At 63.5% G+C, this 45,072-nt stretch carries 37 protein-coding genes (1 of these 37 cut by a window edge); 22 read left to right on the top strand and 15 right to left on the bottom strand.

Annotated features, from left to right (window positions below; genetic code table 11):
- Positions 1 to 778 (bottom strand): CBS domain-containing protein (locus ACFWO8_RS26720; protein ID WP_378964651.1); only part of this gene is annotated, 778 nt, incomplete at its 3' end.
- A 699-nt stretch (positions 779 to 1,477) separates the two neighbouring features.
- Between ACFWO8_RS26720 and gntA the strand changes: the two genes are divergently transcribed.
- Together gntA and ACFWO8_RS26710 are read left to right on the top strand one after the other, a co-directional pair.
- The gene (gene gntA, locus ACFWO8_RS26715; RefSeq protein WP_378964644.1) at positions 1,478 to 2,164 is read left to right on the top strand and encodes a guanitoxin biosynthesis heme-dependent pre-guanitoxin N-hydroxylase GntA; all 687 of its coding nucleotides are present in this window, start codon (positions 1,478 to 1,480) and stop codon (positions 2,162 to 2,164) included.
- 69 nt (positions 2,165 to 2,233) lie between these two features.
- Positions 2,234 to 3,130, top strand: coding sequence for an ATP-grasp domain-containing protein (locus ACFWO8_RS26710; RefSeq protein WP_378964643.1), 897 nt, complete (start codon positions 2,234 to 2,236; stop codon positions 3,128 to 3,130).
- Positions 3,131 to 3,205: 75 nt separating this feature from the next.
- Here ACFWO8_RS26710 and ACFWO8_RS26705 read toward each other — a convergent pair whose 3' ends face one another.
- Positions 3,206 to 5,155, bottom strand: coding sequence for a UvrD-helicase domain-containing protein (locus ACFWO8_RS26705; protein ID WP_378964638.1), 1,950 nt, complete (start codon positions 5,153 to 5,155; stop codon positions 3,206 to 3,208).
- Positions 5,156 to 5,371: 216 nt separating this feature from the next.
- Between ACFWO8_RS26705 and ACFWO8_RS26700 the strand changes: the two genes are divergently transcribed.
- On the top strand, positions 5,372 to 6,748 hold the full coding sequence (locus ACFWO8_RS26700; protein WP_378964635.1) for a DoxX family protein: 1,377 nt from the start codon (positions 5,372 to 5,374) through the stop codon (positions 6,746 to 6,748).
- 89 nt (positions 6,749 to 6,837) lie between these two features.
- On the opposite strand, the gene ACFWO8_RS26695 is transcribed toward ACFWO8_RS26700, so the two are convergent.
- Both ACFWO8_RS26695 and ACFWO8_RS26690 read right to left on the bottom strand, forming a co-directional pair.
- Positions 6,838 to 7,110, bottom strand: a complete 273-nt coding sequence (locus ACFWO8_RS26695) for a MoaD/ThiS family protein (RefSeq protein ID WP_378964632.1) — start codon at positions 7,108 to 7,110, stop codon at positions 6,838 to 6,840.
- A 4-nt stretch (positions 7,111 to 7,114) separates the two neighbouring features.
- Positions 7,115 to 8,212, bottom strand: a complete 1,098-nt coding sequence (locus ACFWO8_RS26690) for an exo-alpha-sialidase (RefSeq protein ID WP_378964628.1) — start codon at positions 8,210 to 8,212, stop codon at positions 7,115 to 7,117.
- Between the two features lie 227 nt (positions 8,213 to 8,439).
- Between ACFWO8_RS26690 and ACFWO8_RS26685 the strand changes: the two genes are divergently transcribed.
- The 3 genes from ACFWO8_RS26685 to ACFWO8_RS26675 are packed head-to-tail and all read left to right on the top strand — an operon-like array spanning position 8,440 to position 10,741.
- Positions 8,440 to 8,760 carry a hypothetical protein gene (locus ACFWO8_RS26685; protein WP_378964623.1) on the top strand — a complete coding sequence of 107 codons (321 nt, stop codon included), beginning with the start codon at positions 8,440 to 8,442 and terminating at the stop codon, positions 8,758 to 8,760.
- A 2-nt stretch (positions 8,761 to 8,762) separates the two neighbouring features.
- The gene (locus tag ACFWO8_RS26680) at positions 8,763 to 10,169 is read left to right on the top strand and encodes a hypothetical protein (RefSeq protein ID WP_378964620.1); all 1,407 of its coding nucleotides are present in this window, start codon (positions 8,763 to 8,765) and stop codon (positions 10,167 to 10,169) included.
- 2 nt (positions 10,170 to 10,171) lie between these two features.
- Positions 10,172 to 10,741 carry a hypothetical protein gene (locus ACFWO8_RS26675; RefSeq protein ID WP_378964617.1) on the top strand — a complete coding sequence of 190 codons (570 nt, stop codon included), beginning with the start codon at positions 10,172 to 10,174 and terminating at the stop codon, positions 10,739 to 10,741.
- Between the two features lie 162 nt (positions 10,742 to 10,903).
- On the opposite strand, the gene ACFWO8_RS26670 is transcribed toward ACFWO8_RS26675, so the two are convergent.
- Complete coding sequence (locus ACFWO8_RS26670) at positions 10,904 to 11,509, bottom strand: hypothetical protein (protein WP_378964613.1); 606 nt, start codon at positions 11,507 to 11,509, stop codon at positions 10,904 to 10,906.
- On the opposite strand from ACFWO8_RS26670, the gene ACFWO8_RS26665 reads away from it, so the two are divergent.
- A complete protein-coding gene (locus ACFWO8_RS26665) occupies positions 11,508 to 12,743 on the top strand; it encodes a helix-turn-helix domain-containing protein (RefSeq protein WP_378964609.1) in 1,236 nt (411 codons plus the stop codon). The two genes, ACFWO8_RS26670 and ACFWO8_RS26665, sit on opposite strands and share 2 nt — an antisense overlap.
- The gene (locus ACFWO8_RS26660) at positions 12,740 to 13,264 is read left to right on the top strand and encodes a hypothetical protein (protein ID WP_378964603.1); all 525 of its coding nucleotides are present in this window, start codon (positions 12,740 to 12,742) and stop codon (positions 13,262 to 13,264) included. Before ACFWO8_RS26665 ends, ACFWO8_RS26660 begins: the two co-directional genes overlap by 4 nt.
- Before the next feature lie 49 nt (positions 13,265 to 13,313).
- Here the strand turns inward: ACFWO8_RS26660 and ACFWO8_RS26655 are convergent, their stop codons facing one another.
- The gene (locus ACFWO8_RS26655) at positions 13,314 to 14,564 is read right to left on the bottom strand and encodes an McrC family protein (protein ID WP_378964596.1); all 1,251 of its coding nucleotides are present in this window, start codon (positions 14,562 to 14,564) and stop codon (positions 13,314 to 13,316) included.
- Positions 14,557 to 16,593 carry an McrB family protein gene (locus ACFWO8_RS26650; protein WP_378964568.1) on the bottom strand — a complete coding sequence of 679 codons (2,037 nt, stop codon included), beginning with the start codon at positions 16,591 to 16,593 and terminating at the stop codon, positions 14,557 to 14,559. Before ACFWO8_RS26650 ends, ACFWO8_RS26655 begins: the two co-directional genes overlap by 8 nt.
- Positions 16,594 to 16,866: 273 nt before the next feature.
- Here ACFWO8_RS26650 and argS point away from each other — a divergent pair, with 273 nt between their 5' ends.
- Complete coding sequence (gene argS / locus ACFWO8_RS26645) at positions 16,867 to 18,633, top strand: arginine--tRNA ligase (protein WP_378964563.1); 1,767 nt, start codon at positions 16,867 to 16,869, stop codon at positions 18,631 to 18,633.
- A gap of 40 nt (positions 18,634 to 18,673) precedes the next feature.
- On the opposite strand, the gene ACFWO8_RS26640 is transcribed toward argS, so the two are convergent.
- Both ACFWO8_RS26640 and ACFWO8_RS26635 read right to left on the bottom strand, forming a co-directional pair.
- The gene (locus tag ACFWO8_RS26640) at positions 18,674 to 19,054 is read right to left on the bottom strand and encodes a hypothetical protein (protein ID WP_378964557.1); all 381 of its coding nucleotides are present in this window, start codon (positions 19,052 to 19,054) and stop codon (positions 18,674 to 18,676) included.
- 24 nt (positions 19,055 to 19,078) lie between these two features.
- Positions 19,079 to 19,606, bottom strand: a complete 528-nt coding sequence (locus ACFWO8_RS26635; RefSeq protein WP_378964554.1) for a DUF3558 domain-containing protein — start codon at positions 19,604 to 19,606, stop codon at positions 19,079 to 19,081.
- A 460-nt stretch (positions 19,607 to 20,066) separates the two neighbouring features.
- Here ACFWO8_RS26635 and ACFWO8_RS26630 point away from each other — a divergent pair, with 460 nt between their 5' ends.
- From ACFWO8_RS26630 to ACFWO8_RS26615, 4 genes are all read left to right on the top strand, one after another.
- Complete coding sequence (locus ACFWO8_RS26630) at positions 20,067 to 20,393, top strand: type VII secretion target (protein WP_378964551.1); 327 nt, start codon at positions 20,067 to 20,069, stop codon at positions 20,391 to 20,393.
- Positions 20,393 to 24,883, top strand: coding sequence for a DUF6531 domain-containing protein (locus tag ACFWO8_RS26625; protein WP_378964544.1), 4,491 nt, complete (start codon positions 20,393 to 20,395; stop codon positions 24,881 to 24,883). The genes ACFWO8_RS26630 and ACFWO8_RS26625 overlap by 1 nt, the downstream gene beginning before the upstream one ends.
- Positions 24,884 to 24,950: 67 nt before the next feature.
- Complete coding sequence (locus ACFWO8_RS26620; RefSeq protein WP_378964541.1) at positions 24,951 to 25,457, top strand: hypothetical protein; 507 nt, start codon at positions 24,951 to 24,953, stop codon at positions 25,455 to 25,457.
- A 498-nt stretch (positions 25,458 to 25,955) separates the two neighbouring features.
- Positions 25,956 to 26,870, top strand: a complete 915-nt coding sequence (locus tag ACFWO8_RS26615) for an ADP-ribosylglycohydrolase family protein (protein ID WP_378964535.1) — start codon at positions 25,956 to 25,958, stop codon at positions 26,868 to 26,870.
- Positions 26,871 to 27,243: 373 nt separating this feature from the next.
- Here ACFWO8_RS26615 and ACFWO8_RS26610 read toward each other — a convergent pair whose 3' ends face one another.
- Positions 27,244 to 27,927 carry a hypothetical protein gene (locus tag ACFWO8_RS26610; protein WP_378964531.1) on the bottom strand — a complete coding sequence of 228 codons (684 nt, stop codon included), beginning with the start codon at positions 27,925 to 27,927 and terminating at the stop codon, positions 27,244 to 27,246.
- 280 nt (positions 27,928 to 28,207) lie between these two features.
- Here ACFWO8_RS26610 and ACFWO8_RS26605 point away from each other — a divergent pair, with 280 nt between their 5' ends.
- The 5 genes from ACFWO8_RS26605 (at position 28,208) to ACFWO8_RS26585 (ending at position 37,580) form a co-directional block, all read left to right on the top strand.
- A complete protein-coding gene (locus ACFWO8_RS26605; protein WP_378964526.1) occupies positions 28,208 to 29,416 on the top strand; it encodes a TIGR02679 family protein in 1,209 nt (402 codons plus the stop codon).
- 52 nt (positions 29,417 to 29,468) lie between these two features.
- Complete coding sequence (locus tag ACFWO8_RS26600; protein WP_378964522.1) at positions 29,469 to 30,986, top strand: TIGR02677 family protein; 1,518 nt, start codon at positions 29,469 to 29,471, stop codon at positions 30,984 to 30,986.
- Positions 30,983 to 32,236 carry a TIGR02678 family protein gene (locus tag ACFWO8_RS26595; RefSeq protein ID WP_378964515.1) on the top strand — a complete coding sequence of 418 codons (1,254 nt, stop codon included), beginning with the start codon at positions 30,983 to 30,985 and terminating at the stop codon, positions 32,234 to 32,236. Before ACFWO8_RS26600 ends, ACFWO8_RS26595 begins: the two co-directional genes overlap by 4 nt.
- Positions 32,236 to 36,231 (top strand): TIGR02680 family protein, encoded by a 3,996-nt coding sequence (locus tag ACFWO8_RS26590; RefSeq protein WP_378964512.1) that lies wholly within the window; start codon positions 32,236 to 32,238, stop codon positions 36,229 to 36,231. Before ACFWO8_RS26595 ends, ACFWO8_RS26590 begins: the two co-directional genes overlap by 1 nt.
- Positions 36,232 to 36,602: 371 nt before the next feature.
- Complete coding sequence (locus ACFWO8_RS26585) at positions 36,603 to 37,580, top strand: Rpn family recombination-promoting nuclease/putative transposase (protein ID WP_378964508.1); 978 nt, start codon at positions 36,603 to 36,605, stop codon at positions 37,578 to 37,580.
- Here the strand turns inward: ACFWO8_RS26585 and ACFWO8_RS26580 are convergent.
- The 5 genes from ACFWO8_RS26580 to ACFWO8_RS26560 all read right to left on the bottom strand — a co-directional run bounded on the left by ACFWO8_RS26580 (position 37,560) and on the right by ACFWO8_RS26560 (position 40,162).
- The gene (locus ACFWO8_RS26580; protein WP_378964504.1) at positions 37,560 to 37,682 is read right to left on the bottom strand and encodes a hypothetical protein; all 123 of its coding nucleotides are present in this window, start codon (positions 37,680 to 37,682) and stop codon (positions 37,560 to 37,562) included. The two genes, ACFWO8_RS26585 and ACFWO8_RS26580, sit on opposite strands and share 21 nt — an antisense overlap.
- Positions 37,683 to 37,684: 2 nt before the next feature.
- The gene (locus tag ACFWO8_RS26575; protein WP_378964501.1) at positions 37,685 to 38,956 is read right to left on the bottom strand and encodes a hypothetical protein; all 1,272 of its coding nucleotides are present in this window, start codon (positions 38,954 to 38,956) and stop codon (positions 37,685 to 37,687) included.
- A 164-nt stretch (positions 38,957 to 39,120) separates the two neighbouring features.
- Positions 39,121 to 39,579 (bottom strand): macro domain-containing protein, encoded by a 459-nt coding sequence (locus ACFWO8_RS26570; RefSeq protein WP_378964498.1) that lies wholly within the window; start codon positions 39,577 to 39,579, stop codon positions 39,121 to 39,123.
- A complete protein-coding gene (locus tag ACFWO8_RS26565) occupies positions 39,576 to 39,908 on the bottom strand; it encodes a hypothetical protein (protein WP_378964495.1) in 333 nt (110 codons plus the stop codon). Before ACFWO8_RS26565 ends, ACFWO8_RS26570 begins: the two co-directional genes overlap by 4 nt.
- The gene (locus ACFWO8_RS26560; protein WP_378964492.1) at positions 39,905 to 40,162 is read right to left on the bottom strand and encodes a hypothetical protein; all 258 of its coding nucleotides are present in this window, start codon (positions 40,160 to 40,162) and stop codon (positions 39,905 to 39,907) included. Before ACFWO8_RS26560 ends, ACFWO8_RS26565 begins: the two co-directional genes overlap by 4 nt.
- Before the next feature lie 184 nt (positions 40,163 to 40,346).
- Between ACFWO8_RS26560 and ACFWO8_RS26555 the strand changes: the two genes are divergently transcribed.
- The 4 genes from ACFWO8_RS26555 to ACFWO8_RS26540 form a co-directional block, all read left to right on the top strand.
- Positions 40,347 to 41,600, top strand: coding sequence for a helix-turn-helix domain-containing protein (locus ACFWO8_RS26555; protein WP_378964488.1), 1,254 nt, complete (start codon positions 40,347 to 40,349; stop codon positions 41,598 to 41,600).
- Complete coding sequence (locus ACFWO8_RS26550; protein WP_378964485.1) at positions 41,597 to 42,178, top strand: GNAT family N-acetyltransferase; 582 nt, start codon at positions 41,597 to 41,599, stop codon at positions 42,176 to 42,178. The genes ACFWO8_RS26555 and ACFWO8_RS26550 overlap by 4 nt, the downstream gene beginning before the upstream one ends.
- A gap of 64 nt (positions 42,179 to 42,242) precedes the next feature.
- A complete protein-coding gene (locus tag ACFWO8_RS26545) occupies positions 42,243 to 44,684 on the top strand; it encodes an ATP-binding protein (protein ID WP_378964481.1) in 2,442 nt (813 codons plus the stop codon).
- Positions 44,681 to 45,072 carry the 5' portion of an aminotransferase class V-fold PLP-dependent enzyme gene (locus tag ACFWO8_RS26540; RefSeq protein WP_378964476.1) on the top strand. 739 nt of this gene lie beyond the right edge of the window, so the window shows 392 of its 1,131 coding nt (coding positions 1–392); the start codon lies at positions 44,681 to 44,683; its stop codon lies beyond the right edge, outside the window. Before ACFWO8_RS26545 ends, ACFWO8_RS26540 begins: the two co-directional genes overlap by 4 nt.

The following is a 45,072-nucleotide window of genomic DNA, read 5'->3' as shown; positions in this document are numbered from 1 at the left end:
CAGTAACCCGTGCACAGCTGCTTCTTGCCCGGCCGACAGCGGGTCTGTCGAGGTGATCCCGCGCCGCCCTGCGCAGCCGGTTCTCGGCCTCCTCGATGAGGACGAACGGCCGTGCCAGTGTGCCGAATTGGCGTGTCAGGTCGGCAGCGGTGAGAATCCCGGTCACGCGTACCCGATCCGGATCCCGCACGAAGATGAACCCGTTGTCGTAGATCGCCTCGATCTGATCCAGCAGCGGCGCATCATGATCCACTACGACCGCGGGCACCGTGGCATCGGCCAGCGTCGGATGATCCGTCGCGATATGCGCCCGCCCGATCGATTCCCAGGTCACCGCCCCGTGATACGTCCCGTCATGCTCATCGATCACGGCCAGCTGTGAATACTGATGCCGCACCATCGTCGTCTTGGCGGTCGTGAGATCCACACTCGACGACACCCATACCAGCACCGCAGGCAGGCTTCCCAACCGCCGTGTCATCGGCTCGGGCTCGACGACATTCTCGACCGATGCCCGTTCCGCACTTCGCGCGCCGACCGCCGGCTCACTCTCGAGCGGCACGATCGCGATCACCTCACTGAGCGGCCCCTCGGTGAACGGCGGCCGCGTGGTGAGCCCGTTCTCCGCGAGATCAGCCTTGATCATCGCGACCGCGGCAGCAGTCCGCCGCTCGAACCCCCAGTGCTCGAGCAGACTCCGCACAGTCAACTCCCGCGGATTCCCCGCATCCCGCGCCCCGGCCTCGGCGAGCAGCTCATCGGACCCGGTCGCCGCCACATCGCCCACATATCCGGGATCGCTCCCGTGCTCAGCGACTCGGTACCGAACTTCCACAGCTGCCCCGCCCAATTCCCCACCACGGTCGCCGACGCATCCGGATAAGACCCCCGGATCCTCGCCTTCAGCTCCTCCCAGGTCCGATACAACCTGAGATCCCCCACCTCGTCCCACCCGACAATCGCCAAACCCTCCGCTAGAGCCCGCGCCTCCCGCTGCCCATGACTCCCCGCCCGAACAAGCCAAGCATGTTGCGTCCGCTCACCATCAACCACGTTCTGATCCTCCCCATCAGCCGATATTGTGGAACACACTGCCTACCAACGTAGTTCAGCAGCCGTGCTGACCGTGAAAACCTGGCGCTTGCCTGCCGCATTGCCAATGTCGCGCTGGTCACGCGACCGGTTGCTGGATGTCGGACCATAACCTGCGCTCTGTGGCCACCAGCAGCGGTTTCGTTGCCGAGGGTCGTGTGGCCCCGCAGTGCGCTGCAGCGGACGTGATTCGCAGCACGTGAGGATGTCCTACCAGGCCCTCGAGCGGGGAAAAGGAAATCGGCGCCATGTCGATCGATTCGCATACTGGCCGGTCGGCTGACAGGATCAGCGCGCAGTGCGGGCGAGGTGGCTGAATTCGCCGATTAGATCGGTGCGCACTCGTTCGGTGTTGAGATGTGGTTGGAAAGGATCGCCGGGGTTGATGACGGATGCGCGGGCTGAGGTGGAGCGGTTCCTTCTCGGAGATCGGTTCGCCTGTCTGGCGGGTCGCTCCGCATGGCGCCAGGGCGGGATCAGCCATCGTCACTATGACGTGATGGGTAGCGAAGAGTCGGCTCGGTTGATGGCGGCGGATCTGGCGGAGTTCGTGGGTGGGGCCGACTGGGGCTCTCGGAGGTTCACCAGTTTCATCGCGACGTTCGAGCAGCCGCGTGGGGTGGATGAGCTGCGGTTCGAGGAGTTGTTGTGGGAGCACCTGCAGTTGCTGCACGAGGCGGACGCCGATCGGTTCGCGTGGGCGGACGGGTGTTCGTCGGATCCGCGGTCCAGTGAGTTCAAGTACAGCGTGGCGGGGCATCCGTTCTTCGTGATCGGACTGCACGAGACGCATCGGCGGTTCGGGCGGCGGCCACCGTTTCCGATGCTGGCGTTCAACTCGCATGAGCAGTTCGCGCGGATCAAGGCCGACGGGATGTGGGATCGGTTGGCGGACAAGATCCGTAAGCAGGACATCTCGCTGCAGGGGGATATCAACCCGAATCTGATGGAGTACGAGACGTTGTCGGAAGCGCGGCGGTACTCCGGGCGACCCAAGCCGGTGGAATGGCAGTGTCCGTTCAGTGCTCGCCCGGCGGCGGAACGGGAATTGGCGGGGACGCAGCACGCTTGATCGGGGAGTGAGCGCTGGGTGAACCGCTGTGAGGCCGTTGTCGCCTGCTCAAAGCAATAGAATTCGGCGGTGCCCGCTACCTTGCTGTTCTGTTCTGACCCCCTGAATCCGCGGCGGGTCGACGACCACTTCGCCGCGCAGGCCGAAGCCGTGCGGACCGCTGATGGGACGGTCGCCTTGCTGGACCACGATGTGCTCATCGCCGGGGATGCGGCAGCGGCGGTGCGGCGGGTGCCGCGGTCCGCAAGGACGATGTGGTATCGCGGGTGGATGATTCCGGTGGATCGCTATCGTGAACTGGCCCAGGCACTTTCGGAGCGCGACTGTGCGCTGGCGGTCTCGCCCGAGTGCTACGCCAAGGCCCACGAACTGCCGGGGTGGTATGAGTTCTTCGCCGAGTTGACACCGCGGTCCCGGTGGGCGGAGACGAAACCGGGGGAAGTGCCCGGTGCGTCGGTGCTGGCGGGACTGGCCGGATCGCTCGGTCCGGGCGCGGGAATCGTCAAGGACTACGTGAAATCTCGTAAGTATGAGTGGGACACAGCCTGTTTCGTGCCCGATCTGTGTGATGTCGCCGCGCTGCGGCGCGTCGTCGAGCGGTTCCTCGAGTTGCAGGGGGAGTACCTGGCGGGTGGGGTCGTGCTGCGCGAGTTCGAGGACTTCACCGTCGAAGGGGGCGGTCGGGCGGCGGAGGCCAGGGTGTGGTGGCTCGACGGTGAACCCGTCCTGGTCGGACCACATCCCGATGATCCGGCGGTGTGCCCGGAACCCGACCTGTCGGCGGTGGCGCCTGCGGTGTCGGCCCTCGGCTGCCGGTTCGTGACCACCGACATCGCGCGCCGTGCGGATGGCAGCTGGCGGGTGATCGAAGTCGGCGATGGGCAGGTCAGCGACCTGCCGTCGGGTGTGGATGCCATGGCTCTGATCGGGCCGCTGGTCGCGGTGAGTAGTCCCGGCGGTCAGTGAGACGGCTCGATCGCAGGGTTCCCGGACGCTGAGGCCGAATGGTTCTCGGTGGGCCGCTGTCCGTGTTCGGGTGCATCAATCGGTGAGCAGGCCAACCCAGAGATAGTCGCGGGCTCGGCTCGCGGCTACCAGGTGCTGGCGGGCTTGGAGTTCGGCCTGGTCGCGGGCGCCGGGGGTAAGGTCGGTGAGGTCGGCCGGGGGTTGTTTGGTGAGGAGGAAGACAGCGGTGAAGTCCATGCCTTTGGCGCGGTGGATGGTGCCGACTTTGATGTCAGCGGTTTGGGTGCCGTCGTAGTGTTCCAGGGGAATGGCGGGGAAGCCTGCTCGGCGGAGGATGGTCAGGTAGCGGCTGATGTAGCTGCGGTAAGGGACGATCACTGCGATGTCGGGGCCGGTCAGGTTCGCTGCCTGGATCGCCGCGGGCAGTGCTGACTCCGCTTGGCGGCGGGTGATGAACTCCTCGACGACTTTGCCGTCGGGGAGCGTGGCGTCGCTGTCGCGCAGCACGACGCCGGTGCCGCCGTCCAGGTCGTCGACGGTGTCGGAGGCTTCGATGCGCCGGGCGTAGTCGAGGATCGCGGCTCTGTTGCGATAGTTGGTGCGCAGGACGCGGCCGCGGCCACCGACCAGTGGAATGCCCGCCTCGGAGAGTGTGCAGCCGCCCGCGTAGACCTGCTGCTGGCCATCGCCGACCAGCAGGAGTAGGGAATCCGGTGTGGCGCCCGCGATTTCGTAGACAAGTTGAAGTTGGCAGAGGGTGAAGTCCTGGACCTCGTCGACGACCACCAGGTCGAAGCGCTCGCCCTCGGTGAGTGGTCGCGCACGGAGTTCTTCGATGGCGAGCGAGATGAGGTCGTTGAAGTCGTGGGCGCCGCGGGCTTCAAGGCCTTGCTGGTAAGGCTTATACCAGTGTTTCCAGACGAATTCGCGGCGTTTGCCGTGCAGACTGATTCCCTCCCTGCCTCGGCGCCGCACCTGCTTGTACGCTTCGACGCTCGGCAGGCCGCGGCCCTTGATGACACGATCGATCTCGTCGTGCCAATAACCGAAATCGGTGTCCTTGACTTTGTCCAAGGTTCCGCGAACGTCGCGCCAGACATCGGCGAGCGCGGCGTCGACAGCTTTGTCGTCGAGGTTGAACGACACGCTCCGCTCGCCGAGAAATTTGACGGTCCAGGCATGCAAACCCGTGAAGACCGCGCGATCCACCGCCCTCGGTGCCAAATGGGCGAAGCCGCGTTCATGGAACGTGGGAAGAGTCTTGACGAAGGTGGTGAACAGCAGGCGGCCCTGGTGGCGTTTGGCCCAGTGGGCCATGCGGTGCAAGGCAACTACGGACTTGCCGGTACCGGCCGGCCCGCTGATGCGAGCGGGACCGGTGAAGTTGGTCTGAACCAGGGTGAGCTGGGCAGGGTCGAGGAAGGTCATCCAGTCGCTGAACGGGCGGGCGAGGGCGGCGGCGCGTTCGGCCTCATTGAGGTCGGTTTCGGTGAAAAGGCCCGCGAGATCGGTGGGCTCGTCGGTGGTGGGCAGGTCGAGGTGCAGGCGGGTGAATCTTTCGACGCTGGAAGCCGCGAGCTGAGCGGCGCGGGCCGACTTGAACCGTCGTTCGCGGCGGATCAGAGTGTCGAGCAGGCCTGGTTCGTCGACGACGTGGACGCGGCCATCGGATTCGGCACGAATTCGGCCGGGAAGTACGACGACGATCTCGACCATGTGCGGGACGAATCGGAAGTCGGCGGCGGCCAGACGCACGAGGGGTTCTTCGGCGTGCTTGCGCAGATCGCCGAGTTCGGAGCCGTCGGGCGTGGTGGCGGCGAACACGATCGCGAACACACCGGTGGGGCCGATCGCAAAGGCGGTGGGGTGGCCGGGCCGTCGAGGTCCCCGACGGGTCAGCAGATGCCAGCCCTCGGTGGCGAGAATGCCGGTGAGAACGCGACGTTCCGGCGAGCTCAGGTTGTCCTGTTCGGCGAGTGCCTGTTCGGCCGCTCGTAGGCGGCGTTCACGTCGGATGTTGGCCATGGTTTCCCCCTCGAACCCTGGTTGGCGCATTCGTTGCCGAAGCTAACCCGTTGTCTCCCAACATAGTTGACGTCGCCTCCGGTCGCAGGCAGATCGGGCGGCCGACCCCGGAGAAAGTGTGGCCCGAATGCTCGGGGCAACGGTTTTGCCGGATTTCCCGGTTGTCCGCGCTCCCATAGCGTTTCACCCGCACGGCTTTCGACCGAGGAGTGATGGATGGTTACTGGGGTGTTGGCTCAGCGGGAGCCCGAGGTCGTCGAGACCGAGCGGGAGGCCGTGGAGCGCTGGCATCCGGCGGTTCGCGTGCTGTTCCGATTCGGGTTCGTCGTTGTCGGTGTCGGGATGGCGGGGGTGTGGCTGCTGCACGCGTTGCTGCGTACCTTCGGTCTGTCGCAGGCGACGGTGACCGAGGTCGCCAAGTGGACGGCGCTGCATCCGCTCACCGACTGGGTCGGAGCCCTGATCTTTGACGTGCCCATCGATTACGCGGTCACCGGCAGTGGAGATACGGCGGCGAAATGGGCGGCTGTTCTCACCCTGCTTCTCGTTGCCGTACCAGTCACTGCCGCGTGGTCGGTACTCGATCGCCGCCGCCCTAACTACGCGCGCCTGTATGAGTGGTTCCGGTTGCTGCTGCGCATTTCCCTGGCCAGCGCGCTGCTGTTGTACGGGATGATCAAGGTGCTGCCGACGCAGATGTCGTTCAACCTCGAGCGGTTGGTCGAACCGTTCGGGCACATGAGCCCGATGGCGGTGCTGTGGGCGCAGTCGTCGCTGTCGGAGCCGTACGAGATGGCCTTGGGTGCGGCGGAAGTCGTTGCGGCGCTGCTGCTTATCCTGCCGGTGACCGCGGGGCTCGGGTCTGTGCTCGCCGTTATCGTGTCGCTGCAGGTACTCCTGATGAATCTCACCTTCGATGTGCCGGTGAAGCTATTCGCCCTCCAATTGTTCTTGTACGCAGTGGTATTGGCTGCACCCGACATCATCCGCATAATTCGGGCGATGCTCGGCCGCGCCGTCGTAGCTCGAACGTCGACGCCACTGCTTCCCACTCCGCGCGGCAACCGAATCTTGTTGGCAGCCCAGGTATTGGTGGGGGTGTGGCTGCTCTGCGCCACGACCGTCGAGGCATACGAGGGCTGGCAGACCTACGGCAACGCACGCCCCAAATCCCCGCTCTACGGGATCTGGAACGTCACCGAGTTCTCGGTCGCCGGCGAGCAGGTGCCCGCCTTGGTCGACTTCAGCGAATCGCCGCTGGCCAGCGGAATGCCTAGCGCCACCGAACGATTCCGTCGCATCATCTTCGATATTCCCCAGGGCATGACCATGCAGCGGCTGGACGATTCGCTTGTCTCCTTCCCTGCTCGGATCGACACCGACCAGCACACCATCACCCTGTCGAAAGACACGACACATCAGTGGAAGCTCGCGACATTCAGTTACGTTCAGCCACAATCGGATCGGCTGATTCTGGAGGGCACGCTCGGCGGCAAGCCGGTGCGAATGCAACTGGAGCAGGTCGACCTCTCGCAGTACCCGGCTGTCTCTCGTGGGTTCCATTGGGTGCAGGCCACGCCGTACTACCGGTAATCGGGAAGCATTGCGCACCAATGGAATATGGGCGGTGTTCGATCAAGGTCTTGCCACGCTCGAGCTGCCGGCTACGTGCGTCTTGTTGATCATCCACCGGCGACCGATGGAATGATCATCACCTCAGTGCCTGCACCGACAGCGGTGTCCTGGCCGTCTAGCAGACGACATTCGTCACCGTCGATATAGAAGTTCACATACCGGCGTAATGCCCCGCGTTCGTCGCGGAGTCGACGTTCCAGCCCGGGCGATCGTTCGCGCAGCGCATCGAGAACTTGCTGCAAGGTCGCACCGTCGACATCGAGCTCCTTGTCGCCGTCGACATAGGTGCGGAGCATTGAGGGCAGGCAGACGCGAGCCATCGCGCTATCCGATGACCGCGGCGCGTACGCACAGCACGTCCGGCAGCTTGTCGGCCACGAGCTGCCAATGATCGCCTTCGTCTGCGCTGCAATACACTTCGCCGTTGCGGGTGCCGAAGTAGATCCCCGTCGGGTCAGCGTCGTCGGCGCACATGGCATCGCGCATGACCGCAGCCCAGAACGGGACAGTGGGGAGTCCATCGTTCAGCTTCGACCACGTATCGCCACCATCCTCACTGCGATACACCGCGCAAGTGGCATCGGGCGGAAAGCGGAAGCGCTCCATATCCGCCACCAGCGGGAAGGTGTAGATCACTCCCGGCTTACGCGGATGCGCGACGATCGGGAAGCCGAAGTTGGACGGTGGCAACCCACCATCGATCGACTGCCAGCTCACCCCGGCATCGGTACTTCGGAACACGCCACCGTGGTTCTGCAGATACATAGTGCTGGGCGATTCGGCATCGAGGGCAACTTTGTGCACGCACTGCCCCCATTCCGGCAGCTCGCCGGGCATGAAGTCCGCGGTAACCCCCTTGTTCGTCGGCGTCCACGATTCCCCACCGTCGGCAGTCTGATAAACCCCGCCAGTGGACATGGCCACCGCCACCCGCTGCGTATCGACCGGATGCGGCAGCACAGTATGCAAAGCCAACCCACCACCACCCGGCTCCCACTGCGGCCGATGCGGATGCTCCCACAACCCCCTGACCAGCTCGAACGTCCGACCACGATCAGCCGACCGGAATAACGCCGAAGGTTCGACACCCGCATAAACCACATCCGGCTCGGCATCGGTGGCTGGCGCGATCTGCCAAACACCCAGCAATGCGGCCTCGGTGTCCTCCGGGAAGCTCAGCGGAGCATCGTCCGGCTCACTCCACGTCTCACCGAGATCATCACTGACCACCAACGTGGGCCCGAAATGACTGTTCAACACCCCCGCGAGCACCCGCGGCGTCTCTCGCCGAGTATCGATCGCCAAAGCCTTCACATCAGCCACCGGAAACTGTGGCGGCGACACTGTCCAACTGGCACGCCCGTCCCGACTACGAGCCAAAAACAAGCCCTTACGTGTTCCGATCCCGAGCAGCACGTCCATCGCGAACCTCCGGTTGGTCACCGCAACGCCGACACGCGTGACACTACGCCGCGACACCGACAATCCAAGGGGATCGCGCAGGGTATGCCCAACTGGGCAGGTGGCCGCATGTCTGGGGCTGTCCAGCGGCCACAAGATGACGTCTGGCAGCTGTGATACGTTTCAGCTACCGTTCAGCATGCGGTGAAATCGAAGAACGTCGGCCGGTGTCGGCGGGGGGAGTTTCAGTGTCATTCGAAGTGAATCCGGATCAGCTACGCACGGCGGCCGGAACATTGTCGCTGCTTACCGGTGAAATCGACCGCGCTCCACACCTCGGCGCGGAACCGGTGGCGGGCAATGTCGCCGGTGGGCAGGTCGGTGCGGAACTGGGACACTCGGATGCACTCAGCAAACTTGCAAAAGATGTTCTGAGGGCCCGGTTCAGCGAATTCGCAACGCTCCTCGCATATTCGGCAGACACCTACGTCGGCACAGACCTCGATGCAGCACGCAGGCTCGCCGCCGTAGCCGACCTCAATTCCGGCAATCCGTACGAGGGACGTTGACCGTGCCGACTCCGAAGCAGGTGCTGGGCTGGGACGTGTCCGGGCTGTCGGCCGTTGGAGTGCACGCCACACAGATCGCCGACCAGATCATCAAGACCACCGGCACAGCGCATACCACCGTGCACGGTCTGGCTTGGCAGGGTGACGCGCGCCGCGCGGCCGAGAACAAAGCCGACCGCGAACAAACGCAGATGCGCGCGATCGCCACTGCTTACGACGACCTCGGGGGAGCGTGCGCGGGCGCCGCCAACGCCATGCAGTTTCCGCTGAGCGAGATCAAGATGATCTTCCAGCACTATGTCGTCGCGCCCGTTGCGGTCGCCGACGACTGGACGGTGACCGGCGTCGAAGACTGGGATTCCGAGGCGGGCATCCAGCTGCAGCGCCTCTCCGGACTCGCAGACAGCCTGCTGACCGCCGATGCACTGTGGGGTGGCAAGATCGCGACCGCGAACGCGGAGTTGGCTGCGATGGCGCCCGCGGACGCGCTACAGAAGGCGAACTCCGAGATCCAGCAATACCGGTCGAAGGACGGTCGTTCGGACCCTGACCGGATGCGCACCTCGGCCGCCGCGTTCCAACAGGCATTCGGCCGACTGCCGGCGACCGCGGTCGACTGGACTACTGCGGAGGCGCTCAACCCGAACAGCTACGACCCGAAATACAAGGGTGTCGACCCCGAGGTTCGGGCGGTGAAGATCGAACCGCGCCCCGGTCAGGGTGTTGTTCGCACCGCCCAATACATCCAGGAACGCGACGACCTCGATCCGTCGATGGACAATCCGTTCTCCGGTCGAAACAAGGGTGACGACCGGACCGCCGACGCTGACTTCGACCCCGAACACGCGCGAGTGACCACATATGTCGACTACGAGAACGGCATCGTGGTGATGCGTCAGAACCCGTCGGTCGTGCAGGAAGCGGACGGCAGCTCGGGGCATGTCGAAACCGGGAAGCCGACCGGTGAGGTGATCCAAGCCGCCGACGGCTCGGTCCGGGTGAAATACGAAGCCGCCGATCCCATCGGCATGGGCGGTCCGATGCAGCAATTCGGCTGGTCGGTCAACGGCGACCTGGTATTCACCCCGTCCTCCGACGGCATCCACATCGACGGGACCCGGACGAACTACCCATGGATGGAGGCTTACCAGACCCGTCCCGACGGCTCCGATCGAACGATCGCGGTCGACCCGCCGACCGGAGTCGGGACCGGAACCAGCATGGGTCCGGCCGCCAACCTCCAGGGGCATCACGAACTCGGGACCGGCGGACGAGCACTCGATGATGACCGCTGGAAGGGCTGGAACTCGCAGTACGACGTGAAAGTCGATCGATCGGGCACACCATTCGGCACAACAGGTCACGCGCCGACCGTGACGGCGCCACCCCGCAGAACGCACGAGGCCTAGCGATGGACACCACTGACTCGCATCGGCAATTCCAGGGATCCTCGGTGATCTCGCTCGCCCTCGTCATGACAGGCATTCTCTGCACCGCTGTTATCGGGGGTGCGGTCGGTGCGGGAGGGGGTAATTGGGGGGTGGCTTTGCCCCTCATGTGGGCTGTGTGGCTGCCGATCGCGATCATCTGCGGGACGAGGTCGTTGTGGGACAAGAGATTTGCCGCCGGCGGATCACGCCTGCACCGACTTCGGGCGCTCATCGGTAGTTGGTACGGGTGGACGGGCTTGGCGACGACGGCCGTGCTCGGTGCGGCATGGATACTGTTCGGCCGGTACGGCATTCATCCCAGGGGAGGCCTGTGGCTGATCCCGGAGATCGGTATTCCCGTGGTGCTTCTGCTGTTTCGGGGTATCCCACGCCGGATCGGGGCCGGGCTTGCCGTCACATTGTTGATCCCGACCTGGCCGTTTCTTCTCGTCGGCGCGATCGTGGTACTGGGTCCGCCTGCGCTGGTCTACGTTCTGGCAGTGGGAATTTCACGTCTGTTCGGTCTGGGCGGCAGGCGATCTGACGGCTGAAGAACGGCAATCTGCTCAGGATCAGGCAGCTCATGGGGACGCTCATCCGAATACCAGGCGTACTCGATTTCGCTCAGCCATCCATTGTCGACTCCTAAGCTGACCATCTTGGCCACGATGCTGGATTCGAGGCCGGTCAACGGTCTCGGCTGAATCTTTTTCCTACTCAACGGATCTCGTCGTGTCCAGCTTTCGGTCGGGCAGTCGGTAGCTCGTGGTCTCGCCCGAATCCGCCGCGGTGACCGATCCGCCGAGCGCGGTGGTGATGAAGCGCATCAACTGGTGTTCATCGACGCCGCTCGACGCAGCCCGGTTGACCGCGTTCAGCAGCAGATGGGCGATGCGGTCCGACTCGTTGTCCCACTCGTCCTTTTCGTAACCGAAGTCGACCGTGAATCCGTAGTTTTCGCGAAGTTCCGCAGCGAGAGCGGCGATCGCATCCAGCTTGGATGCGCCAGGACGCAGACAGTGCAGACCAGGCCCGGCGGGATACCACCGGCATCCCTCTGGTGGTACCTCATCATCAATCGCGGAGAGCCGCGCGTCGTCGTTGTTCCAGTCGAAGAACAGCGTGAAGGCGTTCATCTGCGCGCCGCTCTCATCGACCAGGACGAGGTCGCGCGCGATCTCGTACCAGCGATCGGGATCGATCAGCCTGGCGATGTCGAAAGTCGCGAATCGGATGTCCTCGACCACCACCTCCAGGCCGTTGCGGCTACGGACCAACCAACCTCCCTCGACGGGAGCAATCGTTGCAGTCTCGGGCATGGCGGCAATCGTCGCACGAGAAAATCTGACCTACAAGCGTTGGGATTTTCCCAATTGTGCAGGTAGGATCGTTAACATGGACGAGGATCTGAGGGCGGTCGGGGAGCGGATTCGATCTCTCATGCCGGGGGAGCTGAGCCAGCGCAGTCTTGCTGAGCGTGCCGGGATGAAGCCCGACGCGCTGTCTCGGGCTTTGAACGGGCAGCGAGGCTTCTCGTCACAGGAGCTCGCGCATATCGCCGATGTGATCGGCGCTGATCTGCACTGGCTCGTCACTGGTGCGGTGGATCCGAGGCGCGTCAGGATCGCGGCTCGGCATGCATGGGATAGCGACCGCGGTGTGCGAGTCAACCCCGGACGTGCGCACGACGAGGAGCTCCTCGGCCATGTGGTTCACGCCTACAACGCGGCCTTTCCTGATGGCCCTCCGCCGAGTGCGCCGCTGTCCGATGATCCCGCCGACATGGGGGCCACGTTGGGCGGGAGCTTCGTGCGGAAGTTCGGTTCGGTAGTGGAGTCGCGACTGGGCGTCGATGTGATTCGCCTACCGATGCTTTCCACGGATTACTCGCTGACCATCGGTTCACGCGCGATCATCCTGCTCGCCACGACCCCCAATTGGTTTCGGAGCAACTGGTCGTTGGCGCACGAGCTCGCACATCTGGCGCTCGGGCATCACGGCGGCGACCAGGCTCCCGGTGAGGCAGAAGAGCTTCCTGCCGACGAGTTCGCGGCGCACCTCTTACTGCCAGAGGAGCTTGTCAGGCAGCATGATTGGCAGGCGATGGGCGAGCAAGGGCTCGCGCGATTCCTGTGGGAGACAGGCGTGTCGACCATTGCGGCGAAGAATCGTTTGGCCAAGCTGAACATTCGATATTCCACAGAGGTGGCTGTCGCGTTGAAACAGTCGACGCCCGTTGCTGTTCGAGCTGACGCTGGCGATGAGCGGGGCACTTTCGAGCGCCGGAGAGCGATCATTCTCAGGCAGCAGGAATCCTCCACTCGCGCAATGCCGCCGATCCTCGCCGAGGCCCTGCAACGCCGCGTCGAAGACGGTGCTGTCTCGCCCGAGGACCTCGCATGGGTGCTGGACGTGTCCGTCGACGAGATCGACTTCCCGGAACCAGACGACAGTGCGGCGATGGCTCAGGCATACCGGCAAGCCTTCGAAAACCGGCCGTCCCATGCCGATCTGGAGGCTTGGCTCGCGGCGAATGGCAAGCCTGCCCGGTGAATCCAACCGAGATCTGCTGGACCACGATCACAAACCGCCGAGAGGCGATACAACTTCAGGAATTCACCTGTACGGCCTCGCGGCCGCGGAGCCCCGCCGGCCGAAAGCTGTCGCACCCGAAGCCCTGGGAACTCGCGGCGCAGAGCATCATTCGGCAGAGTCCGCAGTGCCTGAAGGCGGGGAACCTTCTTGTTGTTGGTCGCCGGGGCGGCGGCGAGATCGTCGCAGTGGCGCATCTGACGTTCGATGAGACGCTGCCATCGATGTCCGCCGCCCACATTGCCGCGATCGGAGTCTGCCTATCGGTACGTGGGCAAGGTGGAAAAGTCGCTGACCGATCCCTCGCTGAGTCGTGCTCCGTGATCGCAGCGATGGCGCGCGAACGCGGCAAAGGCGCGGTGTTGGTGACCGCGAACATTCATATCCAGAACGGTCCGAGCCAACTGTTGTTCGAGCGTGCCGAGTTCGAGCCGGTCTCCATTCCCCGTGGCGACTACCAGCAGTGGATCCGCCAGCTATAGCTGTTGTGGTGCAACGCGATTCGAGCTAGATCCGGATGTAAGGTCGCGATCACTGTGCTCCGTCGGCTCTGCGGGATGATGAAGGAATAACTGCGCGAACCCATTCGAGAGCATGGGCGGGGTCTGAAACGGTCGCGATGCCGATCGCGTGAATGGTGCCGAGGGTTTGGCCGTTGGCGCGAATGTCGAGGGTTCGGTGGGTGTTCTGGTGGGGGCTCGGGTAGATGATGACGCCGGTTCGGGCGGGGTCGGTGGCGTATCCCGCTGTGTAAGTGAGCAATTGGTGCACATCTGGGGCGGCGATGCGATGGTTGCCGTATGTCTTGTACTTGGCGTCCGCGGGGAGGAAGGTGCCGTTCGGGAGCTGCAGGAGGACGTCGGGACGAAAGGTGGTGCGGCGATTGAGGTCGCCGTGAACGGTGATGGAATGCGGACCGGCCGAGCCGACGATTCGGGATCCGGCCGGTGCGGCATCGCCGACCAGTCGGACAATCACTGCCTCCCACAAGCGGGGCATATCCAGAAGCAAGCTGTCCCCGGTTGCACCGTTGTCGACCAGCAGATCGGCTACTCCACCGCCGTTCAGCACCAGGCCTGCCCAGAGATGCGCGGGTTGGTATCGCCGATTCAATCGGTTGTACCGGGCGCGGTTCAGGTGTTGAACGGACGCGAATATGGTGCTGCTCGTGGGGAATTCGACAGCGAGCACGGACAGCTGTCGCGAAAGTTGCGGGTCCCTCACCAGGGTGGATGCCCTGCGCAGGGCGTGGCCACATACCTCGTTTTCCCAGATGGCCACGCTGCGGTCGAATGTGTCGACGTGGAGCCGATCCAGCGTGCCGTAGCGGTGGGTGGCTTGGCTGACGGCGTCGAACCGGCCGCGAAGCACTGGGATGACCTGGTGGTTGCGGACGTAGTCGCGGCGTAAGCCGTCGCGCAGGAGGGTGCGGCATGCGCCGAGTAGCGCGGCGGCGACGATGTCAGCGAAACCATCGCGGTCGACGGACCATTCGCGGATGGTCGTCTCGTGGGGGACTGGTGTGGCTAGGGCGTAGCAGAGCCAGCGGATGAGGGATTCGCCGGAGAAGGCCAGTTTGGTGTTCACCACGAGGCGGATGCGGTCGAGGTTGAGCACCCCAACGGTCGCCTCCGCTTTCAGTAGCCAGCCAACTCGGGCCGGCGTCAGCGTGAAGCGTTTGGGCAAGGACGCTAGTCGTGCGCGGTCGCTACTCGTCAGTTGATCTTCGGGCAAGGCAACTGACTCGTACTCGCCCAGCCGAACGTCGAGGCGTTCACTCATCGAGATCGAGAGTGCCAGAGGTGAATTCGGCGGCAAGGAAAGTCGGGAGGTCGTTGTCGGTGATCCGTTTGGACTGTCCCGTGTTCGCGTCGACCAGGCTGCCCAGAACTCGGTGCAGGAGTTCGGCGCGACTCACGCAGTAGTCCTCGATCAGCGGGAGGACGTCGTGGTAGTAGGCGGCGGCGAGCTCTTCCTCGGTGGCCACCGGCAGCCCGTTGTGCAGCAGGTACGCGTGACCGATCTGGTGGTCAGCGTCGAGGTGGGTGACGATGCGTTCGTTGAGTGCGGAGAGGAAGTCCGGCAGATCGAGCGGGCCGATCGTGCCGGACAGGACCTCGGGGTCGGGGCCGACGGTGACGAAGGCGAATCGGCGGCGGATCGCAGCGTCGAGATGGCTGACGCTGCGGTCTGCGGTGTTCATGGTCCCGATGATGCGGACATTCGGTGGAACGGCGAAGCGGCGCTGACTGATCGGGAGGTCGACGCTGACCCCGCGCTTATCGGTCTCCAGCAAAGTGACGAGCTCACCGAAGATGCGTGGAAGGTCACCACGGTTGATTTCGTCGATGATCAGCAGGAATTCCTCGTTCTCGGCAGCTGCAGCGTCGGCGCAGAGTTTGTGGAACAGGCCGTCGGTGAGCTCGAGGTGCAGACCTGCGGCGGTCGGGTGGTGTGCCGGCTTGAATCCTTCGACGAAATCTTCGTAGCCGTACGAGGGGTGGAAGGTAACCATGCGGACTCGACCGGTGTCGAGGAGCTCGTTGATCGCCGCCGTTCGACCAGGACCATCGACATCAGCCGTACGACCACGTGCGGCCAGCGCGGTGCTGAGGGCGAGACGGGTCTTTCCGGTACCAGGAGGGCCGCTGAGAATTACCTGGTTCTTCCGCTGGAGCGCGGCGAGGATCGCCGAAATATCCTCCGGTACTTCATGATCTGCGGTCTGAGCGGCATTTCCCCTCTTCGAGGTGAGCTTGGTGAAAAGGTGATCGGGGACGCGGACCAAGGTGCGGCGCCAAGACTGCGGGTTCTCCAAATGCTGCGCGAAACTGGTGTCCCACTCCACAGGCACCACATGCTTGGATTCGGTTCGAGAATCGTCGAAGCGGTAGCCGCCAGTTACAGTGCCGATCGCCAAAACCTTGGACATGCCATGGTTGGCGACGATTCGGTCGCCCGGTTCGAGGTCACGGTAGGCGAGGAGATTCCTTGCATTGCTGGCATTTTGGGCCTTCGGCCACCGGGCAGCCAGCTCCTGCTTGAGTTCGGTATCGCTGGCGTACTGGCTCAGGTCACCGAGCTCGTCCCATCCGACGCAGATGTATCCATTGGCGAAACAATCCTGCCAGTGGACGGCGTTTTCACCCGGCGCGACTTTCCATACTGGGCGGCTCGGTTCGCGCGGGTCGAAATTGTCATACAGGAACTGCATCACCTCATGCGGAGCCCATTGCGACAGTTCGGGGTCACCTTTGACCAGCGCGAGGAGTTGGCGGTTGGCCCGCCAGGCGGGTGCGTAGCGTTCCGGTGTTCCGCCGAGGAGGCTGATGAAGCTGCGCAGATGACTGCCGGAGAAGATTGGCAAGAAGTGCTGCGGGAAGTAGACGGAGAGCGACTTCGTCACCAGCGATTGGCCCGAGCGCAGCGCATCGAGTTCGTCGAGTTCGTCGAACGCGCCGCGTTCGACGGCTTCGAATGCGTCGACGAACTGACCGCGCAACCTCGACCACGCCGGGCCGACTTCATCACCGAGCGCAGGAGCGATGTACCACTCACCCGAATTACCCAGGTACAGAATGTGTTTCGTCGCGCTGCCGCCGCCGATGCCACCCAGGTCGACGGTTCGGTACTCCATCAATCGGCAGAAGGCCTCCGGTTCGCAGTTCAACGCGTAGCGCTCCAGCGGGAGGGTGGGCCAGTCCTCCAATGGGAATGTGGCGAGGATCAGCTTGCGCTGCTGCTCAGCGTTGGCTACGCGGGTGGTTGCCCGGGTGCGGTCGTACGTGGATATCGCAGTCGAAAGATCCATGGTGTTCTGCCCCTACGGTCGGCCTCGGATGTTCAGTACTACCGGATTCGCTCATCAACCGCTCGGCAGTATCGCGCCGGCCGCTCTTGCGCTGACCGCGGCGTCGATTGCACTGGGCTTTCAGGATCTGCTGGCGCAGGCGTGCGGGATGCACGTCGATCATTGGAGCGATCGCGTGGGCCGTGCCGTAGGCGGACGGGCACTCGCAGCAGCCGATATCCGCTTGATGTGCTTGCGACAATGGATTCACCGTCCCATCGAGAGGAATCCAAGGTGAGCTCTGCCGGTGTTGTGCCGCTGCTCGGATGTGTCGCTGCCGCTGTGTCGGAGGCGATCGTCCGAGTCCGTCCTGAAATGGCGGATGTGGACCCGGTAGTGCGTCGTTCTGATCGTGCCGATTTCCAATCCAATGCGGCGCTGCCGTTGGCGAAGCGGGTCGGTGTCCCGCCGGCCCGGCTCGGCACCGAGTTCGCTGAGCAAGTCAGTCTGGCCGGTGGTGTGATCGCTGACGTGCAGGTGTCGGGCCCAGGTTTTCTGAACGTCACCCTGGCCGACGCGGCGGTATGGGAATCGGTCGCCGCGCGCCTGGCCGACGATCGGCTCGGCGTCTCCGCCAGTGAAGACGGGCAACGGGTCGTCATCGACTACTCGGCGCCGAACGTGGCGAAGGAAATGCACGTCGGCCACCTGCGGACCACCATCATCGGTGACAGCCTCGCGCGGGTCTTCGGGTTCCTCGGTGCCGATGTTGTGCGGGCGAACCACCTGGGTGACTGGGGTACGCAGTTCGGAATGCTCATCCAGTACATCGACGAGCACCCCGAATCACCGTGGCACACGGAGGAACTCGACACAGGGACCAGTTCGGTGTCGGCGCTGGACAGCCTGTACAAGGCGGCCAGGAAGCAATTCGACTCGGATCCCGGCTTCGCCGACCGGGCCAGGGCTCGTGTCGTAGCGCTACAGGCCGGCGACCCTGACACGGTGGCTCGGTGGCGGGAGATCGTCGCAGAGTCGGAGAAGGCCTTCGGTGCAATCTACGACCGTCTCGGAGTGCTTCTGACTCCTGATGACTATTTCGGCGAGTCGTTCTACAACGACAAGCTCGCAGGCACCGTCACCGAACTGCTCGACAAGGGAGTCGCGGTCGACAGTGACGGCGCGGTTGTCGTGTTGTCCGAGCAGGTCAAAGGCCCCGATGATCAGCCCGCAGTACTGATGGCCCGAAAACGCGACGGTGGCTACGGCTACGACAGCACCGACCTGGCCACCATCCGGTACCGCATCACCTCGCTGCACACCGACCGGCTGCTGTATGTCACCGACTCACGGCAGGCGCTGCATTTCCAGCTGGTGTTCGAAGCGGCACGGCGGGCAGGCTGGCTCACCGAGGCGATCGAGGTGGCTCACGTCGCTTACGGCACCATCCTCGGGCCGGACGGTAAACCGTTCAAAACCCGTGCGGGCGGGACGGTTCGGTTGATGGACCTGCTCGACGAAGCAGTCGCGCGTGCCCGTGCGGTTGTCGCCGAGAAGAACCCGGACCTGTCGTCGACGGAGCTCGATGCGATCGCCGAGCAGGCGGGGATCGGCGCGGTGAAGTACGCGGATCTGTCGACATCCAGGGTCAAGGACTACACGTTCGACCCGGACCGCATGACCACACTAAACGGCAACACCGGTGTCTACCTGCAGTATGCCCACGCTCGGGTCTGCTCGATCCTACGCAAAGCCGACGCCGCAACCCCGGCCGTCATCGACATCGCCGGACCGCTCGAACCAGCCGAGCGGGAACTCGCCTTGTGCCTCGACGGCTACGGGACTGTTCTCGTCGAGGTGGCCCACACGTTGGAGCCGCACCGGCTGGCGGGCTATCTCTATGATTTGGCCCGCGCCTACACCGGCTTCTACGACTCATGTCCGGTCATCAGCGCCGACGAACCGATTCGTTCAAATCGAATTGCGTTGTGCCAGTTGACTGCCCGTACGCTCGAACTCGGATTGGGGCAGTTGGGAATCGCGGCACCGCAGCGGATGTGACCTCTCGGTCGGGCGGGCTGGTCAGCGGCGGACATGGATGTCAGTAGCCGTTGCCCAACGCGTTCGTTGCTTGCGCTTGGGCTATCTGCTGGTCCTCGTACTTCTTCACCGAGATCTCGATGGTGTCGCGGATCAGCGTCAGAACTTCGATATGCTCTTTGAAGGCCGTGTCGAAATCACGTTCTCCGCCAATAGCTTTCATGCCGAGCATCTTTGCCAGCTCGTCGGCGGCGTTGAACCGGCCGAGACCAGACACCGATGAAACGTACTGCAGGTCGTTCTTCAGTTGGACGAAGAGGTCGATCTGCTTGTTGCTTGCATCGCGACAGCTTGTCGCGACCGAAGGATCGAGGTACAGGCGGCCTGCCTTGGCTTCTTCGTTCAGATACTGCCAGCGGGACTTCTCATCATCTGAAGCCATGACACCCCCTTATTCTTGAAAGTTCTATTTGGGAAAGAGCGGGACGATTGCTTCCGCCATCGGTTGCAGGCGTTCGCATGGCGGCACCGACTTTTCTTTGACGCCGCTGTTGAGCATGTCTAGTTGCGTGAATCCAGTGGACGTCGGGAAAACGATCGAGCAGTCTTCGTTAGCGTCGTAGTGACTTTGCCGGAACTGCACACCGCTGCGGCCCGCGATCACAACGTCCTTGAACTCGATATTGGTGGGCTTGGCCCGCACCTCGTCGACCGTGTGGATTGTTGAAAAGACGCCGATCCCGAAGCCGGAGGGGTAGTTCGCGTCATCCCATGCGCAGATCTTCCAGCCTGGCTCTTCTGCCCCGAGGATGCCGGATCGCTTCGACGCCACGTCGAGCCCCAAACTGGTCAACATCGAGTCCGGGATCTGACTGCACGGATCCCACAGTGCTGCGGCAGCCGCCGCGGGGTCGGTCGAACTCGGCTGTGCGTTCCCGCTCTCGGTGGTGGAACACCCCGCCACAGCCAGCGCCCCACACAAAACCGTGGTCATCACCACAGACCGTTGCCGCACGAGCATCCTCCGTCTTCCCGATCACCGAGCCGCACCGTTGCGACGAGCCCACACAACCCCACGGCCGCCCCGAGTACTCCCCGCGCCCGGCTACCCCGTCGTTCCGCACAGCCTACGACACGACCTCACCAATTCACCCTGGCGAGTCTCCATCTCGTGAGACCTCCAAGCCCCGGCCATGTTCCACCGTGTGACCCCATTACGCCAAGAAGGTGGCACTCCTTCACGCCCTTAGACGCACCGAAGCCCGTTCTGGTTCCATCGATTTCACCACCATCATCAACCCATCCCGATCCGCTACGCTCGGCCATTGGCACTGCGTGCCGCAGGTCGAATCAGTCGGGGTCGACCTGTTCGGTCAGGTTCGACACCACAGGTCACGGGCAGGGAGTGCCCGTCGACCAGGGGTGGCATGACGTACGAGGGGTGGGGCATCAACATGACAAGCGCTGGCGGGGAACTGAGCATCTCCCCGGACAAGATCAAATCCCACGCCACCAACGTCACCTCGGCTGGTTCAGGGTTGACCGAAGCGCTCGAAGCTGCCCAAGCCGTCTCAGCCCCCTCGGACGCTTTCGGTAAACTCTGTGCCTTCCTCGGTCCCTTGTTCGTCGACTCGGTCGAAACCGACGGCATCGACGCGATCCAGGCCGCGATAGATGCCTTCGGTAACACCAGCTCGAACCTGACCGCCGTCGCTGACGCGTTCACCACCCGCGACACCACCAACGCCGCAGCGCTCAAGACCCAAGAGTCCGGCCTGTAATGGCCGCCAACCCCCTGATCGCGGCCAAGGAAGACACCACCGACTGGTCCACCGGCATCAGCCTGGTCAGCTCCGTCACCGACCTCTCCGACGCGATCTCGGGCGGTTCCTGGATCGAAGTCGGCCTCGGTGTCGTCGGTCTCGGCGCCGAAGCCGTCTCCCTGGTAGTCGACCCGCTCGGCACCCTGGCTGGTTACGGTGTCGGTTGGCTGATCGAACACTGCCAACCCCTCCAGGATGCTCTGGACTGGATCGCGGGCGACCCTGCCCAGATCGAGGCTTATGCCAAAACCTGGGATAACGTCGCGACTCGCATCAGCGAAGTAGCCACCGCCCAAAACGCCGCGGTCACCGCTGACGTCGCGGACTGGACCGGCCAAACCGCCACCGCCTACAAATCTGCGGCCTCCAACACCACGAACCTGCTCACCGCCGCCAACACCGCAGCCACGGCCGCAGCCTCCGCGATCCGCATGGCAGGCGGGATCGTGGCCGCGGTCCGCGAAACCGTCCGAGACCTGGTAGCCCAAACCGTCGGCCGCCTCGCGGTCTGGGCCGCGGAACTGGTGTTCTCGGTCGGTCTGGCGACCCCGCTGGTCGCGGTCCAAGCCACCGCCTACATCGCCAAAACCGTCGCGACGATCTCGAAGTTGTTCTCGAAGCTGGCCAAGACGATGTCGAAGCTGAAACCGCTACTCAAGCAGCTGAAGTCAGCGTTCGGCGATATCGCGAAGGCATTCAAGAAGACCCCATCGAAGACCTCGAAGAACGCCGACAACACCACCACCAGCCCCGCGGGCGCGAAGAACACCGACACCTCGACAACACCGTCGACCACGAAACAGTCGGACACTCCGACGACCCCGGCAAGCACGCCCGACACACCGTCAAAGACGCCCGAGAGTCCGGACACGTCGGGAGGCACGAAACCAGCGAGTACCCCGGGCGATGGAGGAAAGCTTCCCGACCAGTCAGGCTCGGAGAAGCCCGACCTCAACAAGACCGCGAAGCAAACCATCGACTGTGGTGACCCGGTCGACGTCGCGACCGGTGAGTTCCTGCTCCCCGAGACCGATGTTGACCTTCCTGGGGTTTTGGCTTTGGTGCTGACCCGTCGGCACCGATCTTCGTATCGGTTCGGTCGCTGGTTCGGGCCTTCGTGGGCGGCCACGCTTGACATGCGGGTGACCGTCGACCAAGTCGGGGTCCGATTCGTCGGACCCGATGGTGAGCTGTGGCAGTTCCCCCACACCGTCCCCGATGTCCCGGTCCGCCCGGTGCACAACGGAATCCGCGCGACCATTACGCGCACCGAGACTGGCGGTTACCTTGTTCACGACTCCGACCGCGAAATCACTTGGGGTTTCATCCCGGACCCGGCGCTGTCGGGATTCGGAGCTGAAGTCGGCAACTACGCGATCACCGAGATTACCGACCGCCACCAGAACCACATCCGATTCCACTACAGCCCCGAAGGCACGCCTTCCCATATCACCCATTCCGGTGGCTACCGCATTGAGATCACCACTGAAGGCGCTCGCGTCACTGGTCTGGCGGTCGTCGGCTCGGATCCAGACGGTACATCCGCAACAACCCAAGTTCGTGAATTCAGTTACACAGCAGGCGATCTCACCGCCGTCACCAACGGCGTCGGTGCCGCCACGCATTACCGGTATGACAGCGACGCGCGGATGCTGTCATGGCGCGACTCCCGCGGTACGGAAATGCACAACACGTACGACCGATTCGGCCGGGTCGTGAAACAGGTCGGGACCGACGGAATCCTGTCCGCGACCTTCGCCTACGAAGTCCTTCCCGAATTCCGTCGGTCCCGCACCCACCACACCAACTCTCTCGGCGCCACCACGACCTTCGAGTTCGACGAGGACCTGTGTCTACGGAACCTGATCGATCCGCGAGGTGCGTCCTCGGTCACCGACTACAACGAGTACCGCCAGCCGATCCGCTATGTCGATGCTTACGCCAACACCACCACCTATCTCTACAACCACGATGGCGACCTGGTTCTGCTCCGACGCCCAGACCAGCAAGCCATTTCGGTCAGTTACGCCGCCCCGCGTCGTCCGGCCACGGTCACCGATGTCGACGGCACGACGACTCCCAGCACTTATGACGTCGACGGCAACATCACCAGCATCTCCGATGCCGACGGTGTCACCACCATGTACACCCACCATTCGTGCGGTGCACCGGCTTCGATCACGATCTCGACGGGCGCCGCAACCCGTATCGACATCGACGCCGCTGGGCTGCCGATCCGGATCACTGAACCCGGCAACACGGTCACCGTTGTCGAGCGCGACATGTTCGGTCGACCCATCACCATCACCGATCCGCTCGGCGGTATCAGCACGTACGGGTACTCGGCTGAGGGAAAGTTGCTCTCCCGCACAGACACCGACGGCACGACACAGTCGTGGACCTACGACGGTGAAGCGAACCTGCTTGCCCACACCAACCAGATCGGTGCGCTCACTCGCTACACCTACGGCACTTTCGACCTGGTCAGTACCCGCGAAGCGCCCGACGGCACTATCACCGCCTACACCCACGACACCGAACGCCGACTCACCTCGGTCACTAACCCGCTCGGCGACACCTGGACCTACGAATACGACCTGACTGGCAACGTCTGCACTGAAACCGACTACAACGGATCGATCACCCAGACCGAGTTCGATCTGCTCAATCGACCAACCACCATCATCACACCCTCGGGTGTGCAACGTCGCCTCACCTACGATGTCCTCGGCCGGTTCACTGGCGTCAGCACCGACACCAGTGAATGGATCACCAATACCTATACCCCGACTGGGCAGCTCGCGACTGCTCGAAACGGCAACCACAACAACACCATCCACACTGTCACCTTCGAACGCACCTCGGCAGGGCGTGTCCTCGCGCAGCATGTCGACGGTCATACCATTGCCTATGACTACGACAGTCACGGTCGTCGAATCGGATACACGACTCCCAGTGGCGCGACGACCACGTACGAACGCACGCCGACAGGACAAGTCGCGGCCCTCATCTCCAACGGGCACCGATTCGACTTCACCCACGATGCGATTGGGCGTCAGAATAGTTGGCGCAGTGCCGGGATCGGCCAACACAATACCTATAGTCCTGCCGGGTACACCCTCAGTCGCGAACTCGTCCAGCTCGATCCGCGGACCAGCTCGCCCACCCAACTGCTAGAGCGCGACGATTACACCTGGCGTACGGATGGGTACGTTTCTTGCCATACGATCACCACGCCCGCAACGAGCCGACGGCGCGACTACACCCTGGATGTGGTCGGGCGCATCACCCGCATTGCGAGCCCGGGCGCCGGGGCCTCCGAGCAGTACACCTACGACGCCTTGTCGAATCTCACCACTGTCGCGGTTCCAGCATCACCGGCGCTACCCGATCCCATCGCTGCCGGTTACCAAACGGACGTACCTGGCACAGACCAGCGTTTGGAGTACCACCACAATCTGCTCGTCCGCACCGGGCGTGCCCGATACCGCTACGACGCGGCCGGTCGCCTCGTCCGTAAGGAAAAGACCCGGATTTCCCGTAAGCCGGCTATCTGGCACTACCGGTATAACGCCTTCGACCAACTCGTCGAAGTAACCACCCCGGACAACGCCATCTGGTACTACACCTACGACGCGTTCGGTCGCCGAACTAGCAAGCAACACCACGCCAGCAACACGTATACCGAATTCTCTTGGGATGGAGTTCATCTCACCGAACAAACGACCGCAAACCATGCTGGCGCGCGCACCCACACCTGGACCAACCATCCCGCAACCCACATCCCCCTGACTCAATCTGTGGACGACAAATTCTGGGCAATTGTCACCAATCTAGAAGGCAGTCCGAGCCATCTCGCTGATCCAGCAACCGGAGAAATAGGCTCAACGGCGACCACCACGCTCTGGGGCCAAACCATCTGGACGGGTCCCGACACGCCCCATCGATTCCAGGGCCAACAATACGACCCGGAAACCAGCCTCCATTACAACCTCCATCGCTACTATGACCCGGAGACCGGCCGCTACCTCACTCAAGACATTCTGGGCCTTACGCCGTCGCCTAACCCCAACATCTATCCCGACAACCCCATAACCTGGGCTGATCCTCTTGGGCTGGCGCCCTGCCCCGTCAGGGTCTCGTCGATGAGCGCGGACTGGGCGACAAAGGGCGCGCACGTGCACATTGGTGGTAAGGAGGTGCGTGTGTTTGCCCATCATGACGGGTCGATCGGGGTAGAAGGCCTGCGAATGTCAAACGGAACGCCGAATGATGCTCAGCTCCGCCGCGTCGTATCCGAGATATACTCTAATGCCGATCTTCGTGCGGACCTGATTGATAAATCACGGGCGGCCATGACCGAAATGAACGCGCACAATTGGGGAAATGCGAAAAATAAGGCGGCAGAAATGAACTTCCTCATCAAGGCGCTCGAGCGTATCGAATGATGCATCATATTTTTCTGAGGACTTGTCGAGGATGCGATGTGTGCAAACTGAAAGGAGTGCAAGGTTGATGCCGGTAGGTTTCCGTGAATTCGTTGCAGAAGTAGCGCTCTCCGATTCCTTGTTCGGACTTCGGAATGGGGCGAGTGTAAGCAGTATCGATCAAGTAATGGGCGAATCCGAATTCTATGAGGAAGTTGATCAAAAACGTGCATGGATGCGACGCGATTACGGGCTGGTTCAAATAGATTTCAATCCCGATGAAGGCGAGGGGTGGGTATCCTTCGGAATAAAGCTGTCAGTGCATCGCCTGGAATGGGGGACTTTAATTCCCACTCCGATTGCGGAATTGATAGCCGATATACCGGAGAAGATATACTTCGACGACCTCCTTGTTGCAATCGAGCCTCGCGGCGGCTTAGCAAGGCGGACGGATCTGAACTTCCGCGATGAAATTCACTACCTGACAGAGGCTGGCGCTGACATTGTGACAACCACGAAGGAGGAAGGTGAGGAGCTGGTGCCAGACTACGTATGGGAGATCAATCTGAAGACCCGCAGGATCACAAATAGATAATGCTCGATTGCGAGATCGTTCCGCCGCCCGATCTATACTGTTTGAAGGGTTTCAGCAGCGGATCGTATGTGAACGACGAGCAGATCTTTGCGAGCGGAGTCCGGCAGATCTCATCAGCGATAGTGGCGATCGGCGGGTGTTCTTTTGGCTCGGCTGTGGTGAATGACGTTTGGGGAGATCCGCATAGTCTGCGGGCTGGTACGTCTGTCGGGAGCGCGAGCGCCGAACTTGCCCAGTCTATGGTTGATCTGATTGCCTGATGTTTGACCTGGCTGCCAGCCCATGCTGGCCGGTTTGGCGGAACTGTAAGGACATCCGTATGAGCCCACGGCGTGACGACCACCGGGACCCCGAACGCGCCGAAGGCAAACAGCCTGGGCGCGCTAAAGCGGCGATAAGTGCAGGTCAGCTGGTCTGTGCGGCCGGACCCGGAGGGCTGTCGATACCGTGATGGGATGGAGATGGCGTTCGGACCCCGCCATCGGTCGTGTCGAACTGATGCTCGATTCGCTCGATGGGCTCTCCGTCGGCGATGCGCTGGGGGCGCAGTTCTTCATCATGGGCAGGTCACTTCCGGACCTTCGGTCGGGTAACCCTCCATCAGCACCGTGGGACTGGACCGATGACACCGAGATGGCGTGCAGCCTCGTCGCCGAACTATGTCGCCACCAGCGCACCGATCAGGACCGGCTGGCCGCGGGTTTCGCGCGCCGCTTCTCCCCGGAACGCGACTACGGGCATGCGACGGTCACGACGCTTCGACGTATCCGCAATGGTGCGCACTGGCGAGAAGCAGCCGCAGGGGTGTTCGAAGGTCAGGGTTCCTGCGGCAATGGTGCGGCCATGCGGGTCGCCCCGCTGGGGGCCTACTACTTCGACGATCCCCAACGGGCTGTCATCGAAGCAGTTCGGTCGGCGCAGGTCACCCATATGCACCCTGACGGAGTGATCGGCGCGGTTGCGGTGGCGGTCGCTGCGGGGCAGGCCGCTCATGCCCGCCGCACCCAAAAGCTTCCCACGGCAACAGAATTCCTCACTGCTGTCCTGGACCGTCTCGAACCCGGCGAGACAACGCGCGGCGTCCGTCGTGCTCGTGACCTGCTCGGCTCATCCATCGCCGAGGCGGCACACGAATTGGGTAACGGATCTCGGGTGAAGGCGCAGGACACGGTACCGTTCGCATTGTGGGCCGCCTCAACACATTTGGATGACTACCCGGCAGCCGTCACCGCCTGCATCGAAGCGGACGGCGATATCGATACCACCTGCGCTATCGCTGGGGGAATCGTCGCCGCCTACACCGGCACCGCCACTGGAACCGGGGTGCCCCAGGCGTGGCTCGCCGCTCGCGAACCGTTGCCCTCCTGGCTTACCTCGATCAGCCCGTCGCGCCGCCGACTCCGAGGTAACTGAGCTGGTTCGATGTTCGCGGCGACACCCGTTACCTCTACTCCCATTGTGGTGAATACATCGCCATCGACCTGCGCAGCAACCAGGAGCCCCAGGCAAGTGACACTCGTCCGATGTCGAATTCTTGAGTGCGCCAGAGGAAGCCGGTGGTCGCAACGTCGGAACTACTTCTGAACGTTCTGCGTCCGGCGAGAGAGGGCTCGCCGCGGATGGTGCGGGGTCGCTGGCGATCCCGTTGGCCGCGGTCCACGGCCAGTGCTTCGCCTGGTTCTGTCTGGTCCGCAGCTCAGGGCACGATGGTGTGGATTGCACCAGGTGCCGGTTGTTTCCGCGGACGCGCGGCGTTCGGTGTGAGACGAAGCCCGACCCTTTGCGGTTACCGTACGTCCAGTTTCGGGTTTATCGGGCGCTGTGTGGTGATCCCGGCGGCGGCGAGGGTTCTGGCCGCAGCGTCGCGGTCCGGCGGGGGATCGAGGGTGGTTTCGCTACGCAGCCGCTCGAGCAGCAGATCGGGCTTCAGTCGGTAGGACTCGGCGTCGGCGAGCAGGCTGTCGATGCTCGGCCCGTCGACAGGCTCGGTCAGATGGGGAACCAACGCTCCCAGAACCTCGTCCCTGTCGGCAAGGCCTCCCATGCCGCATTCCAAGCCATCGTCACCGAGATCATCCGGGTAAGGCGCACGAGCCCATACCCCGGCCGCATACCAGTAGACGCTGCCCACCTCGGATCCCTCGATCCGATCGTGGAGCTCCGCGTACGGGAGCCAGTCCGGTGCACCTGCCAGCATGTCGATCGGTGGCTGATGCCACTTCACCTTGCTCGCCTCATCCTCCCCGTAGAGTACGAACCTGCCCGCGCCCATCCGGGACAGCGTCCACCAGGTGCAGCCGGAGTCATCCCAGTGGAGTCCGTCGGTGTCGATCCAGTGGCCGCTGCGATAGCCACGTCCAGCGGCCTCCTCGGTGCTGTCCGCGCGAACAGCGGCGATCAGCGCCCACCGGGCCCACAGTATTTCGGCTTTCGGGAGGTCGTCCGGAAGTCCTGGCCGGTGAATAGTCAAGGTGTGAACTCCTGAGGGTGAATCCTGTTGTCGCTCAATGTCCTAGCGGCGTGGCGGGTGATCGTCAAACAGTAATGCCGGCGCGGCGCAGTACCCGTCCGACCGCGGGAATATCGCGTCGGCACGCGTATAGGCTGGACCAGTTGACGGATGGTCCGGCACCTCCGATTGGACATCTCGTCCGAATCGGCCTGCGTCGATGAAACGCGTGACCACCAACTGTTGCTCCGAGTTGCTGCCTGATTGGATGTGCCGTGGTCTGTTCTGAACGGTGTCGCTGATGCCGCAGGCTTCCGTTGGCGCGTTGTCGCCTGACCTCATGCCGCTGTGGCGAGCACTACATCACCGTCTCGGTAGTGGTCGGGCGGTCGCGTCGGTGAAAGTCCCGGGGATGACGTCACAACAGCGGACGGCATTGGCTGACCTGTTCGGGATGGCGGTGTTGCCCGAAGAATCGCACACCGTCAACTGTCGGCAACTCGACGCCGTGCTGGTCGAGTTGACAGGGCTGACGGGGCGAGAGGTTGCTGAGCAGATTGTCGGGCCGATCGAGGACCGGTCCGCAGCGCGGGCCGCGCGGGCATCGGATCGACAGGCGTTGTGGGCGTGGTTGAGAGCGCATCCTGTGGTGGCGGCCCAGCCGGTGTTGGCGGGGTGGGTCGCGGCGTCGGAACGGGCAGGGTTGATCGAGCAGTCGGTCGAGCGGACCAGGGAGCTGTTGGAGAAGGCTGTCCGAGTGTTGCGCGCAATTCCGGCACAGGGACAACCGCTGCCGATCTTCGCCGACGAGACGGTAGGGGATCCGCACGCGCTCGACGAGGGAACTCGTCTGCAGGGCGTGGTGATTCGCGCGCTCTCCGTCATTCACGATTGTCCACTGCCTGCTGATGCTGGAGAGTTGCGGCGGTTGTGGGTGTCGGCCGGCGTGGCCGACGATGAATTGTCTTCGACGGTGTTGGTGGCGGGGCTGGGTGGGCTGGATCCGGACGGGGTGCTCGGGAAGATGTTGCGGGTGTGTGCCGATGGCGGGGTCGCCGCGTCGGTGACGCTGCAGCAATTGCGCACTGTGGAGTCGTTCGGTTCTGTGCCGTCGGTCGTCCATGTGGTGGAGAATCCGAGTGTGCTCGCCGTGGCCGTTCGGCGGTTCGAGAGCCATTGTCCGCCTCTTGTGTGCACGGCCGGCTGGCCGAACAGCGCTGGCATCAGATTGCTCGACCTGCTGAGCCGAGCCGGTACTCGGATGAAGTACCACGGCGACTTCGACGGTGAAGGTCTACGGATTGCGGCGCACCTGGTGGCCCGCGTCGGTGCTCAGCCATGGCGTATGGGCAGCAGCGACTATCTGGCGGCGGTGAGTGACGGACCTGGAGTCGGGCGGGTTACCGGTGTCCCGTGGGACAGTGCGCTCGCTGGGCATTTGGGCCGGATCGGGGTCTCGGTGCCGGAGGAACGAGTCGTCGAAATCTTGCTGGCCGATCTCGTACCGTAGTTGTCGGTGGCCGCGTCTATGGTTGCCGTCATACCGCTGGAAGGGGCTGGGGATGGACCCGATCCGTGTGCCACCGGATATGTTCCGCTTCACCGGCGGTGAACGTTCCGGTCTCTACATGGCGATTCTGCAGGCGTTCGGCGAAGCCAACGAGCGCCTCGAAACAGCGCTGAGCGTTGACGATCTCCGTGGTCGGTTGGGCGCTGTCGGCTACATGGGGGCCGTCGCTGAAGGTGACCTCGCCGCATCGCTCGAACAGATGCGCCAGTGGAATCTGGTCGATGTCGTCCAGAACCATTCCGAGAACTACCGCACCGCGCTCGACTACGAACGTCGCAATCTTCTCTATTCCCTGACCAAACAGGGCGAGGCCGCCTTCGCCGGCGTGGTGCACGCGATGACCGTGCTGGTCTCCTCCGGTGCCTTGCAGACCGCGGTGCTCGACGCCATCGGTGATCGGCTGGCCGACTTGGCACACGAACTCGACAGTGGTTCGGACAAGCGGGTCTTCACAGTCTTGTTCGAACTCGAAACGCACCTGGAAGGGTTGCGCGCCAACACCAAACAGTTCAACGGCGAGCTGCAGCGACTGTTGCGGGCCGATGGTGTCGATCTGGCGGTCTTCCATGAAGTCAAGGCGGCGACCGTCGCCTATCTGCAGGAGTTTCTCAACGACATCGACCACCGCGGCCACGTTATCGCCACGCGTATTGGGACGATCGAGAGTTTCGGGGTGTCGCGAATGCACCAGCGTGCGCTCAGAGGCGCTGAACTGCCCACGCTCACTGGGACCGACCCCGCACCCGCATGGTTGGAACAGCGTGGCGCTCGCTGGGATGGGCTGCGTGCGTGGTTCCTGCCCGTCGACGGTTCGGCACCGCGAATCGACCAGCTGCGGCAAGTGGGGCGGCGCGCGATCATCACCCTGCTGCAGGTGCTCGATCGGCTCACCGAGTCACGTCGGCGTGCCAGCAGCGCGGTCGCTGATTTTCGCGAACTGGCCCGCTGGTTCACGGTGTTGCCAGAGGAAGACGACCTGCACCGGTTGTGGTCGACCGCGTTCGGGTTGAGTCCGGCCCGGCACGCGCACCTGGCACACCCCGATCCCGAACTGGTGGGCTATACGGCACCGTGGTCGAGCGCCCCGCCGGTGGAGGTGTCGCCCTTGCTGCGCAGCGCCGGGCGTGCCGAACGGATCGGCCGCACCGGATCGGTCCCGGACGTGTCCGCGTTGAAGAAGGAACGAGCGGTCAAAGCGGCGGCTGAACGGGCCGAACTCCAGGCCGCGTGGGACATGCTCGACACCGGGGGTGAGGTCCGTACTCTGGCGCAGTTCGTCGACCTCGACCACGCGATGTTCGAACGTCTACTCGACCTGCTCGGTCGGGCACTCGGCGCCGCACCCGACGCGTCCGGGGTGCGGCGGTCGACCACGACCGATGGACGGGTGGAGATCTCGCTGTCTGCGGGTGCTCCTGGCGCGGTAGCCGAATTGTGCACGCCGCGTGGCACTTTTCGTGGGCCTGACTATCAGATTCGGATCCGCACTGTCGGACAGCGACGGTCATGAGTGATCTCACCAACCAACTCGCGATCGCTGAGCGTGAAGAAGTCGGCAGAGGGATCCGGTATCTGCTGGTCCAACCGATGCTCACCGAGAACTTCGCGCCTGATCGGTTCGATGTGGTCCGGCGTCGTCGTGACCCGATCACCAAGTGGTTCGACTACTACTGCGGTTGGTCGGTCACAGTGGAGCCGCGACTGGGCTACGCGCGGTTGACCAAAGTTCGGGTGGCCACCGATGCGAGCCGCTCCGCGAAACGGATCCGAACTCAAAGGAGCGCGTTCGACCGGCGCCGATATGTCCTGCTGTGTGTCGTGGCGGCCGAGCTGTGTACAACACAGGTCACCACCATCGGATTGCTGGCGGGAAATGTTCAGGCAGCCACCGGGAGCGACCCGTTGCTCACGACGTTCGACACGGCCAACCGTGCTGAACGCCGTGCTTTCGTCGACGCGTTGCGACTGCTCGAGTCGTATGGCGTGCTCGATCCGGTCGACGGGGTAGCAGACTCCTATGTCGATTCCGAGCAGGCGAAGGTCCTGTTCCGCGTCGATGTCACGCGACTGCTGAGGTTGTTCGCGAATACGGTCGGGCCATCGCAGATGGGTGTGCCGGTCGCCGAGGTCGCGCTCCGATTGTCTGCGGTGCTGGGCGAGCTCACACGCGAACCCCGTTACGGCGATGCTGCCGGACCACTCGGTCGACATGCGGATACCAGCACTGTGTCGAGTACGCAGCGCAACCTGTGGTTGCGGCACAGCGTGTTTCGTCGCGTTGTCGATGATCCGGTGCTGTATTTCGATGATCTCGATGCCGATGAGCTCGCGTATCTGACCTCGATCACCGGTCGCCGATTCCTCCGTGAAGCCGCTGAGATCGGCGGGTTCGTGCTGGAGGAACGCGCCGAGGGCGTGCTCTTCGTCGACCCGGACGCCATCGCCACCGACACGAAATTCCCCGACGACACGAGCACCGCCAAACTGGCCGGACTACTGCTGCTCGACGAGATGGTCGGCCCGACCACCGTTGAACAGTTGCGGCGGCGCGCGACGACACTGCTGCAACGATTTCCGCGCTGGGCACGGACGTATCAGGCCGACGACGGGCCAGCTCGGTTGGTCGCCGACGCGCTCGTCGTGCTTCGGGAATTCCAGCTGATCCGTACCACCACTGCGGGATTGGTGATTCCGTTGCCCGCCGCCGCGCGCTATCGAGTGCGCGAGATCCGCAGCGCGACCGCCGACGAGGAGTCCTGATGCTCAACGAGATCGATCGCTGGATCCCCAGCCGTGCCGGAATTCTCAATGTGTGGCGCTACTACGACGAGGTACTGGAATTCCACGACGGCCGCTTGTTGCTGCGTGGGGCGAACGGCAGCGGCAAGTCCAAAGCGCTCGAACTGTTGTTGCCGTTTCTGTTCGACGCGAGCCTGCGTGCCAACCGCTTGTCGACCTTCGGGACGAACGAACGGACGATGCACTGGAACATGATGGGGGAAGGTGCCAGCGGCGTTACCCGGGTGGGCTACGTATGGCTGGAATTCCATCGCGATAGCTCGGTGTCCGAATGGTTCACCTGCGGTGCGCGCCTGCAAGCAACGTCGAGGACATCGAACGTGCACGTGGACTACTTCACCACCAGTCAGCGCATCGGTGCCGCGGGTGAAGAGGGGGTCTTGGTCATCACCGATGCCGATCGGCCGATCACCCGCAAGGAGCTCGAGGCGCGAATCGGCTCTGGGGGTGTGGTTCACGACGGCGGTGGCCCTTATCGAGATGCTGTGCGCAAGAAGCTGTTTCCCGGCCTGTCCGAACAGCGTTACGACGCACTGATCACCGCCTTGTTGCAGTTGCGGATGCCGAAACTGTCACAGCGCCTCGATCCGGGTTTGCTGTCAGGATTGCTTTCCAAGGCGTTGCCACCCTTGGGACACGACGAAATCGCGGATTTGGCAGAGGGTTTCGAGAGGCTCGACGCGCAACGCGAACGCCTGGACCGGTTGGCGATCGAGGCTGCGGCGGTGGACAAGCTTGCCAGGCAGCAGCGTTCCTATGCACAGCAGGTGATGCGCGCTCGGGCGGGCGAACTCGTGGCCGCGACGACCGAACTGTCGAATCGGTCGGAAGCGGAGAAGGAATCTGCTGCGCGGCTGGCTGAGACCGGCGCCGAGCTCGAGCGGAGCGAGCTGAAGATAGAGACGCTCGCGGGTGAGTCGACACGCTTGGCGTCGCACCGAGAGGGGTTGATGAAGTCCGAGGCCTACAAGGTGGGCTCCACGCTCGACGAGTTGCGAAATACGCAGCGAGGAGCCCAGCAGCGAGCTGATGGTGCTGCCGACGCAGCCATGTTGAGCAAGCGTGCAGCCGAGGACGCGGCGCAGGCCAGCCTGTCCGCTGCCGAGAACGCCGCTACCCGTGCCCAACTCACCGACCGCAGTGCGGGTGAGACACGTCAGGCCGCACAGCGGTGCGGCATGGTTGCGATCTTGGATGAGGTTGCCGCCGATCCCGCATCCGAACAGGCACGAATGCTGATCCGTAATACCGTGCAAGCGCGTGAAGACCAACTGCGGAGTATGGAAGGTGCATTGGAGGAACACCGGCGTGTGTCCTCAGGTCGAGAGTCCGCGGAAGCGGCGGTGGACGCGGCTCGCCAGGAATTCCGGGATGCCGACGGTGCGCTGACCACTGCAACCGACCGCCGCGCCGACGCCGTGGATACCTTGCGTACAGAGATCGGCCAGTGGGCGGCCAACTGCCACGAACTGGCCCTCGATCCTGCGGCACTGACCGCCGCCGCCGATGTCGAACCGCGGTTCACCGCGCAGGTGACCCAGGCGGTGAATGCCGCCATCGAGAACGTGACGTCCAGGACCGCGGTGTGCGTTCGCGACCGCACGACCGCTGACGGAGCGCGAAACGAATTACGGGACGAACGTGCGCGCATTGCCGCACTGCGCGACATCGAGCCGGCGGCACCGCGTTGGCGAACCACCGACCGATCGGCCATGGCGGGCGCACCGTTGTGGCGGCTGGTCGACTTCGCTGACGGGATCTCCACGGCGACCGCGGTGGGTGTGGAGGCGGCCCTGGAATCGGCTGGTTTGCTCGACGCCTGGGTAGGTCCTGGCGGTGAGATATCGGGGCACGATGTCTACGCGGCGCCGGGCGCGCTCGAGCCACTGCCCGGCCCTACCCTGGCCGACGTACTGGTCGCGCTCGATGGCACCCCCGTGCCGGTCGCACGGGTGAACCGACTACTGATGACCATCGCTTTCGGGGAGTCTGTGCCGACGAACGGTGTCGTCGCGATCGGTGCGGATGGCACCTGGCGGGTCGCCAATCTGATCGGCAGTTGGAGCAAGGACCAGCCGGAGTTCATCGGCGCCGAAGTTCAGGCGCGCAAGCGGGCGCGGACTCTGGCGGAACTCGATCGCCGGATCGGTGAACTCGACAGCCAGATCGACGAGTTGGATGAACTACGTGGTGGATTGGAGCGTAAACGCAGCAGAATTGACGCTGAGTACAGCGCACGTCCCGATCGTGGCCCGCTGGTAGCAGCGGATTCGGCTGTCCTTTCGGCGCAAGCGGCGGTGACAGCAGCAGACCGGAGTGTGCACAATACCGCTGAACTGTTGCGCAAAGCCGAGGCGGCGGTCCGGACAGCGCTGCATTCGTTGAACGCGCTCAGCGCCACCACCGGACTGCCGCCGGACCGAGTCGGCATCGAGGCTGTGCGATCGGCGCTGAGGTCTTTCGGCGGGCAGGCCGACACCTGGCTCGACCATGTCCGCGACCTCGAGCACGCGCGATCGACCGAGCGCGACGCCGCCCGCTCGGCCGACCTGGCCGGCGCTGCGGCAGGCCGCGCGGAGGAAGCCGCGAGCAAAGCGCTCGCGGAACTGGTCGACGTCGCTGAACAACTGCAGACGATCGAGGACTCGGTGGGCCGGGAGTACCGTGAAGTGCTTGCCGACATCGCGTCGTCGAAGGAGCAGATCACCCGAGCAACAGAGGAACTCGAGAACGCCCGTCGGCATTCAGGTGACCTGCGCATCGATATCGGTAAGTGGCAGGCGCAATCGAATACCGATCGCCAGGCCCACCGTGACGCAATCGAAGCCAGAGATGCCGCGGCCCAACGTTTCAGGGTGCTCGCCCGCGGCACGTTGCCCGCGGATGCCGAATTCGCCGAGCTGGATCGCTTCCGTGAAACCCTGGACGGATCCGACGGCGTTCGTGCCGCGCTCGAAGCAGCTCGGATGCTGACCGCGGCGTGGCCGACGGTATCGCACACTCCGGCGAACGTGAGCGGCGCGTTCAACCGGCTGTCCAGCGCTGTCCACGAATGCCGTGCGGTACTCAGTTCCCGGGCCGATCTAGAGCTCGAAAACACCGGCGACGTGCAAATCTTCACCGCGGTCATCGACGGAATCCGGGTCGGCGCCGCTGAATTGAAGCGGATCCTGCATCGGGAAGCCGAACAGAGCAAGAACGAGATCACCGAACACGAGCGCACCCTGTTCGACAAGACCTTGACCGGTGACACCCGCCGCCACCTGGCCGACCGTATCCGCCAGGCCAACGGACTCGTGAAGACGATGAACGATCGGTTGGCTCGTGTGCGCACCGCCTCCGATGTGGCCGTGCAACTGCAGTGGCGGGTCGGGAAAGACCTCCCCGCCGGCACCAAAGCAGCCCGCGAGCTACTGTTGAAAGAACCGGCCGGTATCAACGCCGACGGGCGCGAAGCGTTGCACCAGTTCCTGCGTGACCGCATCGATGAAGCCAAGTCGGACGACAGCGCAACCAGTTGGGAACAACAGCTGGCACGAGTCTTCGACTACACGGCCTGGCACCAGTTCGTCGTGATGATCGACCGCGGCAAGGGGGAGGGCTACCAGGAACTCACCAAGAAACTGCACGGTGCGCTCTCCGGCGGTGAGAAGGCGATCGCACTGCATCTGCCGTTGTTCGCCGCGGTCGCCGCGCACTATCAGGCCACGCCGACCGCGCCGCGCGTGATCATGCTCGACGAAGTGTTCGTCGGTGTCGATACGGTCAATCGAGGGCAGATATTCGCCTTGCTCAGCGCCCTCGACCTGGATCTGATCCTCACCTCGGACCACGAATGGTGCATGTACTCCGAGCTGAGCGGGATCGCGATTCATCAGATCGTCACCGGTGACGAGAGCGACGCGGTGACCACCGCGCGATTCACTTGGGACGGGGCGGAATTGGTTTCCACCTGAACTGACTGGGCCTCGATTTTGCGGGTCCAGTCACCAGCGCCAGCCGGGGTGGCTCAGGACAAGCCGTCGAAGCTGCCCGTTGCCATCAGCGACAGGATGTGCAGGGGAATCTCGCCGTGAGGCACCAAAGTACGAACGGCGGTGTGCCCCTCCAACGGCTCGGCCTCGAGTGCCCCATCGGTCGAGCTGTAGGGCTCGATCAATCCAATGGGGGACCACCCGAGTCGACGTAACCGACCGCCGGGCTGGTTCGCAGCCGTACGCTCTTTGATCAGAGCGTACTGCCGAAACATCTATGTGCAGCTGAACGGCGTTGTCGCGCACCATGATCTGATTGGCGCCCTGCCCGATGCGAACGGTAGCTTTCGGCTATGACCAAGAAGCCCTCGAACCCGCACGATGCCTACGCTCGTGAGGTCCTCAGTCGTGCGGCCGACGCGGCCAGTGAGATCCGGGTCAACATCGATGCGGAACTGGCCGCTCGCATCGATTTCGACGGGATGGTGTTGGTGTCGGGCAGCTTCATCACCGAGGACCTCCGGTCTCAGTACAGCGATGTTCTGTACCGGACCACGATCGATGACCGCGGTGCCTATCTCTACATTCTGATCGAGCACCAGTCGTGCAGTGACCAGCTGATGGCGTTCCGGATGCTCAGCTACGTGGTCAACATATGGCGGCGTCACCTGGATGAGCATCCCAAGCCGGAGGTACTTCCCGTTGTCATCCCGCTTGTAGTGCACAGCACCCATACGGGTCTGCGCTGGACGGCTCCCACCCAGCTCAGCGATCTGATCGACCTCGACGACTGCGCCCGCGACCTGCTGTATCGGTACCTGCCCCGGTTCGAGTTCCTTCTCGATGACGTCGCCCCGTTGGATGTCGCGGCGTTACGAGCACGCGAGTTGACCCCGGCAGCGCGGCTGATGCTGATCATGCACAAGATCGGACCAGGTAATCCGCACCTCGGCTCGGATATCATGGAGGTGGTTGACGAGCTACGGGCGCTGTTGGATGGTCCTTCGGGTGCCCGCGAGTTCGATATTTTGGTGACGTATCTGTTCATCGTCGGCGACGTGAGCGTCACTGATCTGCAGCCCTTGACCGATCGTCTCGGTCCTCGAGCGAAGGAAGTTGTGATGACCACAGCGGAACGGCTGGAAGCGCGCGGAGAAGCGCGTGGGCGCGCGGCAGGCCGTGTCGAGATGCTGGTCGAGCAATTGACAGTCAAGTTCGGTCCGTTGCCGAGCGCCGTGACCGAGCGGGTTCAGGTGGCTGATGCTGACGAACTTCACGTGTGGGCCAGGCGGGTGCTGACCGCTGGTTCCTTAGCGGAAGTGTTCGCGTAGTCCGGCGGTATTGCCCGCGGCCGCCCGGGGTGGAAGTCGCCGCGTTTCGGCATCGGCGCTGTCGTCGGTCTTCGGCTCGGTCTTCGGCAAGATGTCAGCCACCGCTACTTACTCCACGGTGACTCGGTGTTGTCCGTGTCCGGTTTGGCTTCTCTGCGGCGGTGGGCCGCGACGCGTTGGGCACTGCGGCCGAGGATGTCCAAGCCGGTCGCGCCAGCGTCGAGTCCGCGCGAGCCCAGCACCTTGGCCGAGTCGCCGAAGGACTTGACGCGAGTTCCGAGTTCGGCGAGCGCATCTCGAACCGTCGGGTCCTCATGATCGTGCCAACCGAGGACTTCTGCTCGACGTGCGGTCGCGAAACTGTCGAGGTCGCACCGCAGTTGCACGACGTCGCGCTTGAGTTGGGTCGTCGACAACCATCGCAGGAGCTCGAGGGGTTTGATCGCCGCGTAGCTCGCGAGCTCGGCACGAGCTTTGAGCAACAGCTCGCTGTCGGAGTCGAGCTGTTCGGCGAGTATTCGGCGGGCAGTCGCGATCACCAGCTCGAGGTTGGCGAACTCGGTTTCGCGGACTCGTTCGATGCGCAGGCGCTGCCACTGATACATCGAATCCTGCGCGAGCACGAGCAACTCGAGGGTTTCACCCAGGCGATTGTCGCTCACTGCCCGTGTCAGGTATTTGGCGCGATCCTGCACGGGTTTCGTGCGGTCGAAACCATCGATGGTTTTGTTGATGTGGGCGCGCAGGCGTTCGACGACTGTCTCGATTGTCGGTCCCAAGTGTGCGACCGAGTCCCAGTCGACCGCGGGCAGCGTGCCGGTTTCATCGAGCGTGCGCACGATCCGCGTCAACGATCGGTGATGCCCGATGACGTCACCGATCGTGGTTGCCTTGGCCAGATTCAACACCTGATCAACGGTGCCTTCGACACGCTCGATCGCCGCAGTTGTCTCAGCTATCGCGGTCTGCAGAGCGATCGTCGCGACGGCCATTTGCAGCGAGAGCGCTTTGGTCCCTGCCAGTTGTGCTGGCTGCCATTGCATTTGGCCGCGAAAACGCCCAGCGACGTCGGTGACTGTCATCCGGTTGAAGCCCGATTCCCCAGGAATGACTTTGAACTTGCGCAACAACTCGACATCGGCCGGCCGGATCCGGACGAAGGTTCCGTGCTGAGCGCCGATCGCGGCCAGCCCGGTGGCCAGGGCAGCCGCGCCGGTGACGGTTTGCGCGTCCACGCCGACCACTTCGACCGTCTCCACCGCGTTGAAGCGCAGCTTGCGCAAGTACGTGGCAACATCGTCGGCGTCGCCGGCGACAAGTAGCCCCTCCGGTTCAACGGAAACGCTGAGAGCGGTCTCGCTATGGGGCTGATCCACCGTTGGTCCTCTGCTCGGCTGGCACTGTGTGGCCAGGCTACTTGCAGATTCTCGAGATCGTTGGTGGTCCAATAGTCTTGGTGAGATTCAGACATCGCCTTATGGGTTACCTCAACGGCCCGAGCGGTCGAAGCAAATACCAACCGGTTCGTGATGCCTGAATCTCAGGCCGACGGTGGAAACAGTCGAACATCGACCACCGCGGACAACGGCTCCAGCGTATGACGGATCAGCGGCTCTACCCTTTCCCAGTCGAGGCCACCATGCCCGCAGCCGAGCGCCGGGATGGCCACCGACCGGATCTCGTTCCGCTCGATGGTCTCGGCAAGGGACGGTAGGCCCGCGGCTACGTCGGCCAGGCGGCTGGGGGAGCGCCAGTGCCGTTTCGTCGGGAAGTTGATGATGAACCGCGGACCGCTCGTGGCGCCGGTTGCCCACACGTGCATCGCACCGATCTGAACTTCGCCCGCCCGTGCGGCTCGGGCATACTCCTGAAACATCTCCGGGTAGGTCTGCTTGAACTTCAGCGCGATCCCCTTGCCCATCACTCCGACGGTGTTGACGGCGTTGACGAGCGCTTCGACGTCGGCGCGGAGTAGGTCGCCGGACTGCTCACGGATCATGTGATCACCGTACGGCTACGGCAAACGAAATACGCCCTTGCATAGGTGTTCTCGTCATCGACGGTGATCACGTCGCACGTTCGGATAAGAATGCTGGGCAGTTCGGCGCCGAGGTGCGCGAGGTGGGGAGTGAAGATGGCTTCGGCGGCGGTCCGGTGGGCGGTGGTGATCAATCGGGTGATCGGGTCTGGGGTCCGTGGGGTGAACACGATGGTTCTAGCGAGGTCGTAGCCGTATCGCTTCGCGAGGGAGCGGATTCGGATCTCATCCCAGTTCTGGGCTGTGCCGGAGATGTCGGATCGCAGGTATCCGATGGCGATGGGTTTCATCCGACGAGTGCCGATCGGGGTACGTCGAGCATGGCTTGGCCGGTGGGTGTGTTGGTGTAGGCGTGGCCGCAGGTCGAGAGTTCCCAGGCGTGGCGGTGGGTGACTTCGCGGAGTAGGCCATTGAGGTGGAGGGTGCGTAGTGCACGCCTGGCTCGGCGGATGGATAGTGCTGTGTTGGCGGCGATTTGGCGGTCGGTGAGCTGTCCGCCGGGTTGCAGGATGCGGAGGACGAGCGCTTGGTCGATGGTCGACATCGTTGACTCCTGGATTTGCGTATTCTTCTCACGTTTGCCCGCGTAGCCTGGGAATACGACGTTGGAAGAGGGTGGACGAGATGTCTTCCAGCGTGGTGGGCGAGGTTGGTTTCCAACAGCGCCGATCCTGATACGAAGGTGATACCAATCCGACCTATCGACGACGGCGAAGACGGGGGCGACGATGATCGTCGGCAAATGGACGGCAGTGCACGTGCGGGCGTTGCGGGTGGACGCGTTGCGGGAGAGCCAGTCTGTGTTCGCTGAGCGGTTAGGCTTCGAGACCGTCACCGTTCGCAAGTGGGAGGGTCGGGCCACCGAGGCGAAGCCGGTTCGCGGCGCGTCGGCGGCTGCGCTCGACACACTGCTCGCCCGACTTACCGCGGAGCAGCTCCAGCGAATGCAGTCGGCGCTTGCGGCGCTGGACTCGGAGAGCGAGGACGACGTGAACCGTAGACGATTCGGAATCGCGACTACCGCGAGTGCCATCTCGCTCGCGGGGCCGACCCCTCGGCAACCGCGCATTGGGCTCCACGAGGTGAGGGCCTGGGTCGACTACGCGGAGGACCTCGCGCAACGCGATCAGCGCGAGGGCGGAGCCCGGTTGGTAGAAGCCGCGAGCTCCGCGTTGACCCGAGCTCGTCGTGAATTCGATGAAGCCCATTGCGATCCGGCTATGGGTGCGGCCGCCGCGAGCGCCGTGGGCAACCTTGCTGTCATCACCGGTTGGCTCGCCTATGACGCGGATCGCCACGACCTTGCCCGTTCCTCCTATCGCACAGCGTTGGAGATGTCCATGCTGTCCGGTGACGATGAGCTTGCCGTTCACGCTCTGCTCAATGCCGCGAACCAGGAAATCGGACTATCTCGGCAGGGCACGGGCAACCCGCATCTGGCGCTGCAGAACGCGAGCCGGGCAGACCGCCTGGCCGAGGACTGGAAGCCTGGCCGCGTGCACGCGCTGATCGAGGTTCGCAAGGCGCAGGCCTGGGCCCAGGTCGGCAACCACGACGGCTTCCGAACCGCGATGACCAAGGCACATTCCGCGATGAATACGGCGTTGGATTCTGAACTCCTCGGCCACTGCCCGCGATGGTTGCGCTTTGTCGACCCGTCCGAGTTGGCGGGACACGAGGCACGTGCGCACAGCGACCTCGGCGACTATCGCACCTCGCTCACCCACTACGCGCGCGCGATGGAAGGGCAGAGTGTGCGAAACGAGGCAAATACCCGCGCTTGGCATGCGACAATCCTTGCCGCCGTGGGGGATACGCGCGGAGCGCTATCGGCGGCCCAATCGGTGCTAGCCACCCTCGACGTGATCGGATCTCCCCGCACTCTTCGGGTGATGGCCCCGGTTCGAGCGCTCCACGCCGCCAAGTCTTCTGGCTTCGCCGACCGGTATGACCAGCTCGATCGGAAAGTCCTGACCGCGTGAACGGTCTGGAGTTCGCCCACTACACGGCCGACGCTGCGCGCGAAGGCCGTGACGTCGTGGAAGACGTCTATCGCCGGTCCTATCGTGACGCCATCGAATCGAGACGCGCCTTCAGTTCGCCCGAGACGTTCATGCAGCGCTTCGACGCCTACACCGATCCTGCACGCGGAAGTGGTTTCGAACTCGTCGTCGCCTACCTGAACGGCGTCGCGGTCGGTCAGACCTGGGGATGGCCGCTGACTCCCAACACGGCATGGTGGGTTGGCCTCCAACTGAACGAATCCGCAGAGGTCACGGAATTCATCGAGGAAAGTGGCGCAAGGACTTTCGCGCTGAGCGAGGTCATGGTCGACCAGTCTCACTCAGGCCGCGGTATCGCCCATGCTCTTCACGATGAGCTGCTCGCAGAACGCACCGAGGCTCGTGCCACGCTGCTGGTCAATCCTGACAACGACCGGGCTTACAGCGCGTATCGCCGCTGGGGTTGGGCCTGTGTCGGGAATCTGACCCCCACGTGGCCTGATGCGACGCCGACCTTCGATGTATTGGTGAAGCACCTCGAGGAGGAATCCTTGTAGCCGCTGAAAATTTGCCCAATCCTACGGCACCGCAACAGCTCTCGATCGAACCGTCCATCCATCTATGATGCGTGCAAGCCATGCGCGTAGCGCAAGGACCATAAGCGAGGGGAACGCTTTGCCAGGGACAGCCGCACCAGCCCCGCTGGTGGATAGAATCGACGAGCTGGCGCTGTTGTTGAGGGCCGTCGATCAGTCGGTCGAGCAGAAGAAGGCGAGCGTTATCGTCCTGCGCGGCGAGGCGGGGGTCGGGAAGACGAGCCTGCTGACGGTGTTCGCTCACGAGGCTGCCGCCCGGCACAGCGCAGCGCACCTGTTGACCGGCTATGGCCAAGCGATGCTGAATTCGCTCGCCTCGGATTCGTTCCAGGCTGTGCGCGAGTGCCTGCGTTCGATGGCAGCTTCGGCGCAACGATCGAGTTCGCCCTCCCGCTGGCATCGAATCACTCAGTCTTTCAAGGAAAACGCACCCGACTGGATCGAATCTGTGCCGGTCGTTGGCCAGGTTCTCGCAGCTGGCGTCCGTACCGGACAGTCCTACGCCGCGAGTGGTGGTGATCGGACGGAGATGGACAGCCGCCTCGACCAGCTACTCCGCCTCATCGAGGATATCGTCACTGACGCTCCGCTGCTGATGGTGCTCGATGATCTGCATTGGGCGGATACCGCGACCATCGACCTTCTGACAACGATCGCGCTGCGGGTGAAGGGCCCACTCGTCCTGGTCCTTGCGTACCGCTCCGATCAATTGAAGTCAGTGGAGCAGACGCATCCGTTGCAGCGGACGGTCTTTCGACTGTGCCGGTACCTCCCGGATACACCAGTCATCGATCTGCCGCGTTTGTCGCCGCAAGACACCGAGGAGCTGGTCCGTCGAACCGTCGCCGGTCCGAGCATCGCGTCACATGCGGTATCGAGGATCGTCCGGTTGAGCGCGGGTAATCCGCTGTTCGCGGAGTCGTTGGCGCGCGTGAACCAACGCAATGGTCACCTTCCGCCACGACAGATCACGGCCGTCATCGAGGATCGACTGTCCTACCTGTCCTCCGAGGATCTGCGGTTGCTCGAGACGGCGGCACTGATCGGCTACAACTTCGAAGTCGACTACCTCGCCAAACTCACCAGGCTCGACATCGACGATGTATTCGAGCGACTGCACGTTCTGTTCGACGAGCACGACCTCGTCCGCCCTGCTGATCGACGAAATGAATACGACCGCTACCGAATTCATCACCCGCTCTTCGCGCAGGTATTGCGCGAGCGCGGCGTGGCCAACGGGCCGCGGTGGCGGCGGCACCACGCCAAATTGCTGCAGATCATCGAAGCCGAGCAGGACTGGGACGACGAGTTGTGGGTGCGCGCGGCAGCGGTCGCTGTCGAAGCACGCAACAGCGGGAAGGCCGGCCGGCTTGCGTTGCAGGCCGCGCGACGTCAGTTCGCGCTGGGAGCGGTCTCGAAAGCACGCGACCTCGCACGGATCGCGGTCGAAAACGCACCGAGCTTCGATGCCTTCGCGCTACTGGCTGAATGCCTCGCTGCCGGCGGCGACCACGTCGGGGGAGTGGACGCGTGTGTAGCTGCGCTCGAACTGCCTGAGGCTGAGACGGCGGATCCCGCCTTGGTGGCACGTGTACGACTGCTGTGGGCGCGAACCCTGCGCATGACTTGCCGCTGGACGGAGACGGTGGACGTACTCGACCAGTTGGCGGTCGCCTATCCAGAACCTGGCGATTTGCTCGCGGAGACGTTGAACCTCTACGCCGAGGTCGCGCTGTGCGGGCCGGTTCAGGACTGCGTGCGGTGCATCGACCTGTGTGACCAGGTCGCAGCGATGTCCGCAGACCCCGAAGTGCAATCACGGGCTTTCGGTCACCGCGGGCTCGCGCACCTGGCCGCGTTTCAGCCGATGGAGGCCGAACAGTGGCTGCAGAAAGCGATTGATGTTGCAGCCGCGGCTGGACATCCGTATGCCGAGTACGAAGCCGTGCACTGGCTCAGCAAGAAGACGATGGCCTGCATGGAGCTCGAGCGATCGGCTCAGCTGCTTGCCCAGTTGCGTGAGATGTCGCAGACCTCCGGGGTGGCCAGTGAGAACCCACCGCACGTCCGTGACCTCAGTCGTGTGCTGGGGTTGCGAGGCGAGTTCCCTAACGCTGCAAACGCTTTCGCGGTATTCACCGACATCAGCCAGGACTCGGCGGCAGGACGGATTTCGACAACGCTTGCCTGCCAGCTGGCCGAGATCGAGTGGCAGCACAGCCCGGTGGCTGGCGGCGAGTTTCTCGACGAACTGACGCGTGCGACCGGCGAAGACTTCCTGCTTGTGGAGTCTCGTCAGCTCTTGCGGGGGTTGGTCGAACGGCTCCGTGAACGCCCGCTGGTCTGGGATCCGGTTTCGTTCGCTATCAGCGTGTTGGGCGTGCCCGAGGAGGACGCGCAAGCAGCCGACGCGATTTTCCGGTTCGATGTGCCGAGCTTGGCGCAACTGAGAGCTGGGCTGTTATGAAATCCACTGCAGTCGTACAGTTTCCATTGGTTGCGGACATCATTCAGTTCAACCATGCGTCCTATGGGCTGAGCTCGCTGCGCGCAATCGAAGAAGGAGAACGCCTTCGCCGCGAGATCGAATCGGACCCGACTGTTCATCTCGGCGCTGAGCTCACCGCGCGACTCGAAGTACAAACAGCCGACGTGGCCCGCGCACTGGGGATCGATCAGGATCGAATTACGTTGTGCACCAACGCGACATCGGCGGCCGCCGCGATCATTGCTTCGGTTCCGCTGTCATCGAACAGCGTTGTGGTGATCCTCGATGTCGAGTACTCATCAATCCGCCGCGCCTGGGAGATTGCCTGTGCGAAGGCGGGCGCCAGCCTCATCTCAGTGTCGGTACC

This window comes from Nocardia sp. NPDC058480 (assembly GCF_042720495.1).
GTDB lineage: Bacteria > Actinomycetota > Actinomycetes > Mycobacteriales > Mycobacteriaceae > Nocardia.
This window is presented reverse-complemented; position numbering and strand designations above follow the sequence as displayed.

Coding starts and splice junctions, on each gene's coding strand:
- gntA (WP_378964644.1), top strand. CDS start 1,478: ATGACGGATGCGCGGGCTGAGGTGGAGCGGTTCCTTCTCGGAGATCGG.
- ACFWO8_RS26705 (WP_378964638.1), bottom strand. CDS start 5,155: ATGGCCAACATCCGACGTGAACGCCGCCTACGAGCGGCCGAACAGGCA.
- ACFWO8_RS26700 (WP_378964635.1), top strand. CDS start 5,372: ATGGTTACTGGGGTGTTGGCTCAGCGGGAGCCCGAGGTCGTCGAGACC.
- ACFWO8_RS26695 (WP_378964632.1), bottom strand. CDS start 7,110: ATGGCTCGCGTCTGCCTGCCCTCAATGCTCCGCACCTATGTCGACGGC.
- ACFWO8_RS26690 (WP_378964628.1), bottom strand. CDS start 8,212: ATGGACGTGCTGCTCGGGATCGGAACACGTAAGGGCTTGTTTTTGGCT.
- ACFWO8_RS26675 (WP_378964617.1), top strand. CDS start 10,172: ATGGACACCACTGACTCGCATCGGCAATTCCAGGGATCCTCGGTGATC.
- ACFWO8_RS26665 (WP_378964609.1), top strand. CDS start 11,508: ATGGCGGCAATCGTCGCACGAGAAAATCTGACCTACAAGCGTTGGGAT.
- ACFWO8_RS26670 (WP_378964613.1), bottom strand. CDS start 11,509: ATGCCCGAGACTGCAACGATTGCTCCCGTCGAGGGAGGTTGGTTGGTC.
- ACFWO8_RS26655 (WP_378964596.1), bottom strand. CDS start 14,564: ATGAGTGAACGCCTCGACGTTCGGCTGGGCGAGTACGAGTCAGTTGCC.
- ACFWO8_RS26650 (WP_378964568.1), bottom strand. CDS start 16,593: ATGGATCTTTCGACTGCGATATCCACGTACGACCGCACCCGGGCAACC.
- ACFWO8_RS26640 (WP_378964557.1), bottom strand. CDS start 19,054: ATGGCTTCAGATGATGAGAAGTCCCGCTGGCAGTATCTGAACGAAGAA.
- ACFWO8_RS26635 (WP_378964554.1), bottom strand. CDS start 19,606: ATGACCACGGTTTTGTGTGGGGCGCTGGCTGTGGCGGGGTGTTCCACC.
- ACFWO8_RS26630 (WP_378964551.1), top strand. CDS start 20,067: ATGACAAGCGCTGGCGGGGAACTGAGCATCTCCCCGGACAAGATCAAA.
- ACFWO8_RS26625 (WP_378964544.1), top strand. CDS start 20,393: ATGGCCGCCAACCCCCTGATCGCGGCCAAGGAAGACACCACCGACTGG.
- ACFWO8_RS26620 (WP_378964541.1), top strand. CDS start 24,951: ATGCCGGTAGGTTTCCGTGAATTCGTTGCAGAAGTAGCGCTCTCCGAT.
- ACFWO8_RS26615 (WP_378964535.1), top strand. CDS start 25,956: ATGCTCGATTCGCTCGATGGGCTCTCCGTCGGCGATGCGCTGGGGGCG.
- ACFWO8_RS26605 (WP_378964526.1), top strand. CDS start 28,208: ATGCCGCAGGCTTCCGTTGGCGCGTTGTCGCCTGACCTCATGCCGCTG.
- ACFWO8_RS26600 (WP_378964522.1), top strand. CDS start 29,469: ATGGACCCGATCCGTGTGCCACCGGATATGTTCCGCTTCACCGGCGGT.
- ACFWO8_RS26595 (WP_378964515.1), top strand. CDS start 30,983: ATGAGTGATCTCACCAACCAACTCGCGATCGCTGAGCGTGAAGAAGTC.
- ACFWO8_RS26590 (WP_378964512.1), top strand. CDS start 32,236: ATGCTCAACGAGATCGATCGCTGGATCCCCAGCCGTGCCGGAATTCTC.
- ACFWO8_RS26585 (WP_378964508.1), top strand. CDS start 36,603: ATGACCAAGAAGCCCTCGAACCCGCACGATGCCTACGCTCGTGAGGTC.
- ACFWO8_RS26570 (WP_378964498.1), bottom strand. CDS start 39,579: ATGATCCGTGAGCAGTCCGGCGACCTACTCCGCGCCGACGTCGAAGCG.
- ACFWO8_RS26565 (WP_378964495.1), bottom strand. CDS start 39,908: ATGAAACCCATCGCCATCGGATACCTGCGATCCGACATCTCCGGCACA.
- ACFWO8_RS26560 (WP_378964492.1), bottom strand. CDS start 40,162: ATGTCGACCATCGACCAAGCGCTCGTCCTCCGCATCCTGCAACCCGGC.
- ACFWO8_RS26555 (WP_378964488.1), top strand. CDS start 40,347: ATGATCGTCGGCAAATGGACGGCAGTGCACGTGCGGGCGTTGCGGGTG.
- ACFWO8_RS26545 (WP_378964481.1), top strand. CDS start 42,243: ATGATGCGTGCAAGCCATGCGCGTAGCGCAAGGACCATAAGCGAGGGG.